The sequence below is a fragment of the Pseudomonas graminis genome (genome assembly GCF_013201545.1).
Taxonomy (GTDB): Bacteria; Pseudomonadota; Gammaproteobacteria; order Pseudomonadales; family Pseudomonadaceae; genus Aquipseudomonas.
Genome location: NZ_CP053746.1, coordinates 1007843 through 1064522, shown reverse-complemented (window position 1 = coordinate 1064522; position 56680 = coordinate 1007843). Strand labels below are relative to the sequence as shown.

The window sequence follows — 56680 nt, the reverse complement described above, 5'->3', positions numbered from 1 at the left end:
AGACATCATTGCCTCGCCTGACGGCTTTGGGTTTGAACCGCCCCGCATCGTTGTCGAAGTTAAGCACCGGAATGCACGGATGGGGAGTAGTGAAATCCGCAGCTTTCTTGGTGGGAGACACAAGGACGATCGAGGACTGTATGTGAGTACCGGCGGATTCACGAAGGACGCGCTTTACGAAGGGGAGCGGGCCAACGTGCATCTGACCATGTGGACGTTAGATGAATTAGCGAAAACGTTAATGGCGCATTACCCGACCACTGACCCTGAGACCAAGCGATTGGTACCGCTGACTTATTTCTACATGCCTGCGTAGGCTTCGTGCATGTGCATGTGCATGCTTTAGTGCTCCTGTGATGCATCAGGTCCGGTTCGGACATGGCCTATCGTCACTCCGTTTCGACAAGCGATGCTTCCGCGTAAACCCAGGTGCCGTTAGTCGCTGTCAAAAAGATCTCAGCTGGCGCACTTATTTGTCCAAGTCTCCGGACACCATCGACTCATTTTGCAGATGCGCCGCTGGGGCCGGGGCGGTTGGCAATGATCACCTAGCGTTTATCAAGCACCTGAGCCACCAACCGAGAAGCGGTGAAGAAAATGTAGATCCCCTATACGCTTTCGCGGCTACTCTACTTCCCGCATGACATCGCTGCGCCATCATGATATTGGTTGGTTTTGGTGTGTATCAACACAAGGAACGTGCTTATGGCTAAGGTCGTAGTGCCACAGAATCTGTCCCTTGTAGAGGCGATAAATTTCTGTAATCGGTTGTGGAGTTTGCCGCAGGACACAATTTACGAGTTCGATTTCTATCGAATGGGAAGGGTTGAGCCTTTCACCATGGCATACGTTGCGAATGAGATGAAGCGCTTCCGTCAGAGCAAACCAGATGTGCGTTTTACTGCGCTCAACTACAAAGAACATACCTACGCGGCCCATATGGGGTTTTTTCACGCCTTCGGTTTGACCCATGGGAATGCGCCTGGGCAGGCTAACGGCAGCAGCACCTACATACCGCTGACCCTCTTAGACGTCGGCGCGATACAGGAGGAGGCAGCCCAGCGTTCTGTCAACCCCGGTGATGTCATTGAGGAGAAAGCCTCTAGGATAGCGCAACTGTTGACCAGGCAGCCTAAGGGTAACCTGGTTGACACTCTGACTTTCTCCATTCGCGAAATCATGCGCAATGTCGTTGAACACTCTGGCTCAGAGTTTATCGAGTACTGCGGCCAGTATTGGCCAAGCCAGGGCATGGTGGAGGTTGCGATTCTTGATGTGGGGCAAGGCGTTCGCTTCGGTTTGCGCAACAATCCCTATTTGAGTATCGCCTGCGATCGTGATGCGCTACATATGGCTCTGCTACCAGGGATTTCGGGCAAGATGTACCGTGGTGTAAAAAAACGGTCTAACGATGCTTGGCAAAACTCCGGTTTTGGTTTGTACATGACTAGCCGTATTTGTCGTGCAGGTGGAAGCTTTTTTATCGCAAGCAATGGGGCGGGAATCCTGCTTGATAGCACGGGCAAGCAGGATCGAGTGACTTCTTACCAAGGAACGGCTCTGCGACTAAGATTTAATACCCAGACGCTGACCCATTACGATGAAATGCTAGCAAGATTTCGTCGAGAAGGGTTCGCCGCAGCTAAGCAGTTTTCCGGTGATCAAGCGGTTGAGCCATCTTTGGCCTCTACCATGTTAGCCCGTGATTTTCAGAATCTTTGAGAGTAAATTCCCCATAGCGTGGTTTGCGCGTACGACTCTGCAAGCACTTAACAAGCTTTTCCACTCGCAGGCAGCCCTAGGGACAACAGTGGTCGTTGGAAAAAATCGGAGCGCTGCCGTCACCACATTAGTTTTAATCTCGTTGTTAAATGCCCTACAAGTCGTATCTATCGCGACCTGCCTCTGACTTCAACATCTTCAGAATCACCAGCGCAAACGCTCGGCTCTTCGTCTCGTTGTCCAACACTTCAAGCGACAGCTTCTCGTGATCGGTCATGGCGTCCAATACCGTATCCAGCACTCGTTTGGGAAACAGGCCGTGCATCACTTGATCCACTGAGTGGTTGTTCACTTGAGCCATTACGTCTTCTTGACGACTGATACGCTGGGCGATGCCGGTCAGGAACTGCAGCTGGTCATCATCGCTAACCTCAGCACCGAAGATGTCGTTCAAAGCGTCGATGATTTCCGACAGCCGCTTCTTCTCTGGGTCATGTGGTTTACCGCTTCCCACGTCACTGCCAGGCTTAATCCCGTATTCACCACGTTCCTCACCCAGGCGCAGCTGGTGTTCGGCACGTTTGCTCAGGCGGTAGTGACTCAATTGCAGCTCGCCCACGTCCACGTCGTCTTGTTGCAGGCGATCCACGCGTAGCAGTGGGTGCAGATGCTTGGCGTAAACGCAGAGCTGCTCGAGTTCGCGATCTTCGTACGGCACGATCTGGGAAAGAAACTCGTACAGTCGGACAAAGCTTTGCAGGTTCTTGCGGAACAGGTCGAGTTGATCGACCTGCTCGCCGGCCTCTTTCAACGCGTGCTCGGCTTTTTTCACGCCATTGCTGTCACCGTTAGCTTCTCCTGTGCGCTTGAAGTCCAGGGCCAGTTGACGTGCTTCCACCGAGAGGGCGTAGCGCTTGGCAAAACGTTCCTTTGCCGGCGCGCAGTAGTAACTGAGCTTGCTTGCGGCCGCCTTCGGATCGAAGAACGCCATGGCGAATGCCTCGACTTCTTGCCAGTGATAGATGCCCTCGGCATCCAACTTCTTCTGCAGGTCATAAATAATCTGCGGATCAGTGACATCGATGAGCTCTGCCTTGGTGTAGTACGGCAGGAAGGCGTCGAGGATGTCCTGAGGCTCGTTGAAGAAATCGAGGATGAAGGTCTGCTTGCTGTCACCGAATGTGCGATTAAGCCGTGACAGTGTCTGCACGCAGTCCACGCCTTGAAGCTTTTTGTCCACGTACATGGCGCAAAGCTTGGGCTGATCGAAGCCGGTCTGGTATTTGTTAGCCGCGATCATGACGTTGAAGTCTTGCGTGTCGAACGCGTCAGCCAAGTCGCGACCATTCAGGCCGGTATTCAGCAGACTGCTGTTCTCCGTCACTTCTTCGGAAATCACCGAATCCGGCGGCACACTGCCAGAGAACGCCACCAGCGGGTGGACGTCGGCGTAGCCCATCTGCTGCACGTAAGCTTTCACTGCCATCTGATAGCGCACTGCTTCCTGTCGGCTGCTGGTGACTACCATCGCCTTGGCCTGCCCATTGAGCAGGCCACGAATGTTTGTGCGGAAATGCTCGACGATCACTTCAACCTTTTGGCTGATGTTGTAGGGGTGCAAACGCACCCAGCGGGCGAGTTTGATACGCGCCTTTTTGCTGTCTACCTCATCATCTTCGCCATCCGGGTGGGCAATCTTCCAGGCGGTGCTGTAAGTGGTGTAGTTACGGAGCACGTCGAGGATGAAACCCTCCTCGATGGCCTGGCGCATGGAGTACAGGTGAAACGGCTCTGGCTTGTTGCTCGAACTGGGCGGCAATGTCGCGTCGGCAGGGCGTCCGAACAACTCAAGTGTTTTAGCCTTCGGCGTGGCGGTGAAGGCGTAGTAACTGATCCGCTCGTTCGGCTGGCGTGCCTGTACAGCGGCGTCCAACAGCTCTTCTGCGCTGACTTCCTCGGCGTCCAGCGCATCGCTGCCGAGAATCTGTTTCAGCTTGCTGGCCGACGAACCGGTTTGCGAAGAATGCGCCTCGTCAGCGATGACTGCATAACGTCCGCTCGCCAGTTTGGGGTACTTGTCCAGTGCATCGAACAATGCTGGAAACGTCTGGATCGTGACGATGATGATACGGGTCTGCTCGGCGAGCGCCTCTGCCAGTTGTTCGGATTTGCTTTGATTTCCGACATCACGACTGATCGGTTTGACCACGCCTTGAGCATGTTCGAACTGGTAAATCGTATTCTGAAGCTGGCTGTCCAGCACTGTGCGGTCGGTGACGACGATCACCGAGTTGAAGAGCCGCTGTCCGTCCGCGCTGTACATCGAAGCGAGTTGGTGTGCAGTCCAGGCAATGGAGTTCGATTTGCCGGAGCCAGCGCTGTGCTGGATGAGGTAGCGCTTGCCCGGCCCTTCGGCATGTGTAGTTTCGATGAGTTTGTTGACCACTTCCCACTGGTGGTAGCGCGGAAAGATCATCGTCTCTTTGGTAACCAGCGTGCCGTCGAAGCCTTCACTGGTTTTTTTGTCCAAGTGCAGAAAACGCCCCAGAACTTTAAGCCAGGCATCGGGCTGCAACAGTCTTTGCCACAAATAGCTCGTCGCGTACTGACTGTCGTCGGCGGGCATTGGGTTGCCAGCACCACCTTCCTCGCTGCCCAGGTTAAAAGGCAGGAAGAAAGTATCTTTACCCGCCAACTTGGTGGTCATCGCCACTTCGTTTTGCCCCACGGCAAAATGCACCAGCGCGCCGCGCTTGAAGGTCAGCAGCGGCTCGGGCTTGCGCGTCAATGGGTCTTTTACCGGGCGGCCGTCACGGTACTGGCGCTTGGCGTTTTCTACCGACTGCTTGAACTCGCTTTTCAGCTCCAGCGTGGCGGTGGGGATACCGTTGACGAACAGCACCAAATCCAGACGTGGGTCGTAGCTGTGCCCACTATTACTAGCATCGCGCGAATGCGGTGAATACGAGACCTCCGGAACCACGCGCAGGCGGTTGCAGTGATAGCGCCTCAGGGTATCCGGATTCATGCTGTGGTCGGGCTGGAAGCTGCACAGCTCGACCTTCACCGCTGGAAGCTTGAAGCCATGGCGCAGCACATCGAGCGTGCCGCTCTGCTCCAGCTCGCGCACCAGTTTTTGCACCAGCACATCATCCGGGTTGTTCGGGTTGGCCTTGGCGAACTTGTCCCAGCGATCCGGCCAGGCGTCCTTGAAGTAACCCAGCACATCTTCGGTATAAAGCGCTGTGCGGCGGTCGTAGCCGCCGGCCGTGCCCACAAGCCAGCCTTGGGCGGCGAGGGCGCCGATAATGTCCTGCTGGAATTGATATTCCTTGCTATCCGCCATTACGCGTTCTACTCCTTGCTTGGCTGCATGCCTGTCGTTTTTTATGGGCTATTTCAGCAGCACAAAGTGTTCAACCAGCCTCACCATCAATTCTTTCTGTTCGGGCAGGCTCTCGGCCACCAGCAATGCCAACGCCACCAAAGTGTTGTCGTTGATCAACTGCTCCACCGGCCGCGCCAGCAAGTGCTGGTTGAGTTGCAAGTACCACAAAAACAAAAATGAACCACTGCGTTTATTGCCATCGGCCAATGGGTGATTTTTGATGACGAAATACAGCAGATGAGCTGCGCGGCTGGCCACGTTGGGGTAAAACCATTCATCACCAAAGCCCTGCTCGATGGTGGCAATGGCCGAGGCCAGTCCTTCACCGCGCAGTTGGCCGAACAGCTCGGTTGCTTCGCCCTTGGCCATTAGCGTGGCCTTCAACTGCGCGATGGCTGCCAGTACATCATCCAGCGCCAGGTCGCGCATATCAGTCTGACGTGCGCTCTGCTCCTGCAGGCTTTGCTCATCGTAACCCTGCAGCAAGCTCCAGCTGCGGGCGTAGTCGCTGATCACTTGCACCACCGCGCGGCCTTGGTCAGTGACTAGTTGTTGGTTCGCCAGCGTGCGCGACAACAGGCTCACCGCCTGCTCGAACTCGATACCGCGCTCTGCCAGACGGCGCTGGTTGAGGGTATAGCCATCAACCAGATGGTCTTTAAGCACTCGCGTGGCCCATTGGCGGAACTGCGTCGCACGCTTGGAGCTCACGCGGTAACCCACCGAAATGATAGCGTCGAGGCTGTAATGCTTGATACGCCGACGCACCTGCCGTGTCCCCTCCTGGCGAACCACTAAGAAATCCTTAGTAGTTGCCTGCTCCGCCAACTCCTCGTCGTTGAAGATGTTTTTCAGGTGCATCAGGATGTTTTCAGGCGTGGTATCGAACAGCTGGCCCATTTGCGCCTGACTCAGCCATACCGTCTCCCGCTCGAGCGCGACCTGCAGCTGGGCCTGGCCATCGGCTGAGGTGAATATCTGGATTTGCTGGCTTGTACCTGGCTGGAGTTGCGCGTCCTTGCGGTTTGTCATTACACGGCCTCTTCTGCTAATTCGCGGGAGAGTTCTCTGAGCGTTGGTTTCCAACCGCGTACGTCGATTTTGCCGGTGACGGCGGCGGAGATTAGGGCGGAGCGCCTTTCTTGGAGAAGTGCTTTCGATTTTTCTGATTCAGCCGAAAGGTCATCAATAATCAATGACTGCTCTGCGACGAATTGAGCAATTGCCGATTGCTCATCCAGCGGTGGCTTATACATCCAAAACTCAACAGCGTCTGCAATATTGAATTGCTTCTGCGCCGCCCCATACTGAACAACCTCAACCTGCTGACGAACCAAGCGACTATTCATTACAGCGCAGAGCCATCTTGAGTCGAAATTTCCGCGCTTTACCAACATAACCGAAGCGCAGTTTCCCCCTTCACAGCTAGGCGGTACTACAGCCGTTAGACCTGGGTAGCCAACTCGCATAGTGACGAGATCATCGGCCTCTAGCATGGTTTTCCGATTTCTCAAGCTGTGTTCTGGTGAGATCTTTCTTGCCTTATCAACCTCGATAACTCCTTCTTTCACCTCACCACCATATATGAACGGAAGACCGTCTTCTGCCACGAATTCACTGGGGTTAACAACGATTCCTACAGCTATAAACGGTGAAATATTTTTAAGACGTTTTCTTTCCCAATGCGCCGGTACCGCACCCAGCCACTCCACGCCGGAGTCTTTCATCGTTACCGTAGGGTCGAGGCCCTTGGTGACGGCGTGGGAGATCACTGCCTGCCGCTTTTCCTTGAGCAGTTCGATCAGACGCTGCTGCTCTTCGATCATCGCATCAATACGGGCGGTTTCGTGGTTGAGAAAGCGTGCAATTCGGGTTTGTTCATGCCACGTAGGAAGAGGTACGCTCAAGCCAATCAAGTCAGATGCGTTGATTGCAGGGTAGCTGACACCAACAGATCGCGCGATTATTTGGGATATCCACCACTCTGCTCTAAGTAAATATCCCAGAAAAGTTCCATCCAAAATGTCTTCGCGTGGCCGCACAACCGCAAATCCCGTTGAAGCAATTAGATTTTCAGGTGGGGAAACAACCGGTGCGATTGCGCGTAGATACGTCCTCACTGTTGAGATGAGAACATCACCATGCCGCAGCATTCTCCTGGCACGTGACGGAGCATCTGAAAATTTATACCGAGTACTTCCGGTAATCCCGGAGATTTCGTTTACATCGGAGATTTCTACATAATCAATTTCGTACTCATCATCTGTCGATTCTGGTAGCACGGTGTCATTGCATGACGCACTGGACTTTAGTGGGGCGATGCTCCAATGCTTGGGCACCTTGCCCAGCCATTCCTCGCCTGAATCCTTATACTCCGAGTACCCTGAAAACGTCATGCCGACAGCCCCTCAATCATCTGCTTGATGCGGTCAGTGCAGGCTTGCAAGTCGCGGTCGATCTCGTTCAACGGGCGTGGCGGCTTGAACACATAGAAGTGACGGTTGAAGGGGATTTCGAAGGCGACAATGCCGACCTCACCGTCCTGAGGGTCGGTTCTGCTTTCGTCGATCCAGGCGTCCGGCACATGGGGGATAACCTCGCGCTTGAAGTAGTCGTACACCGACTCACCCAATGGCACGTTCTCGTTGTCGCGCAGGCCAGCATCTGCTTCAGGCTTGCCCTTGGTCATGCAGATATCCGCCTCGGCGTCTCGCTCGCTCAGGGCATTGAGCAGGGCTTTCAGCTCTGGAGCGCTGAGATTCAATCCGTGCGCGGTCAGGCTTTTTTTCAGGCATTTGCTGAACTGCTCGCGGTTGCGATGCAGTTGGGTGGCGTCCATCGTTTGTAGGGCGGTAATTAGCTGCTTCTGAGTGGCGCTGTCGAGTTTCTCGATGGCTTTTTCTTCCAGCACCTTGGCGATGCGCTCGGCACTGGTTTGGAAGTTCAGGCGCAGCGGGCGTTCGACTGTGATGCGGCGATAGCCGAAGGCATCGATGGGGAAAATCTTGCTCTGCGCGGTTTGCTCGAAACCGCCATACAGGCGCACCAGTTCGTTGATTTGATCGTCAGTGATGTACTGGCGTTTGCTGCCCAGCGACTTGCGCATTTTGGCGGAATGCTGGCTGCCGTCGATCAACTGCACCTTGCCCTGGCGAGCGGCGGCTTTCTTGTTGCTGAGTATCCAAACGTAGGTGGCGATGCCGGTGTTGTAGAACATGTCCGTCGGCAACGCGACGATGGCCTCAACCAGATCATTCTGCAGCAGGTATCGGCGAATCTCCGACTCACCCGAACCCGCGCCGCCGGTGAACAGCGGCGAGCCGTTGAGGATGATGCCGATCCGGGAGCCACCTTCACGCGGGGCACGCATCTTGCTGACCAAGTGCAGGAGGAACAACAGCGAGCCGTCGGATACACGCGGCAGGCCAGGCCCGAAGCGACCATCGAAGCCTTTGTGGCTGTGCTCGTCGGTGATCTGCTTTTGAACCTTCTTCCACTCAACGCCAAATGGTGGGTTGCTGAGCATGAAATCGAAGCGCTTGTCAGCCAGTTGATCATTTGAAAGCGTGTTGCCGAGCTTGATATTGGCCACGTCCTGGCCCTTGATGAGCATGTCCGCTTTGCAAATGGCGTAAGACTCGGGGTTCAGCTCTTGGCCGTGCAGCGACACGCTGACCTTTTCGCTGATGGACTGGATGTACTCGTCGCCTTCAGATAGGAAACCACCAGTACCCGCCGTTGGGTCATAGATGGTGACGATGCTGTTGGGCGCGAGCTTGTGGTCCTGATCCGTAATCACAAGCGAAGTGGTCAGGTGCACGATGTCTCGCGGGGTGAAGTGCTCCCCGGCCGTTTCATTGGAGCTCTCAGCAAACTTGCGGATCAGCTCTTCAAAAATGATACCCATGCCAAAGTTGCTGATTCGCTCAGGGCTCAGATCGGTGGCCGCAAACCGTTGCACGACCTGATAGAGCAGATTGGCGCTGCCCAGTTGCTGAACGAAGTCTTCGAAGTGGAAGTGCTCGAAAATCTCGCGGGCGTCGTTGCTGAAGGACTGCACGTAACTCATCAAGTCCGAAGCGGTCTGCGTATCTGACAAGGTTCCTAGTGTCAGCGGCGAGGCATTAAAAAATTGGTGGCCGGATGAACGCAGCAAAATCATTTCGCGGACGGTATCTGGACGGCCTTCTTGAGCGAAGGTCTGCTTGATCACCTCGTCCTTGGTCGGCGCTAGCACGCACTCCATTCGGCGCAGCAGAGTGAACGGCAGGATGATGCGCCCGTACTGGGACTGCTTGAAGTCACCACGGAGCAGGTCGGCAATAGACCAGAGAAAGGCAGCCGTCTGAGAATGATTTTCCGTATTCACGCAACAGTTCCTTGGGATGGGCAAAAAAATGCGAAGTCTAACCCGGCCAGCTACTTCAATGTCCACAGGCCATCCGAGTCGCGAAGTTTTTCTAGACAATGAGAAGTGCGAAGGTGGCTGTGAGACTGCTTCATGGTTTCCGAATTCTCATTTCCCTAGCATGGAGCCGTTGATGCCCCTGCGCGGGGTTTCTAAGTAAGCCCAAGACAATTGGGCAGCAGGCTGCTGCCCAAACAGGCCAACAGATCCGAACCGGGCCCACGCAACACTGAAAGATCCATAGCCCTTCATTTTCCTTGGTTTGATCCACGACGTGTGGAACGCAAAATCGCTGTTCTGGGGCGTGTTCAAAAGTGCGCGGCAATGAAAGTGGCCAACGCTGCGGCGATGGCCTATCTCGCCTCCAGCAACCGCCGCGCAATTTCAGCCGTCTCCATCACCGATATCTCCTGCACTTCCCCAAACTCCGTCCCCCCGCTCTCCAGCGTCCCCGCCACATGAAAGTGCACATGCCCAATCGCCTGGCCCGCCGGCACGCCGTTGTTCTGCCAGACCGCAATCCCCGTTTTTGCGTACGCCTTTTCAATCAGCCTCGCCGCATTGCGCACTTCAACCGCCACCGCCGCAACCTCCTCGTCGGTCATTTCCAGCAACGAGGGCACGTGGCGCAGCGGCAGCACCAGCAAGTGCGGGTGACCCCGTTGTTCGCGGGTCACGAAGGTCGCGGTTTGCGGGGTGCAGGATAGGATGGTGTAGGGTCTTTCGCCCTTGAGGTATGCGCAGAACGCGCAGTCGGGGTTGTCCGGCAGATCGAGGCTGGTTTCCGGGGTCATGATGACCTCAATGACGAGAGGAACGACTGCAGTTCCAGTCGATCGAGTTTTCGGTAGTCGTCGGGGCGGACGACGATGCGCAGTTCGTCGCAGACCTTCGAGTTGCGGGAGGCGAACATGAACGAGAGCAGCGTGAAGCGGATGGCGTCCTGGGCGGGCAGCACGCTGGACAGTCGCGCCTGCCCGCCGCCGATCACCGGGATCGAGATCGTGCCGCCGTTGCCGCGCCGGGACACTTCGGCCCACAGCGCGAGCAAGCCCTTCCACACTTTGTCCGGCGTGGAGCGCGCGACGTTCTGGGCGTCCATTTCGCAGTAGGCCAGGAAGAAGATCAGCCGGTGCGCGTGCTTGAGCGTGGCGATGGTGCCGACACCGTATTGCACTTGTTTGCCCGGCTTGTTGAGCGTACCGACGGGGGTGTTGACCAGCGCGTCGTCCAGATGACGATCAAATTCTCTCAGGTCGCCGCCGTAAAGGACCTGCAACGCCTGGCCCTGCAGGCTGGAGGTGGCAATGATGTTCGGCGTTTCCGTGTCGAAGGTGTCGTTGGTGCCGATCACCAGATGGCCGTCTTCCTTGAGAAGGTCACCGGGCACGATGGTGATCCGCGTTTTCGGCGCGTTGTATTCCTCGGCAATCGGGCGCGGCCAGGCCTTGAACAGCGCGGCCGAAACTGACAACGCGATGATCGCTATCAGGATGCCGAAACCCTCCATTGCATGGCTGCCGGGGTAAATGACGTTGAAAGTCTGCATGATCGTCGACAGTCCGCCGACGCAGGCGAACAGTGCCACCAGAAAGTGGCGCCAGAAGCGCCATGTCTGCATGTCCTGAAGGATGGTCATCAGATGCCCAGCCCGTCGTAGATTCTGCCGACATATCGATGGGGACCTTGCAGGTCGCTCTTCGCGTAACCCGCAACGTAGTTGTCCAGCGTGTACTGAATGATTTTGGGCTGGAAAGACACCGAAACGTTGAAGTGTTTTTGATCAATGAGCGGCTGGGGAATGTTATCCATGACGATGTTTCTGCTCTGGCAGAGATTCGCGATGACGATGGGAAGATCCAGTTCGAGAATCACCTCGATTTCATAAGCAAGAAACGAATCCCCGTCGCCGCCCTTGCGACGGCCATCTTCGCTGCCCAGAAAGATAACTTGCTTGGTGTTGTTGAGGCGTTCGCGCAGGCGGCGTTTGATAGTCTCGGGCGAACTGCTGTCCCGCGCTTCGAACAAGTCATGGGCATTGAAGAAGTTGAAGTCGATTTTCTCGTTCTGCTTCCAGGCTTTCATCAGCCAATAATGCTTGATGTCTTCACTGGCGAACGCGATGTAGGTTTTGTTGCGATAACTCATGATGAACTTCCTGTAGTGAAAACGAAGAGGGTTGTTTGCTTCATCGGTTAATGCGCTCAGTCCATTGATTGCCGATTGACGCGCGCGGAGGCGCCGCGTGGGTTAGCGGTGGGAGGTATTCATGGGAAGTTAAAAAGCCGGCTTGTGGCCGGCTTCTCGGTGACGGGTTTGATTAGTTTTTGGCTAACCGCACCCGTCCGCAAAAGTGCGCGCTGCGAGGAGGCGCTTGTAAGGTAGACCGGGCAGGTCAGGGAGACGGTGCCAGGTCGATCACCCATCCGCGTGTGGCCGACGGGTGCTGAAACGAAGGCGTGCAGGATACCCATGTTGTTTGCGTCTGCCCAGTTCTGAAACACGCTCATTCCGCGCCTCGCCGTATCGTCGCCGGATGGCGGCGGTTGTTAAGCGTCGACCACCAGAAGATCCACCCCAGAATATGAATGTGCTGGGCCTGCACCTGTTCGGCGCTGAAAATCTCGTCCGGGTACTCGGCGCAATTGTGGCTGCGTAGGCGCAAGCCGCCGCCCGGCAGGCGATACAGGTATTTCACCCGCAGCATGCCGTCGTGTTCGAGGGCGTACATTTCACCATCGATGATCTGCACGCGCCCGCGATCAATGCCGATCAGCGAACCGTCCTGGATTTTGTCCGCCATGCTGTTGCCGACCATTGCCACACAAATGGCGTTGTGCAGCTCCACGTCCATGGTTTCGAGCACGCGCCGGGACAGGCGCACTTTGTGGTTGTGGACTTCGCCCACCGCCGTCCGGCCGGCGCTTTGTGTCTGCAATTCGGTGTAGACCGGCATTTCCAGTTCTTCGCGCACGCTTCGCTCGGCCCGCGGTTGAGCGTCCGGCGGTTGGGCAGTCAAGCGGTCTTGTCCAGGGTGCTTCGGGCCCTCGCCGCTCCGTAGCCAACGCGCGTTGACGCTCAGCAGTTCAGCGACTTCTTCAATACGGGCCATGGGGATGCCGCGCTTGAACCAGTTGTTCACGTGTTGCGGCGTAACTTTTCGGTTGGCGGCAAAGTCCGTTGCCGAGAGATGGCACTCTCGCAGAAGGCCGCGCAGTCGATCACCTGATGTATTCATGGGCCGAAGTTTACGGCGGGTTGAAGCGCGTTTAAATGAACGAAGTGTTCAAATGAGCACGCCGTCATGCTTGAACGTGAATGTAAGGATTACAACCTTCGGCTGTTTTTGTAGGCCGATTCGCTCACTGTTTTCTTATGCATCAACAATGGTTGAAACCGATGTCACTCATGCACGTGAGCAATTAACGGCACGGAGGCCTGACTAAAGGGGGCGCCAGGGAAGTTTGAATCGGGCGGTGTTGTTCAAAGAAGAAAATCATACGACGCGATTAAACACGTTGTGTGTGCAGTGTGAGTTTTAAACATGTGTGTAATGACAGAGGGCGAAAAAAAGGGGGGATGTACGGGGGGAGGGGTATTCAGAAAGCAGAAGGCGGGGCCATGCAGGTAAAACGTGGCCCCGTCGAAGCGGCGAGCGCTTCGGCGGGACACAACGGATCAGCCCTTGTAGGCCGCAACCGATTTGGTGATCGCTTCGCGAGCGGCGTCAGCGCCAGCCCAGCCTTCGATCTTCACCCATTTGCCTTTTTCGAGGTCTTTGTAGTTCGCGAAGAAGTGCTCGATCTGCTGGATCAGCAGCGGTGGCAGATCGGTGTATTCCTTCACGTCCACGTACAGCTGGGACAGCTTGTCGTGGGGGACTGCGATGATTTTGGCATCGCCGCCGCCGTCGTCGGTCATGTTCAGCACGCCGACCGGACGGGCGCGGATCACGGAACCCGGGGTGACCGGATAAGGCGTCACCACCAGCACGTCGAGGGGGTCGCCGTCGTCAGCCAGGGTGTTGGGGATGAAACCGTAGTTGGCCGGGTAGAACATCGGGGTGGCCATGAAACGGTCAACGAAAAGGCAGTCGCTTTCTTTGTCGATTTCGTACTTGATCGGCGCGTGGTTGGCCGGGATCTCGATTGCGACGTAGATGTCATTCGGCAGGTCTTTACCGGCCGGAATCTTGCTGTAGCTCATTGGGCTTTGCCCCCTTGGTTGACCATTCAGAATCTGGCATGCAACGCCAAAAAGTGGCCGGATTATAGGCACATTCCTGAAGCGTTGCCATGCGTGACGGCGGGCTTCAGGCGTCGTGTTGAGCCTGATAGACCGGGTTGTCGCGCTGAAGTGCCGTTAGCCGCGCCAACGGATCCTGCCGATAGAACGCTTTCAGTTGCCCGTAGACGGCGGGATAGGCCTCGGCGAGCAAATCCGGCGCGCTGAAGAAGTATTCGCTGATGACTGCAAAGAACTCGGCCGGGTTTTCCGCCGCGTAGGGATCGATGGCGGTCTCGGCGTCCGGGTTGGCGTCGAGTTGGCGGTTGAGGTCGTCGTAGGCACTCTGCATGGCGCTGGCCCAGTCACTGACGCGCATGTCGGGGTGCAGCGGCGGCAGGCCATTCGCATCACCGTTGAGCATGTCCAGCTTGTGCGCCAGTTCGTGGATCACGAGGTTGTAGGCTTCCCACCCGCCGCTGGTCAGCACGCCGGGCCAGGCCAGGATCACCGGGCCTTGGGACCATGCTTCTCCGCTGTGCTCGCCGTCCCATTCGTGCTCGATGCCGCTGGCGTCGCGGTGGCGTTGGGGGCTGATGAAGTCATCGCCGTAGAGGATGATTTCGTGAAAACCCTGATACCAGTTGAGATCGCCCAGGGCGAGCAACGGCAGTTGGGCCTGAGCGGCAAGAAACAGCCGCGATTCGTCATCCAGTTCGACGCCTTCCAGCGCGGTCAGGTGTTTGGCCTGCAGGAACAGCACGCAGCTGTCGAGCAGGTAACGGTCTTCTTCAGCGCTCAGCCCGTCGAGGATCGGCAGGCGTTGGCGCACGCGCTCCCACATCTGCGGATCGACCGGATGGCGCGCCAGCGTGCGCCGTTTGCGCCATTCCCGGAACGACCACATGGATTCAGCGCGCCTCGGCGGAGCGACCTGTGCGGCTGCGGATCAGGCCGATGATCATCGGCAGCAGCGAGATCAGGATGATCGCCAGCACCAATAGCGTCAGGTTCTTCTTGATGAACGGGATATTGCCGAAGAAGAAGCCCAGCGTGACCAACCCGCCGACCCACAGCACCGAGCCCAACACGCTGAAGCCGAGAAAGCGCAGGTAAGGCATGCGGCCAAGACCGGCCACGAAGGGGGCGAAGGTGCGGATGATTGGCAGGAAGCGTGCGAGGGTGACGGTCTTGCCGCCGTGGCGACCGTAGAATTCCTGGGTTTTGGTCAGGTAATCGCGACGGAAGATTTTCGAGTTCGGGTTGCTGAACAGCTTGTCGCCGGCGGTGCGGCCGATGATGTAGTTGGTGCTGTCGCCGAGTACCGCCGCTGCCATCAACAGGCACGCCAGCAACACCGGATCCATGCCGCCACCGGCCGCCACAGCGCCCGCGATGAACAGCAGCGAATCACCCGGCAGAAAAGGCATGACCACCAGGCCGGTTTCGCAAAAGATCACCAGGAACAGAATCGCGTAAACCCAGGTGCCGTATTGGGTCACAAGCAGGTCGAGGTAAACGTCAAGGTGAAGAATCAGATCAAGCGGATTGAAATCCATGTAGGCACCTGGTTTTGAGACCCGATCCGGGTCGTGCGGGGCGAAGAGGGGAAATGTGCGCGGCATTATAGAGGCAAGCACTGCAATGTGGCGCTCGACATGCCGTCTTCGTGAGCAAGCTCACTCCCACAGGGGTTGCATCTGTTGCTCGCCATTGCGGCGTCCGGACGGCGGCGTGCCCCATTGAACGCCCATCGCTACCAACAAAAACGGCCTCCGAAGAGGCCGTTGCTTCTTGCCCGATTACGCTAAATCAAAAGAAGCCCAGCGGATTGATGTCGTAGCTCACCAGCAGGTTCTTGGTCTGCTGATAGTGCTCCAGCGCGACCTTGTGGGTTTCGCGACCGACGCCGGATTTCTTGTAACCGCCGAACGCCGCATGGGCGGGGTACAGGTGGTAGCAGTTGGTCCACACGCGACCGGCCTTGATCGCCCGGCCCACGCGGTAGGCGCGATTGATGTCGCGGGTCCAGACGCCCGCGCCCAAGCCGAACTCGGTGTCGTTGGCGATCGCCAGGGCCTCCGCTTCGTCCTTGAAGGTGGTCACGCTGACCACCGGGCCGAAGATTTCTTCCTGGAAGACGCGCATCTTGTTGTTGCCTTTCAGCAGCGTCGGCTGGATGTAATAACCGGTCGCCAGCGAGCCTTCGAGCTTCTCGACCTTGCCGCCGGTCAGCAGCTCGGCGCCTTCGCCCTGGGCGATTTCGAGGTACGAAAGAATCTTGTCGAACTGCTGCTGCGACGCCTGCGCACCGACCATGGTGTCGGTGTCCAGCGGATCGCCGCGCTGAATCTTCAGGACCTTCTTCATCACCACTTCCATGAACTGCGGGTAGATCGACTCCTGAACCAGGCAGCGGGACGGGCAGGTGCAGACTTCGCCCTGGTTGAAGAACGCCAGCACCACGCCTTCAGCGGCTTTATCGATGAACTCCGGCTCGGCCTGCATGATGTCTTCGAAAAAGATGTTCGGCGACTTGCCGCCCAGTTCGACGGTGGACGGGATGATGCTGTCGGCCGCCAGTTTCATGATGTGCGAACCCACCGGCGTCGAACCGGTGAAGGCGATCTTGGCAATACGCTTGCTGCTGGCCAGCGCTTCACCGGCTTCGCGGCCATAACCCTGCACCACGTTGAGCACGCCTTTTGGCAGCAGATCGCCGATCAGCTCCATCAGCACGGTGATGCCCAGTGGCGTTTGCTCGGCCGGCTTGAGGACGATGCAGTTACCGGCGGCGAGGGCGGGCGCGAGTTTCCAGGCGGCCATCAACAGAGGGAAGTTCCACGGGATGATTTGCCCGACCACGCCCAGCGGCTCGTGAATGTGATACGCCACGGTGTTGCCGTCGATCTCCGCAGCGGAGCCTTCCTGAGCGCGCAGCACGCCGGCGAAATAACGGAAGTGATCGACTGCCAACGGAATGTCCGCGTTGAGGGTTTCGCGCACGGCTTTGCCGTTGTCCCAGGTCTCGGTGACGGCCAGCAATTCCAGATTCTGTTCGATGCGGTCGGCGATTTTCAGCAGGGTCCGCGAGCGTTCCTGCACCGAGGTTTTGCCCCATGCATCGGCGGCGGCATGGGCGGCATCGAGGGCTTTGTCGATGTCTTCGGCGGTGGAGCGTGGGAATTCTGCGATCAGCTTGCCGGTGATCGGCGAGGTGTTTTCGAAGTACTGGCCTTTGACCGGCGGCACGAATTCGCCACCGATGTAGTTGCCGTACTGGGTCTTGAAGGTAACGATTGAGCCTTCAGTACCGGGGTGGGCATAACGCATGGTGAATATCTCCTGGTCTTGTGATTGTCTGGGGATAACGCGTTGCGGCGCATGACTAGGTCGCATGGCTAGAGCGTAGAGCAAAGCGCGGGCCACTGCCGTCCGGTCCCCGGTTTATCGGGGTTTTGTCGATGAATCCTGTGTTGATGCCCGAGTGGTGTATCAACAGCGGGGCGGCAAAGGTGACACTTTGTACCCTTTGCGTGACAGCTTGGCGGACCCCGCCTTTCGCAGCATTGCAATGAATCCGGGCGAGGAGGATGCTGAGTCGCAAATCCTCCGCAGAGCCCCGGCTCAGGATGAAGAATAAAAATGCACAGCAATCACCTGACGCGCCACGCCGAACAAGTGCTGACCGTTACCCAAGGCAAAACGCCCCATCAATACGGCCCCGGCGCCGATCCTTCCATTGCCCGTTCATGGTTGCGGTGCCTGGAGGATTATCACCTCGACCCCGCGCAAGCCATGGCGCCCACCGTGCTTGAACATGCGCGGGTGCTGGAGAGTCGCGAGCAGTTGCAGCAGGTCCTGACCATCGCCGGCGACGAGATGAACAGCCTGCACCGTCAGCTTGCGGGCGGCAGTGCGGTGCTGCTGACCGATGCCCGCGGAATCATCCTGAACTGCGTGACCGAGCCTGGGGACCGACGGATTTTCGAGCGTGCGGGCCTCTGGCTGGGGGCCGACTGGAGCGAGGCGCGGGAGGGCACCAACGGCATCGGCACCTGCCTGGTCGAGCGTCAGTCGGTGACGATCCATCGCGACGAGCATTTTCGCGGCCGCCACACCGGGCTGACCTGCTCAGCGAGCCCGGTGTTCGATCCCCATGGCGATCTGCTTGCGGTGCTGGACGTTTCTTCGGCCCGTCACGACGTGTCCCGGCAGAGCCAGTTTCACACCATGGCGCTGGTGAATCTGTCGGCAAAAATGATCGAAAGCAGCTATTTCCTGCGCCACTTCGACGATCAGTGGCTGCTGCGATTTCATCTTCAGGCCGGCGCGGTCGGTTTGTTCAGTGAAGGGCTGCTGGCGTTCGACGGCGCGGGCCGCGTCAGTGCGCTGAACCAGAGCGCGCTGAATCTGCTGGGCCTGAGCCGTGGTGATCTGGTGGGGCAGGGCGTGGAATCGTTGTTTGACTGCTCGCTGGATGAACTGCTGAGCCGCGCTTCGCCGGATGCTGCCGCCAGTTGGCCACTGCGTACCCGGGACGGGCGTGGATTCTTCGCCGTGCTGCGTGGGCAATCCCGCGCCGAGCTGAAGGGTCTTGTTACTCCGGTGGTCAGCAAGTTGGCTGTACCGCTCCCTTCGAACGACATCTGCCTGGGCGACGCGTTGCTGCAAACTGATTTCCGTCGCGCGCTGAAGGTATTCGAGCGCGACGTGCCGTTGCTGATCAACGGTGAAACGGGCTCTGGCAAGGAGGCGTTTGCCAAGGCAGTGCATCAGGCGAGTCAGCGCTCCGCCAAGCCGTTCGTGGCGCTGAACTGCGCGGCCATTCCGGAAAGCCTGATCGAGAGCGAGCTGTTCGGCTACCGCGGCGGCAGCTTTACCGGCGCGCGCAAGGAAGGCATGCGCGGCAAGTTGCAACAGGCCGATGGCGGCACGTTGTTTCTGGATGAGATCGGCGACATGCCGGTGGCCCTGCAGACACGGTTACTGCGCGTGCTGGAAGATCGATTGGTAGTGCCGATTGGCGGAGAGCCGCAAGCGGTGGATGTCCGACTGATCAGCGCGACCCACCGGAACCTGCTGGAGCGGGTGGAGGACGGCAGCTTTCGCGAGGATCTGTTTTACCGGCTCAACGGCCTGGAAATCGCCTTGCCGCCGTTGAGAGACCGGAGTGATAAGGCTCAGTTGCTGGCGTTTCTGCTGGAGCAGGAGGCGGATGGGCTTTCGATTGTCATTGAGGCGAAGGCCAGGCAGGCGCTGCTGGACTTTAACTGGCCCGGCAACGTGCGGCAGATGCGCAACGTGCTGCGGACCCTGGCGGCGCTGTGTGATGAGGGGCGGATTGGTTTTGATGATCTGCCGGTGGCGATTCGGCAGGGCAGCGCGCAGATCAAGCCCGATGAGGCCCATTCGCCGTTGGAAGACGCTGAACGTGCAGCGCTCATCGCTACTCTGGAAACCCAACGCTGGCACATGACCCACGCCGCCCGGGAGCTGGGGGTGAGCCGGAATACGCTGTACAGAAAGCTGCGCAAGCATGGGATTAATCGCTGAAATCCTGGGTGGATGAGACCGGTGTGAGTTCTCTCGATACTGCGGCGTGGCACCTGACGCCTTCCCGGCTAAAGCCGGTCCCACTAGGGCGTCGCGTTCAGCCAGTAGGACCGGCTTTAGCCGGGAAGAGGCCTTCATGAACACCATCAATTCTGCAGTGTGCACGCAGTCTTATAGTGGGACCGGCTTCAGCCGGGAAGAGGCCAGTGTGGGCACCATCAATTCTGCAATGTGCACGCGGTCTTTTAGTGGGACCGGCTTCAGCCGGGAAGAGGCCGGTGTGATCGCCATCAGTTCTGCTGCGTAGCGCTCGACGTCTTCCCGGCTAAAGCCGGTTCTACCATGGCGTTCACTCGCTCTCGGTAATTCCCCCGTGCGCATCCACTGCCTTCTACGCTAACCTGCGGCCCATGTTCTAAGAGGTCGGTCATGCACATTCATATTCTGGGTATCTGCGGCACGTTCATGGGGTCGCTGGCGGTGCTCGCCAAGGATCTGGGCCATAAAGTCACGGGCTCCGATGCCAACGTCTACCCGCCGATGAGCACGCAGCTCGAAGCGCAGGGCATTCAGTTGATGCAGGGTTACGACCCTTCGCACCTCGAACCGGCACCGGATCTGGTGGTGGTCGGCAACGCCATGTCACGCGGCAATCCCGCGGTCGAATATGTCCTGAACAAGGGCCTGCCTTATGTTTCCGGGCCGCAGTGGCTGGCCGATCACGTCCTTCGCGGTCGCTGGGTGCTCGCCGTTGCAGGCACCCACGGCAAAACCACCACCAGCAGCATGCTCGCCTGGGTGTTGGAACACGCCGGCATGGCCCCGGGCTTCCTGATCGGCGGCGTGCCGCAGAACTTCGATGTCTCGGCGCGGCTAGGCGATACGCCGTTCTTTGTCGTCGAGGCGGATGAATACGACAGCGCCTTCTTCGACAAGCGCTCCAAGTTCGTCCATTACGGCCCGCGCACCGCCATCCTCAACAACCTGGAATTCGATCACGCCGACATCTTCCCTGATCTCCCGGCCATCGAGCGGCAGTTCCACCACCTCGTGCGCACCATTCCGAGCGAAGGCCTGGTCATTCACCCGACCACCGAGCCCGCACTTGAGCGCGTAATTCAGATGGGCTGCTGGACGCCGGTGCAGACCACGGGCGAGGGCGGTCAATGGCAGGCGAACCTGCTCAGCGAAGACGGCTCGAGGTTCGAAGTGCTGTTTGAAGGTGCGGTCCAAGGCGTCGTTGACTGGGCCATGACCGGCCAGCACAACGTTGCCAATGCCTTGGCGACCCTCGCCGCCGCCCGCCACGTTGGCGTGGTGCCGCAGCAGGGCGTCGACGCGTTGAGTGCGTTCAAGAGCGTGAAGCGGCGCATGGAAAAGGTCGCCGAGGTGCGCGGCATCATCATCTACGACGACTTCGCCCACCACCCGACCGCCATCGCCACCACGCTGGACGGTCTGCGCAAGAAGGTCGGCGATGCGCCGATCATCGCCATCGTCGAGCCGCGTTCCAACTCCATGAAGCTCGGCGCCCACCGCGACGGTCTGCCGGAAAGCGTTGTTCAAGCTGACCAGGTGGTCTGGTATGCGCCGGCCAATCTGGGTTGGGATCTGGCGGGAACAGCGGCCCAGTGCACCATTCCATCGTTGGTCTGCGACAGCCTCGACGGCATCATTGATCTGGTGAAAAACCAGGCTGTGCCCGGCGCCCATGTAGTCATCATGAGCAACGGCGGCTTCGGCGGCCTGCACGGCAAACTTGCGGAGGCCCTGCAATGAGCGGCCCGGAACGCATCACCCTGGCGATGACCGGCGCGTCCGGCGCGCAATACGGCCTGCGCCTGCTGGACTGCCTGGTGCGCGAAGACCGCGAAGTGCATTTCCTCATCTCCAAGGCCGCGCAGCTGGTCATGGCCACGGAAACCGACGTCAACCTGCCGCCAAAGCCGCAGATGATGCAGGCGTTCCTGAACGAATACACCGGCGCGACCGCGGGCCAGATTCGGGTCTACGGCAAGGAAGACTGGATGTCGCCGGTGGCGTCCGGTTCCGGTTCGCCGAGTGCGATGGTCGTGGTGCCGTGTTCGACCGGGACGTTGTCGGCAATCGCCACGGGCGCCTGCAACAACCTGATCGAGCGCGCCGCAGACGTAACGTTGAAGGAGCGTCGGCAGTTGATTCTGGTGCCCCGCGAGGCGCCGTTTTCCAGCATTCATCTGGAGAACATGCTCAAGCTGTCGAACATGGGCGCGGTGATTCTGCCGGCATCGCCCGGTTTCTATCACCAGCCGCAGACGATCGACGATCTGGTGGATTTCGTCGTCGCGCGGATTCTCAATCTGCTTAACATCCCGCAGGACATGCTGCCGCGTTGGGGCGAGCATCACTTTGGCGCTGATGAATAAGCTCGTCGTCATTGCGCTGGGTCTGTTGCTGACCACAGGCTGCTCGACCGTGCGCACCCTCGACGCCAATCAACCCGGCGCGCCGGTGGTTTACGCCGGGACGCGACTGGATCTGTACGCCATCGAAGGCGGCTGCTGCGAGAAGGATCGCTTCGGCACCGAGGCGCCGAAATACCCGATGCTCGACCTGCCCGGCAGCGCGCTGCTCGACACGCTGCTGCTGCCGCTGTCGATCCTGACCGCGCTGGGTGTGGGGTTTCAGGCTACGGGCGGGATGTAATTCCGATCGGCGATCTCTGTAGGAGTGAGCTTGCTCGCGATTGCGGTGTTACCGGCCCTTAAAGGGTGACTGTCAAAACGCGTTCGCGAGCAAGCTCACTTCTACACAGTTTTGCTGTCAGCTTGAGCAGTGCTCAGTCATTTCCCCAACCGCCGCAAATCATCCGATTCCACAACCCGCACGCCGTCCTGTTCTTCCAGCGCCAGACGCCATAGCGCGCGGGCAAGGTTGCAGGCTTCGATACCGCCGTATTTGCCGGGAATCAGCTTGGCAATCGGCGCGGCCAGTTGCTCCACAAACCGTTGATCCTGCCGCTCGCCAATCAACAATGACGGCTGGGCGATGGTCAGTTGCGGCCAGCCCTGAAGCTTCAGCGCTTCTTCCATCTCGCCTTTGACGCGGCTGTAAAAGATGCTCGACTCCGGGTCGGCATTCACGGCGCTGATCACCAGCAGGTGGCGCGCGCCCAACTCGCGGGCACGTTTGCCGAACGCCACGACCATGTCCAGATCGACCGCCCGGAACGCCTCCTGCGAGCCAGCCTGTTTAATGGTGGTGCCCAGGCAGCAGAAGGCGATGTCGATGGGGCCTTCAAGTGCGGGCAGCAAGCTTTGAAGCTCGCCGACAGGGTTTTCCAGGCGTGGATGTTCAGCCAGAGGACGACGGCTGGGGGCGAGAACGCGGGTGACAGTGGGTTCGTTGAGCAGGCGGTCGAGCAAGTGCTCGCCAGTCAATCCGGTAGCTCCGGCAAGCAAAATGTGCTGAGGCGTCAAGTACATGATCTTTCTCCCTTGATACGCCACAAGCATAGGCGCTGTACCGGAACAGACTGCGGGCGGAGCGGGAGGGTTTCACAAAAACACATGAAATGTTCATGCGCCCCCGCGTTTACGCCTGAGCACTCAGCGTCGAACGGTATTCAGCGCGCGCTCCGCCTGACTTTTACGCAACTGCCGCCAATGGGTGACCACGCCTTTCGGCGCCCACATCTGCGGCTCGGAGGCTTCGAAGCTTTCGTCCGTCTCACGCTGGGCGACGATGTCTTTTGCCTCATTGAACGCTTGCACCAGATCGTCGGTTTCCACCAGTGCCTTGCCGAACAGCGCCTCGCCGAAATAAGTGAAATCAGCTTCCTCAGAGCAGCCGAACGACACTCGATCTTCACGTGAGGCGGTTATCACCATGGTCCGCTCGTCCTTGATCGCCGGGATGAAACCGCCCGAATAGCAGGCGGAAATCACCACCACCTTGTCGCGATTCTTCAGCGGAGCCAGCACGCCGGCCATTTCATTGGCGGGCAGGTCGGACAGCTCCAGACGCGGCTGATCCAGCACCAGCTCGTGTTCATGGGTGCCGTGGCTGGTCAGGTAAATAAAGATCAAATCTTCCGGGCCACTGCGCTTGGCCAGCGTTTGCACGGCGCGGCTGATGGTCTCGCGCGTCGCCAGCGGGCGATCACCCATGTGGTCGCGGTGGTTGACCAGCGTGATCTGGCCGAACGCACCGAAGCGCGTCGCGAGCAGCTTGTTAACGTAATCGGCCTCGCGCAGGAAAACGCTCTGTTTGCCATCACCACCAACGACGAGGCTGTAGAGCTCGATGGCCGGCGTGGAGGCGGGCACGGCAGCGAGGGCTTTCTCGACGAGGGTGCCCTGGGCAAGCAAGCCGATTTCCAGCGGATCCGGCAGCAGCTTGCCGGCGGCGTCGCGCACCCGCTGGCCGTTGGACCACGTGCCACTCTGGACTTCGCCGTCCGCGGTGGTCAGCACGCCACTGCCTTGGTAGTTGTCGTTCTCGAACTGCCCGATGTACATGCTGCCGTCCGGCAGCTTAAGGCTGCCTGCGCCCGAGAAGCGCCAGTTTTTGAAATCGCCCTGATAGCGCGTGCCGTCGGTGCCGATCAACTCGCCCTTGCCCGTGAACGCGCCGTCCTTGAACTGCCCTGACCAGACGTCGCCATCGGCGTTTTCGTAGCGACCGCGACCATTGAGCTGGTTGTTATGGAAGCCGCCGACGTACTGATCGCCATCGGCGCTGTTGAAATTGCCCGTGCCTTCAAGCTGGCCGTCGACAAACTTGCCGCTGAACTGGTTGCCCGCCGAATCGTTGCGCTGGCCCTCGCCGTTGGGTTTGCCGTGGGCGAACTGGCCCTGGTACTCGCTGCCGTCGTCCAGTTCCAGATGACCGGCGCCGTCATAGAGGTCGGCCTTGAACTCGCCGCGATAACTCATGCCGTGCTCTTTAAGCGTGCCTTCGCCGTCGCGTCGCCCCAGCTTGTAGCCGCCGACGTAACTGCCAGCGCTGGTCGTCAGCGAGCCCTGGCCGTGGAAAAGTCCGTCCTGAAAACCGCCGCGGTACACGTCACCGTTGCTGGCGTGCCACTCGCCCTGGCCGTTCCACTGCCCGCTCTTGAATTCCCCGGCGTACCAGCTGCCATTGGGGTAATCGATCCGGCCTTTGCCCTGCAACACGCCATTGATCACGTCGCCGCGATAGCGTCCGCCGTCGGGCAGGCGAGCGTCGGGGGGCAACAGCGATTCGCCGTCGCCGCAAGCGGTAAGAAGGAAGGTCAGGGCCAAAGGAGCAAACGCGCGCATGGTAAATCCCGAAAAAAAGATGTTTCGGCGTGATCTGATCGCGTACGTGTATCGAGTCGCTCACACAGCCGCAGCGAGTATGCCGCAGCGAGGAACGCTCATGAAACAGTCTGTTACGACTGTTTCATGTTTCGGGACGGTTTGCGGAAGCTTTATGAAGAGGCGGCGGGGGTTATACGAAGCACAGCGAAAGCGGTTCAGCCACGAACGCGGGCTTGTCCTGGCCTTCGATTTCAAGCGTTGCCGTGGCTTTGAGCAGCCATTGGCCGGGCTTCTTTTCGGTGACCTGCGCCAGCGTGACTTTTAGACGAACGCGCGAATCCACTTTTACCGGCTGAATGAATCGCACGCTGTCCAGGCCATAGTTGATCGCCATCTGCATGCCTTCGGGCACGACCATCAAGGACTCCATCAGTTTGGGGATCAGCGACAGCGACAGAAAGCCATGGGCGATGGTCGATCCGAACGGGGTTTGGGCTGCTTTGACCGGATCGACGTGGATGAATTGAAAGTCGCCGGTCGCTTCAGCAAACAGATTGATGCGCGCCTGATCGATGGTCAGCCAGTCGGAACATCCCAGGTCCTTGCCTTCATAGCTTTTGAGTGCTGCAACGGGTACGTGGGGCATGGCTACTCTCCTTGTGGGTGATTGTTTTTGCGCTGGATCTTTACGGGCAGGCCCCCTGACACAACGCGCTCGCAGGTTTGCTGCCGCTTCGCGTCAGATCGCGAGCAAGCTCACTCCTACAGTTTGAACCGCAGTCGACGAGGTGGCGTCGGCGCTGTTATTGCTTGGCATTGAAGATCAGCACGCCCCACTGCGCGGGTCAACGTGCCCTCAACTGGCGAATACCACCCCATAGGCAGCGCGGGTGGCGTGCCTATAATGTCGCCGCGAATCTGCTGGAGTTTTCTATGTTGCTAAGAGGCCTGACCTGGCTTGTGCTGTTCCAACTGATCGGAACCGCGCTCAACCACCTGTTTCTTTCGATCCTGCCCGGCCCGATCATCGGGCTGGTGCTGCTGATGATTTACCTGATGACCCGGGGCGAAGTCAGCGAACCCATCAGCCTGGCCGCCAGTAGTCTGCTGCGATACCTGCCGCTGCTGCTGGTGCCGCCCGCCGTGGGTGTGATGGTGTACGCCGACCAGATCGCCGAGGACTTCTGGGCGATCGTCGGCTCGCTGGTGATTTCACTGATGGTCTCGCTGACCTTCGCCGGCTGGCTGATGCAGAAACTCATCGACCGTCAGGCCAGTCGCCGGGAGCCATCATGAGTCTGGACTGGCATGGCGCCTGGCTGTCGGTGATTCATCACCCCTTGTTCGGTATCGCCATCACGCTCGGCGCCTATCAACTGGTGCTGGCCGGCTACGAGAAAACCCGCTGGGTGTTTTTGCAACCGGTCCTCATCTCGATGCTGGTGGTCATTGGCGTGCTGGTGGGCTGCGGGCTGTCCTACGTGGAGTACCGCAAAAGCACCGAGATCCTCAGCATTCTGTTGGGCCCGGCGACGGTCGCGCTGGCCGTGCCGCTTTATCTGAATCTGCGGCGTATCCGACAGCTGTTCTGGCCGGTATTGACTACGCTGGTGGTGGGTGGCGTGCTGGCGACCGGGCTGTGCGTCGGGCTGGGTTGGGTGCTCGGCGCCGATCACATGATTCTGATGACCATGGCGCCCAAGTCCGTGACTTCGCCGATCGCCATGCTGGTGGCCGAGCAAATTGGTGGTGTGGCGGCGCTGGCTGCGGTGTTTGTGTTGATAACCGGGGTGATCGGCGGCATATTCGGCCCCGGTCTGCTGACTCTGGCGGGGGTTAATAGCCCGGAAGCCAGGGGCATGGCCCTGGGGTTGACGGCCCACGCGGTGGGTACGTCGGCGGCCCTGCAGGAAAGTGAGGAATGCGGTGCCTTCGCGGCGCTGGCGATGAGTTTGATGGGTGTCGCCACGGCCTTGTTCCTGCCGTTGGCGGTGTCTCTGGTTGCTTGAGGATGGGTTTATGTCGTTGCCGCTGTTTCCACTGAACGCCGTGCTGTTCCCGGGCTGCGTGCTTGATCTGCAGATTTTCGAGGCGCGTTACCTCGACATGATTGGCCGCTGCATGAAGCAGGGCGAAGGTTTTGGCGTGGTCTGCATCACTGAAGGCAGTGAGACGGGCGACGTGCCGGATGGTTTTTCGATGATCGGCTGCGAAGCGCGGGTCACCGATTTCCAGAAGCAGGACAACGGCCTGCTCGGCATTCGCGTGGTGGGTGCCCGACGTTTTCGGGTGAAGGACTTTAGCACCCAGCGCGATAACCTGCTGGTCGGCGATGTCGAGTGGCTCGACGATCCTCAGGAACAGCCGCTGCAGGAGGAGGACGACGACCTGGTCGCGTTACTCGCCGCGTTGGCCGAGCACCCGATGGTGGCCGCGCTGAACATGGGGCTCACCGCCAGCGGTCAGCATTCGCTGGCCAATCAACTCGCCTACCTGTTGCCTTTCACTGAAGAAGACAAGATCGAGTTGCTGGAGATCGAAGACGCTGAACAACGGCTCGACGCGATTCAGGACCTGCTCGACGAGATGCAGGGCGACATGCAGGCCTGATTGCGTTTTTGCTCGCGTTAGCGCGGCCCGGATCGTTAACCCGTCGGGTCGCGCCTAAGCTGTTTCAGTACTGATAGCGGATCAAACCGTGCGGGAACGAGTGCAGCCCGAACCCGCCGAACAGCGCCACCATCGCCGGCAGCACCAGCCACCACACCTTGATCGGCAGGGCCTCCAGCGGCTTTTTGTTCTGCACGAAAGCAAGGCTCGCCGCACAGGTGAAAAACGCCAACAGCATCCCCGCCGTGACATCCGTTGGCCAATGCACGCCCAGATAGACCCGTGACATGGCGATCGCCAGCGCCGGAATTCCGCCCAGCAGCAGCCATGTCAGCCGCAGCCGTACTGGTTGACCCCGACCCGCGAGCACCGCCAGGGCCATGAACAGCGCAAACGAGGCCGATGCGTGTCCGCTCGGCATGCTATAGGTCGCCAGCGGCTCGGCCAGCACCTCAGGCCTTGCGCGGGCGAAGGTGTATTTCATGCTCTGGTTGATCAATGCAGCGCCAAGGGCTGTCCCGACCACGAAGATCGCATGGCGCCATTGCCGCGTGGCCACCAGCAGGATGGTCAGCAGGGCGGCCGCGCAGAACTGAGTCCGGAAATCCCCCAGGCCCGTCACCATGACCACGAAGTTTTCCGCTGGAGCGCTTCGGCTGGCCTGGACCACGGTCATGATGCCCTGATCGAAATCGGCCAGATACGGCCAACCCAGAAACACACTTGCCAGCAGCACGAAGCACGTCAGGGCGATAACTTTGGTCGCGTAGGACTTTTGCCGCAGGCTGCTCTGCACGCTGATGCCCAGTAGGATCGCCAGCCCGCCGCCCACTACGGCAGCCTGGGGCCAGAAGTTTTCCGGCAGCGGCAGACGGATGGCAGCACCGGTCGCCCAACCCGGCAGAATGTAGGCCACGGACCAACCGGCGGCGGCGATCAGGCTGACGCCCGCAAAGCGCACGAACGGCATGTCGCACATCCCGGCCACCATTGGCAGCATCGGGCGCAGCGGTCCGATAAATCGGCCGACCAACAGGCTGGCGATGCCGTAGCGCTGGAAGTAGGTCTCGGCACTGCCGATCCATTCCGGGTGATTGCGCAGCCCGGGCAGTTGACGAATCCTCTGATGAAACCGTCGACCCAGAAAGTACGACACCAGGTCGCCCAGTATCCCGCCGAAGAACCCCAGCAGCAGCGCCTCACTCAGCGGGAGTATGCCGCTGCCGGCCAGGGCAGCGATCGCGAACAGCACAACGGTGCCGGGGACGACGATGCCGGCAATCGCCAGGCACTCGATGAACGCGACGATGAAAATCGCCGCGTCGAGCCAGGAGGGATTGGCGCTTAGCCAGGAGGTGATGCTGTCGAGCCACGCGCCCATGGGTTCAGTTTCCTTGCTCGATGAAAATATAGTCGCGTCCTTCGACTTGCCCGCGTCTGACCGGGTTCCGTGTGCAGAAGCGGGCATAGGCGGCGTCAACGAACCGGTACATCAGGTGCTCGTCGCGTCCGGCGGGAATACCGAGGCGCGTCGTTTGAATAATCCGCGGCGGTCGCTGGCTCACGTCCTCGACAAAAAGCTGTTCTTCATTGAAGCGTTTGGCGTCCCACATCGGCACTTTCAGGCCCAGCGCTTTGCACAGCAACGTCTGCCCGGCACACAGCCGCTCGGGCGTGCGCACGTTGCCGCTGGCGTCTGGATTGTTGAGCAGCATGCGGGCGAGGGCGTTCTCATCGGACACCGCATCGACCCAGGGGTAAGCCGATTTAATCAACACGGCATTGCCCGGGCCCTCCGCACTGAAGTTCAGCGAATCACCGCCGCGGGCGTAATACATATAAATGTGCCCGCCTGCCAGAAACAAAGCCTTACGTTTTTCCGTATAACCGAGGGACGAATGACTGCCCTTTTCAGCCACGTAATACGCCTCCGTCTCAATAATCCGCGCCGACAACCACAAATCGCCGACCTTGTGACGGATCACCTTGCCGAGCAAATCCCGGGCGAGGGTTTGTGCATCGCGATTAAAAAAACTGTCCGGCAGAGCGCGTGGTGATTGGTCAGGCATAAAAAAGGCAGTCAGAGAATGGACCGCGATCATATCAACATCGGCCTTAATTGGAGCTGAATGGCTGAGGGTGGGCGCGAAGCCGGGAAGCTCTTGATCTGCCTAAACGCGCTTTTGATCTTGATCTTCGTACGCAAAATTTCCAGACGCCGCCAATCGCGACTTGGGTGCAGGCTGAACGCAGGTTTCGCGGAGTGGGCCGAGCCGCATGGATGCGGCGAGAGCGCCGTCAGGACATGGATGTCCGTTCGGCGCGGGCCCACGGAGCGAGACCGGAGTGAAGGAACCCTGACGAAGGAAGGGCCAAACCAGGAGCAAAGCGTTTTTGGTTACTTTTGGGGCGCTCTTGCCAAAAGTGACCCGCCGTAAGGGCGGAACCATAATTCGTGCCGCTGGAGATAATGGATATACCCCCCGATTGCAGTACCGCCGCTCCGCCTTGAGAACAACAAAATCCCCTTATTCCGACCATCCGCCCGTCGCCGCTGTCGTTCAGCACGCCCGACAGCTATAATCCGCCGCTTTCCATTTGCCAAGCCATCCGAGACCATGACTGAGTCCGTTCTTGACTACATGACCCGCCTGGGTCGCGCCGCCCGCGAAGCCTCCCGCGTGATCGGCCGTGCCAGCACCGCACAGAAGAACCGCGCCCTTGCAGCCACCGCTGCCGCGCTGGACGCTTCCCGTGCCGAGCTGACCGTCGCCAACGAACAAGACCTCGCCGCCGGCCGCGCCAATGGACTCGAACCCGCTCTGCTCGAACGCCTCTCCCTGACCCCGGCCCGCATCGACAGCATGATCGCCGGCCTGCGACAGGTCGCCAGCCTGCCAGACCCCATCGGCACCCTGCGCGACATGAACTTCCAGCCGTCCGGCATCCAGGTCGGCAAAATGCGCGTGCCCCTCGGCGTCGTCGGCATCATCTACGAATCACGCCCCAACGTGACTATCGACGCCGCCAGCCTCTGCCTCAAATCCGGTAACGCCACCATCCTCCGTGGCGGCTCCGAAGCAATTAATTCCAACCGCGCCATCGCCGCCTGCATCCAGCGCGGCCTCGACGAAGCCGGCTTGCCTGCCGCCGTCGTACAAGTCGTCGAAACCACCGACCGCGCCGCCGTGGGTGCGCTGATCACCATGCCCGAGTACGTGGACGTCATCGTTCCCCGTGGCGGCAAAGGCCTGATCGAACGCGTCAGCCGCGACGCCAAAGTCCCGGTCATCAAACACCTGGATGGCATCTGCCACGTCTACGTCAGCGCCCACGCCGACCTGGCCGCCGCCCAACGCATCAGCTTCAACGCCAAGACCTACCGGTATGGCATCTGCGGCGCGATGGAAACCCTGCTGGTCGATCAAACCATCGCCGCAGATTTCCTGCCGCCCATGGCCGCCCAGTTCCGCGAAAAAGGCGTCGAGCTGCGCGGTTGCGAGCGCACCCGCGACCTGATCGACGTTTTGCCGGCTACTGAAGAAGACTGGCACACCGAGTACCTTGCGCCGATCCTCTCGATCCGCATCGTGACCGGTCTGGATCAGGCCATCGAATACATCAATCACTACGGCTCGCATCACAGCGACGCCATCATCTCCGACTCGCAAGCCCAGACTCGCCGCTTCATGGCTGAAGTCGACTCGAGTTCGGTGATGGTCAACGCGCCCACCAGCTTTGCCGACGGTTTCGAATATGGCCTGGGCGCGGAAATCGGCATTTCCACCGACAAGATTCACGCGCGTGGTCCCGTGGGGCTTGAAGGCCTGACCTGCGAGAAATACATCGTCGTCGGCGATGGCACACAGTTACGCGGGCAGGGGCCGGTCTGACTTGGCCGACATCGGTCAGCCTTCAGGCAGCGGCGCGCAGGCAGTGGCCGATCCAGTCGCAGTTCCGTTGAGCACTGCGCGGGTGGCCAGGCGCATTGGCATACTCGGCGGCACGTTCGACCCGGTGCACATTGGCCATTTGCGTGGCGCACTGGAAGTCGCCGAGCAGCTGAAACTCGATGAGTTGCGTCTGACGCCCAGCGCCCGACCGCCTCATCGCGACACGCCGAGCGTTTCGGCGCAGGACCGTCTGGCGATGGTCCAGTGCGCGGTCGCCGGCGTGCCGCCATTGACGGTGGATGATCGCGAGCTGTTGCGCGACAAGCCGTCGTACACGATCGACACGCTGGAATCGATGCGCGCGGAACTGGCGGCCGATGACCAGCTATTTTTATTGCTGGGTTGGGACGCCTTTTGCGGGCTGCCTTCCTGGCATCGGTGGGAAGAGTTGCTGGAGCACTGCCATATCGTGGTGCTGCAACGCCCGGACGCCGACAGCGAATCCCCGGATGCGATGCGCAATCTGCTCGCGGGACGTGCCGTCAGTGATCCGAAGGCCCTCAAAGGGCCCGGCGGAAAGATTACGTTCGTCTGGCAGACGCCGCTTTCGGTGTCTGCCACCCAGATCCGTCAACTGCTGGCCAGCGGTAAGTCGGTACGTTTTCTGGTGCCAGACGCGGTACTGGCCTATATCGATACGCACGGGCTGTACCGTGCGTCGAACTGAAGGTGTGTTGCTACGCAGCCAAGTGCGCGAAGAGACGCCCAAACATACGAGTTGAAAGAGTTTTTTATGACTGACAAACGCGCTGTAAACCCAATCATCGAAGTCATCAGGGCTGCCCTGGAAGACGTCAAAGCCCAGGATATTCAGGTGCTGGACGTTCGTGACAAGCAAAGCATCACTGACTACATGGTCATCGCGACCGGTACCTCCAACCGCCAGATCAACGCGATGCTCGACAAGGTCCGCGAAGAAGTCAAAAAGCAGGGCCTCAAGCCGCTGGGCGAAGAAGGCAAGGGCGACAGCGACTGGGTGCTGCTGGACCTGGACATCGCCATCGTTCACATGATGACCGCCTCCGCTCGCCAGTTTTACGACCTCGAGCGTCTGTGGGCCGGTGCCGAGCAGAGCCGTTCGGCCAGCGCTGCACACCACAGCCCGGAAAACGCTCACGAGCATTTCGACAAGCTGAACAAAGACCAGGCCTAAGGCTTCGTCGTGCGTTTGCGTCTGATCGCCGTCGGTTCCCGCATGCCCAAGTGGGTGGAAGAGGGTTGGCATGAATATGCCAAGCGTCTGCCATCCGAACTGGCGCTGGACCTGGTGGAAATTCCGCTCAACACCCGTGGCAAGAACGCCGACGTGGCACGCCTCATCCGTCAGGAAGGCGAGGCCATGCTGGCGAAAGTGCAGCCGGGGGAGCGGATCGTCACGCTTGAAGTGCATGGCAAGCCATGGAGCACCGAGCAACTGGCGGGCGAGCTCGATCGCTGGCGTCTGGATTCGCGCACGGTCAACCTGATGGTCGGCGGTCCGGAAGGGCTGGCGCCGGAAGTCTGTGCCCGGGCCGAGCAGCGTTGGTCGTTGTCGCCGCTGACGTTGCCGCACCCGTTGGTGCGCATCCTCATCGGTGAGCAGATTTATCGTGCCTGGACCGTGCTGTCCGGTCACCCTTATCACAAGTAGCGCCGCTGCCTTCACTGTGAACCTGCCCTAAATGTCTCAGCCGATTCGCCTGAAAGACCACGAAAAGGACGCACGCCTGGTGCGCAGCCGAGTCGTGGTCGGTGCAGTCGCGGTGGTCGTGCTGATCTGCGTGCTGATCGCGCGGCTGTATTTCCTGCAGGTCATCCAGTACGAGTACCACTCGACGCTGTCCGAGAACAATCGCGTTCACGTGCAGCCGATCCCGCCGAGTCGCGGATTGATCTACGACCGCAACGGCGTGGTCATCGCTGACAACCGGCCAAGCTTCAGCCTGAGCATGACCCGCGAACGTTCCGGCGAGTGGACGCAAGTGCTGGACACCATCGTCCAGGTACTTGAGTTGACGCCTGACGACCGGATCATCTTTGAAAAGCGCATGAAGCAGGGCCGTCGGCCGTTCGAGCCGGTGCCCATCCTGTTCGAGCTGACCGAAGAGCAAATCGCCCGCATCGCCGTTAACCAGTTCCGCCTGCCGGGTGTTGAAGTGGTGGCGCAGCTGGTTCGCCACTATCCCCAGGGTGAGCACTTCGCGCACTCGGTGGGTTACATGGGCCGGATCAACGAGAAAGAGCTGAAAAGCCTCGATCCGGTGAATTACAGCGGCACCCATCACATGGGCAAAACCGGCATCGAGCGTTTCTACGAGCCCGAGCTGCACGGTCAGGTCGGCTACGAAGAAGTCGAAACCAACGCCCGCGGCCGCGTCTTGCGCGTGCTCAAACGGACCGATCCGGTGCCCGGCAAGGACATCGTCCTGAGCCTCGACATCCAGCTGCAGGAAGCCGCCGAAGCTGCGCTGGCCGGGCGTCGCGGCGCGGTGGTGGCGCTGGACCCAAGCACCGGCGAGGTGCTGGCGATGGTCAGCCAACCGAGCTTCGATCCGAACCTGTTTGTCACCGGCATCAGCTTCAAGGCCTACTCCGAGCTGCGCGATTCGGTGGACCGCCCGCTGTTCAACCGCATCCTGCGGGGCTTGTATCCACCGGGTTCGACCATCAAGCCCGCCGTGGCGATTGCCGGTCTCGACACTGGCGTGATTACGGCGAGTACTCGGGTGTTCGACCCCGGCTATTACATGCTGCCGAACTACGATCACAAGTACCGTAACTGGAACCGCACCGGCGACGGCTGGGTGGATCTGGACACCGCCATCATGCGCTCCAACGACACCTACTTTTACGATCTGGCCCACAAGGTCGGGATCGATCGGCTGTCGGCGTACTTGAACAAGTTCGGCATCGGCCAGAAAGTCTCGCTGGACATGTTCGAAGAATCTCCCGGTCTGATGCCGTCCCGTGACTGGAAGCGCGTCACCCGGCGGCAGGCGTGGTTCCCGGGCGAAACACTGATTCTGGGGATCGGTCAGGGCTACATGCAGGCCACCCCGCTGCAGTTGGCCCAGGCTACGGCGCTGGTGGCGAACAAAGGCAAATGGAACCGTCCGCACCTGGCCAAGACCGTCGAAGGGCAGAAGCCGGTGGACGAAAACCCGATGCCGGACATTGTCCTGCGCGACCCCTCTGACTGGGGCAAGGTCAACCACGGCATGCAGCAAGTCATGCACGGCGCCCGCGGCACCGCGCGCAAGGCCGCGATTGGTGCGCAGTACCGCATCGCCGGCAAGAGCGGTACAGCCCAGGTCGTCGCCATTCGGCAGGGCGAGAAATACGACCGCTCGAAAGTCCAGGAGCGCCACCGCGACCACGCCTTGTTCGTGGGCTTTGCGCCGGCCGACAGCCCGAAGATCGTCGTTGCGGTGATGATTGAAAACGGCGAGTCCGGGTCGGGTGTTGCCGCGCCGGTGGTGCGACAGGTCATGGACGCCTGGCTGCTCGATCCCCAGGGCCATCTGAAACCCGAATACGCCAGCAATGCACAGCCTCCGGAGACCGCGGCCCGTGAAGAGTAATTTCGACCGCATCCTTTCCAGCGAAGATGTGATGCGCCGTCGCGCCACGTTCCTGCAGAAAATCCACGTCGACGGCCCACTGCTGATCCTGCTGCTGACACTGGCGGCGGGCAGCCTGTTCGTGTTGTATTCGGCCAGCGGCAAGAGCTGGGACCTGCTGATCAAGCAAGCGACCTCCTTCGGCATCGGCCTGGTGTCAATGTTCGTCATCGCGCAGCTTGAACCCCGATTCATGGCCCGCTGGGTGCCCGCCGCCTACGTGATCGGTGTTTTGCTGCTGGTGGCGGTGGACGTCATGGGCCACAACGCCATGGGCGCCACGCGCTGGATCAACATTCCCGGGGTCATCCGCTTTCAGCCCTCGGAATTCATGAAGATCATCATGCCGGCGACCATCGCCTGGTACCTGTCCAAGCGCACGCTGCCGCCGCACCTCAAGCATGTGGCGGTGAGCCTCGGGCTGATTGGTCTGCCGTTCATTCTGATCGTGCGTCAGCCGGACCTCGGCACCTCGCTGCTGATTCTGGCGTCCGGCACCTTCGTACTGTTCATGGCCGGCCTGCGCTGGCGCTGGATCATCAGCGTGGTGGCGGCAGCGGTCCCGGTGGCCGTCGGCATGTGGTTCTTCTTCATGCACGACTACCAGAAGCAGCGAATCCTGACCTTCCTCGACCCGGAGAGCGATCCGCTTGGCACCGGCTGGAACATCATTCAGTCCAAGGCGGCGATCGGTTCGGGCGGCGTGTTCGGCAAAGGCTGGCTGATGGGCACGCAGTCGCACCTGGACTTCCTCCCGGAAAGCCACACCGACTTCATCATTGCGGTGCTCGGCGAAGAATTCGGGCTCGTGGGAATCTGCGCGCTGCTGCTGATCTACCTGTTACTGATTGGCCGCGGGCTGGTGATCACCGCTCAGGCGCAGACGCTCTACGGCAAGCTGCTCGCGGGCAGCCTGACCATGACCTTTTTTGTTTACGTTTTCGTCAATATCGGTATGGTCAGCGGTCTGCTGCCGGTCGTAGGCGTGCCGTTGCCCTTCATTAGCTACGGCGGAACTTCGCTGGTGACGCTGCTGTCAGCGTTTGGTGTTTTGATGTCGATCCACACGCATCGCAAATGGATCGCTCAGGTTTGATTAAGGTGAAGAACTCAATGCAAGTAGTGCGTGGCTGGGCTGCTCGATATGCGCCGCTGGTCGGTCTGATGGGCATCTTCGGCTCAGTGCAGGAATCACTTGCCGGTGACTATGACGGCTCTCCTCAAGTCGCCCAGTTCGTCAGCGAAATGACCCGCGATTATGGTTTCGCGGGCGAGCAACTGATTGATGTGTTCCGCGATGTGCAGCGTAAGCAGGCGATTCTCGATGCCATTTCGAGGCCCGCCGAGCGCGTCAAACCGTGGAAGGATTATCGACCGATGTTCCTCACCGACGCGCGCGTTGCCCGGGGCGTCGACTTCTGGCGTCAGCACGAGGCCGCCCTGGCGCGCGCCGAGCAAGAGTACGGTGTGCCGGCCCAGGTGATCGTTTCGATTATCGGGGTAGAGACGTTTTTCGGCCGCAATACCGGTAATTATCGGGTGATGGACGCGTTGTCGACGCTGGCGTTCGACTATCCTCCGCGGGCTGATTTCTTCCGCAAGGAGCTGCGTGAGTTCTTGCTGCTGTCCCGCGATCAGCAGGTCGACCCACTGACGCTCAAAGGCTCATACGCCGGGGCCATGGGGCTGCCCCAGTTCATGCCGAGCAGCTTTCGCGCCTACGCCGTGGATTTCGACGGCGACGGCCACATCAACATCTGGAATGACCCGGATGATGCGATCGGCAGCGTGGCCAGCTATTTCCAGCGTCACGGCTGGGTGGCCGGCCAGCCGGTTGTGAGCCGCGCGGACGTGCGTGGTGACCGTGTTGACGAGGGCTTGAGCCCTGGCATTGATCCGGTGAAAAACGTTGGGGAGTTGCGAGCGTTGGGCTGGGCGAGTCATGATGCGCTGCGCGACGACATGCCGGTCACGGCGTTTCGCCTCGATGGGGACAAAGGCCCTGAATACTGGATGGGTTTGAAGAATTTTTACGCAATCACGCGATACAACCGCAGCGTGATGTACGCCATGGCCGTGCATCAGCTGTCTGAAATGCTTGTTCAAGCCCGGGACGTCAAGTAATGCGGTCACTGCCGATGCAACAACCATTGAAACTGATGGCCTTCACGGCGCTGACTTTGCTGATCGTCAGTTGCTCCACCAGCCGCCCGACGACCTCGACGCAGCGGCAGCAGGGCAACGTGATCCGCGCGCAGCCGGGGTTGGACATCAATAGGGCGCACAAAGACGGCGCGCCCTGGTGGGACGTTGACGTTTCGCGCATCCCCGACGCCATTCCGACCTTGCACACCGGCCCCTACAAAGCCAACCCGTACACCGTGCTGGGCAAGACCTATTTCCCGCTCAGCGATTCCAAGACCTATTCCCAGACGGGAACGGCGTCCTGGTATGGCACCAAATTCCACGGCCAGAACACCGCCAACGGCGAGGTCTATGACCTGTACGGCATGAGCGCGGCGCACAAGACGCTGCCGCTGCCCAGCTACGTTCGCGTCACCAATCTGGACAACAACCGCACGGTGATCCTGCGGGTCAACGATCGCGGCCCGTTCTATTCCGACCGCATCATCGACTTGTCCTACGCGGCGGCGAAGAAACTCGGTTATGCCGAAACCGGCACGGCGCGTGTAAAAGTCGAAGGTATCGATCCTTCTCAGTACTGGGCTCAGCGCGGCAAACCGGCGCCGCTGATGCTGGATCAGCCGCAAGTGGCGAGCAGCAATCCACCGCCTCGGCAGCCAGCGGCGCCGGTGATTACCGCATCGGCGGGTACGATCGAGCAATGGACACCGCCCCCGCAGCAGCACGCCGCTCCGGTCACGCCCGTACCGATCGACGCAAAAAAAAACGCTTCAGGACAAGCATCTGGGCTGTTTCTCCAAGTGGGAGCCTTCGCCAACCCGGACGCTGCGGAACTCCTGAGATCGAAATTGAGCGGGATGGTCCGAGCGCCGGTGTTCGTGAGTTCGATCGCACGCAATCAACAGACGCTTTATCGCGTGCGGATGGGACCGGTCGACACGCCGGGTGAAGCCCAGCAACTGCAAAACAGCGTAAGGTCGGCCAATCTCGGCTCGCCAAGCGTCGTTACGTCGGACCAGTAGTGCCTTTATCAGCGATGCCCGCCCCGGCAACGGAGGCGAGTTTCGCCGCCTGACCGACGACGTGCCGACCGGGTTTGTCGTTGTCAGCAGCTTTTCACGGCATGTTCTGTAGAATGTGAGCCCGTTTGCCGGGGTAGCCCGGCACCCGCTTTGCCCGCAAGGGCATGTTTGCCCATTAGCATTTTCGAGAGACGGATGAACATCACCAGCTTTGCAAAACGCCTTTGCCTGCTTATCCCGCTATTCACCGCGCCTGCCGTGTTTGCGGCAGAACAGATGACGCCATCGCCACCGCAACTGGCTGCCAAGGCTTATGTGCTGATGGACGCCAACAGCGGCAACGTTCTGGTCGAAAACAATGGCGACCAGCGCCTGCCACCGGCCAGTCTGACCAAGCTGATGACCGCCTACATCGCCACGCTGGAAATCCGTCGCGGCCAGATCGGCGAAAACGACCCTGTGACCGTCAGCGAAAACGCCTGGCGCACCGGCGGCTCGCGGATGTTCATCAAGGTGGGCAGCCAGGTCACCGTCAGCGACCTGCTGCACGGCATCATCATTCAGTCGGGTAACGACGCCAGCGTTGCGCTTTCCGAGCACATCGCCGGCAGCGAAGATGCCTTCGCCGACCTGATGAACAAGACCGCTGCCGACCTGGGCATGGTCAACAGCCACTTCATGAACCCGACCGGCCTGCCGAATCCTGATCACTACGCCACCGCCCATGACATGGCCCTGCTGGCACGCGCGATCATTCACGAAGACCCGGCTCACTACGCGATCTACTCGCAGAAAGAGTTCTTCTGGAACGGCATCAAGCAGCCAAACCGCAACCTGCTGCTGTGGCGTGACAAGACCGTCGACGGTCTGAAAACCGGTCACACCGAAGAAGCCGGCTACTGCATGGTGTCCTCGGCCGTTCGTGATGGCATGCGTCTGATTGCTGTGGTGTTCGGCACCAACAGCGAGCAGGCACGTGCTGCGGAGACCCAGAAGCTGCTGACCTACGGTTTCCGCTTCTTCGAAACCCAGACCTTCTATCAGAAAGGCACCGAGCTGGCTCAAGCGCCGGTCTGGAAAGGCACCGAGCGTCAAGTCAAAGCCGGTCTGGCAGAAGACCTGACCATGACCATGCCAAAAGGCGAGCTGAAGAAGCTGGCCGCCAGCATGACCATGAATCCACAGCTGGTTGCTCCGATCGCCAAAGGCGACGTTATCGGCAAGGTTGAGGTCAAGCTGGACGACAAGGTCGTGCACAGCGCCAACCTGATCGCCCTCGACGCCGTCGAGGAGGGTGGCATCTTCCGCCGCCTGTGGGATAGCATCCGCTTGTTCTTCTACGGTCTGTTCAACTGATCAACGATTGATCAAAAGCTGACCGTTGCTCCGTACGCCCCCGTCGCTGACCGCGCCGGGGGCCTGTCCGTTTTCCGGCTTACGAGGCCGTTACTGCCATGACAGATTCCGAAGTAAAAGCGCCAAAAATCGAATTTCCCTGCGCCGACTATCCGATCAAGATCATCGGCGACACGGGCGTGGGCTTCAAAGACAGAGTCATTGAGATTCTTGAGAAACACGCGACCGTTGACATGAAAACCCTGGCCGAGCGCCAGAGCAGCAACGGCAAGTACACCACCGTTCAGCTGCATATCATTGCCACCGGGCAAGACCAGCTTTACGACATCAACAGCGAATTGCGGGCCACCGGCTTCGTGCACATGGTGCTGTGATGGGCGCGGTTCTGGGCTTTCGTGAACTCGGGCTGACCGACTACGAGCCCACCTGGCAGGCCATGAAACGCTTTACCGATGGTCGCGACCGCGAAACCGCCGATGAGGTCTGGCTTGTGCAGCATCCGCCGGTGTTCACCCAGGGCCAGTCCGGCAAGCCCGAGCATTTGTTGCTGCCGGGGGATATCCCGGTGGTGCAGGTCGATCGCGGCGGCCAAGTGACTTATCATGGCCCCGGCCAACTGGTTGCTTACTTGCTGCTGGACGTGCGACGTCTGGGCTTTGGCGTTCGCGAGCTGGTCACGCGGATTGAGCGTAGCTTGATCGACCTGCTGGCCAGTTACGGCGTAGACGCAGCTGCCAAGGCTGACGCGCCGGGTGTGTACGTCGATGGCGCCAAGATCGCCTCACTGGGGCTGCGCATCCGCAATGGCTGTTCGTTTCACGGCCTTGCGTTGAACGTCGATATGGATCTGAACCCTTTTAAACGGATTAATCCCTGCGGGTATGCGGGGCTGGCGATGACCCAGCTGCGCGAACAGGCAGGTCCGATTGAATTTGCCGAGGTTAGTGCCCGGCTGCGTGCGCAGCTCGTCAACCACCTCGACTACGCTGAGCAGACGACCCTAACGGGCGGAATGGATTGATATGACTACCGCGTATGAGGCAGCTGACACTGTCGTGAATACAGAGAATGCCGTACAGACCCTGATCCCGACAGTGAGCGTGGCCACGCCTGAGCGTGTGGCCCGTCCGAAAGTGGAGGCGGGCGTGAAGCTGCGCGGCGCGGAAAAAGTCGCGCGCATCCCGGTGAAGATCATCCCGACGGTCGATCTGCCGAAGAAGCCTGACTGGATTCGCGTGCGCATCCCGGTCTCGCCTGAAGTCGACCGTATCAAAGCGCTGCTGCGCAAGCACAAGCTGCACAGCGTGTGCGAAGAGGCATCTTGCCCGAACCTGGGCGAGTGCTTCTCTGGCGGCACCGCGACCTTCATGATCATGGGTGACATCTGCACCCGTCGCTGCCCATTCTGCGACGTCGGCCATGGACGTCCGAAAGCGCTGGACACCGATGAGCCGAAGAACCTGGCCGTCGCCATCGCTGACCTGAAACTCAAATACGTCGTGATCACCTCCGTTGACCGTGACGACCTGCGCGACGGCGGTGCTCAGCACTTCGCCGACTGCATCCGTGAGATCCGCCTGCTGTCGCCGAACGTGCAGCTGGAGACCCTGGTCCCGGATTACCGTGGCCGCATGGACATCGCGCTGGAAATCACCGCCGCGACGCCGCCAGACGTCTTCAACCACAACCTGGAAACCGTGCCGCGCCTGTACAAGGCTGCGCGCCCGGGTTCGGATTACCAGTGGTCGCTGACCTTGCTCAAGCGCTTCAAGGAAATGGTCCCCCACGTGCCGACCAAATCCGGGCTGATGCTGGGACTGGGCGAGACTGACGAAGAAGTCATCGAGGTCATGCAGCGCATGCGCGAGCACAACATCGACATGCTGACCCTGGGCCAATACCTGCAACCGTCGCGCAACCATTTGCCGGTGCAGCGCTTCGTGCACCCGGACGTCTTCGACTGGTTCGCCGAAGAAGGCTACAAAATGGGCTTCAAGAACGTCGCTTCCGGCCCGCTGGTCCGCTCCTCGTACCACGCGGACGAACAAGCCAAGCTGGTCAAGTCGCTGCTCACAGCAGGCTGATCACAGCGTCGTAAATGCAAAAAAACGGGCCGGATAGAAATATCCGGCCCGTTTTTTTGTGTTGCGTTTGATTCTGCGCAGTTACGGCTGGCGCAACTGCTGCAGCAATTCCTGGGTCGGATACCCGTCTGCAGGCCAGCCAAAGGATTGTTGTGCACTGCGAATCGCTTTACGTGTGTTGGCGCCGATGATCCCGTCCGGGGCGCCCGCGTCGTACTGGCGGGCAGAGAGCAGCGTCTGCAGTTCAATGCGCTCGGAGCGGCTCAACGGACGATCGCCGCGCGGCCAGCTGCCCTGCACATAACCGCCACCATTGAAGCGCTCGGACAGCAAACCGATCGCCAGCGCATAGGACGACGAGTTGTTGTACTTGAGGATGGCGCGGAAGTTATCCATCACCAGAAAGGCCGGACCTTTGTAGCCTGCGGGCAGCAGCAAGGCGGCTTGCTGTTGCAGCACGTTGGCCGGCAGCGCAGAACCGTTCGGCAGCTTCAGCCCCAGCTGTTGCCATTCACTGATGGATTTACGGGTTGAAGCGTCGGCCAGTGCGTAATCGAAACCTTGAGCCAATTGCACTTCGAAGCCCCACGGCTGGCCTTTCTGCCAGCCGGAGCTTTGCAGGTAATGGGCAGTGGAAGCGAGCGCATCGCTGGGGGAGTTCCAGATATCACGGCGACCGTCGCCGTCGAAGTCCACCGCGTGGGTGTTGTAGGTCGTCGGAATGAACTGCGTCTGGCCCATGGCGCCTGCCCACGAGCCGAGCATGCTCGGCGCATCGATGTCGCCGTGCTGAATGATCTGCAGGGCGGCAATCAACTGGTCCTGGGCGAACTGTGGTCGGCGTCCCTCGTAGGCCAGCGTGGCCAGCGAGCGAATCACCGACTGAGTGCCCTGGAACTGGCCGAAGCTGCTCTCCATGCCCCACACGGCGACCAGTGCCTGCCGATCAACGCCATAACGCTGCTCGATGGCGCTCAGCGCGTCGGCGTATTGATTGAGCAAGGCCTGACCCTTGCGCACGCGCACGGCGGACATGGCGCCGTCGAGGTATTCCCACACCGGGCGACTGAATTCCGGCTGGCTGCGATCGGCCTTGACCACGCTCATGTCGGGCGTGATGCCAGCAAAGGCGTTATCGAACACCTCGGGGCGCACACCGGCGTTCAGCGCCAGAGCACGGAACTGGCTCTGCCACTCACTGAAAGTCATTGCGGGCTGTATTTCAAAGTTGCCGTTGTCAGGCTGCGCAACAGCGCCGGAGGGCGCGGGCAGACTTTTGACAACTTGCGCCGCGGGTGCGGCCTGGAGCGGGGTGGCAACGGCAGCGGTAGGCTGCTCGGCACAGGCAACCAGCGCAAAGAGGCTGGAGGCGGCGATCAACTGGCGAAGGTGCCAGCGACGGGGAAAGCTTGGGGGCATTCTGGGGTCCACAGGGCTAAACCGGAAGGTACAGACCTTAACATGCCGGCCCTGTTGGTGGGGCGTCAGTCAGTAACCTGAAGTTTTCAAGCCGCCATAACGGAAGAAGCCTCCCAGCCTTTAGACTGGAAGGCTTCGCGGCGGTAGCTGCCTTTGCCTTTGCCGGGTTGTTCCTGACGGCTGCGGAACAGTGGCTGGGCGATGATGGATTTGGCCTTGTTCGGCCGCTTTTTGGCTTTGCTCATGGCGTTCTCGCTCAAGTGGTGGGATGGAGCAGCGGGGATATTCTGCCAGTTTGGCGCCGCTGTCCAATTAACCTGAGCTATCGAACCGTTACCGATTATTCCGCCGGCAATGCCAGTCGTTGCCCTGCCATCAGCAGCGTCAGTCGACTCAGGCTGCTCCAGACCGAGCCTTGCGCCTGGCCTTTGATTTGCGCGTCGATATGTTGGGCGTCCATCAACAGCTGACCCCAGCGTCGCGCGGAGTGGCGTTGCAGGGCCTTGCTCATCAACGGTTTGCGCTTGTCCCAGATGGGCGGCCGTGCCTGGCTGAAGGCTTTGTCCAGCGGGATGCCCTGACTGAACTGCAACGCCAGATTGGCCAGCACACGAAGCTCACGGGAAAGCGCCCAGAGAATCACAGGAGGCTCAACGCCTTCGCCGCGCAGCCCTTCGAGCATTCGCAGCGCATGCGCCGCTTCGCCATTGAGGATCGCGTCGGTCAGCCCGAAGACATCGAAGCGCGCGCTATCGGCCACCGCAGCCTGCACGGTCTCAACCGTAATCTGGCCTTCGTCGGCCATGAGCTTGAGCTTTTCAATCTCCTGCGCAGCCGCCAGCAGATTGCCTTCCACCCGCGCGGCGATCAGTTCGATGGCGTCCGGCGTTGCTGCGAGGCCGGCCTGTGACAGGCGCTGACGAATCCATTGCGGCAACTGGCTGGCGTCCACCGGCCAGATCTGCACGAACTGGGTTTGTGGCCCTTCGACCAGCGCCTTGCCCCATTTGGTTTTCTGCGCCGAGCCGTCGAGCTTGGGCAGGCTGATCAGCAGCAGCGTGTCCTCGGCAGGACGGCCGCAGTACTCCAGCAATGCGGCAGCACCTTTGTCGCCGGGTTTGCCGGACGGCAGGCGCAACTCCAGCAGCCTGCGCTCGGCGAACAGCGACATGCTTGCGCCCGCCTGGAGCAGGGTGCCCCAGTCGAAGCTCGAATCGGCGCTGAATACCTGACGCTCGTCATAGCCTTGCTGACGCGCAGCCGCACGGATGGCGTCGCACGCCTCCTGACATTGCAGCGGGTCATCGCCGCTGACGATGTAGACGGGCGCAAGAGTGCCTTGCAAGTGTTTGGAAAGCTGGGCGGGGGCGAGTTTCATGGGTCAGAAAAGATCGGGGCCGGCGAACCGGCCCCGATGCCGTCACTTGGACGGGATTTCGATAGGCGACTGTTGTGGCGTCTCGTCGCGAATGCGCTGAGCAGCGGCCTCGGCATCAGCCTGGGCGCGGGCAGCGGCGTCAGCTTTGGCTTGCAGCTCGTCGAGACGTTGAGGCGACAGCTGTTGCAGACGGGCCAATACCTTCTGCACGAGGTCAGTGCGCATTTCCTTACGGATCTGATCGGCTTCCTGGTCAGAGCCGATCAGGTTGTTGCCGTCATGCACGAAAACCTTCTGCGACTGCACTGAGTCATCGATCAGCAGGACGTCCTTGCTACCGTGGATCTCATACTTCAGCACGGTGGTCAGTTCGTATTCGGCGGAACGACCCGAGCCGGCGTAGCTCGCGGTGCGCTGGGCTTCGTCTTCACGGGCGATGAACAATTTGTACTGGGCGCCGGTGTAGACGTGTACGCCGCTGTTGGTCAGGGTCTGACGCAGTTGAGTGACGACGTCGCCATAGGCGTCTCGGGCGCTCACGTCCAGTTCCTTGAGCGACAGGGCATTGGTGCCAGTGCCGCGCAGCTGGAAACCGCAGGCGCTCAGCAGAACCGCGAGTCCCATTACCAGCAGATTGCGTTTGATCATCTTGTTGCTCCCTTGAATCCGTTAGAGCCCGGCACCCCGGGTTCTTGAAATTGATGCGGCGCCTGCAGGCAGGCGCCCGATTGCGTCAGCTGGCGACGATGTTAACCAGTTTGCCCGGCACCACGATCACTTTGCGGATCGTCAGGCCGTCGATGAAGCGCAGGACGTTTTCGTTGATCCGTGCGGCAGCCTCGACTTCTTCGCGGGTGGCGCTGGCCGGCATCTCGATGTGGCCACGCAGCTTGCCATTGACCTGAATCACCAATTGCAACGTGTCCTGCACCAGTGCCGAGTCATCGACCACAGGCCAGCCGGCGTCGATGATCGGGTCGGAGTGGCCCAGCGCAGCCCACAGCTCGTGGCTGATGTGCGGGGTGATTGGCGCCAGCAACAGCGCGACGGTCTCCAGACCTTCCTGCAACAGCGCGCGGTCCTGAGTCGAAACCTGCGGCGCCTTTTCCAGGACGTTCATCAGCGTCATCACCTGAGCGATGGCGGTGTTGAATTTGTGATGCTGCCCAACGTCCTGACCAGCTTGCTTGATGGCCAGGTGAATCGAGCGGCGGATGGCCTTCTGGTCGTCGTTCAGAGCGGTTTTGTCGAGTGCGCCTGCAGCGCCCGCCGTCACGTGGGCCTGAGCCAGACGCCAGACGCGCTTGAGGAAGCGGTGCGAGCCTTCCACGCCAGAGTCAGACCATTCCAGGCTCATGTCAGGCGGCGAGGCGAACATCATGAACAGCCGGCAGGTGTCGGCGCCGTACTGGTCGATCATCGACTGAGGGTCGACGCCGTTGTTCTTCGATTTGGCCATCTTTTCGATGCCGCCGATTTCAACCGGGTGGCCGTCGGCAATCAGTTTGGCACCGATGATTTTGGCTTTGCTGTCGCGTTCGAACTCAACGTCTGCCGGGTTGAACCAGGTTTTGCTGCCGTTGGCTTCCAGACGGTAGAACGTCTCGGCCACGACCATGCCTTGGGTCAACAGGTTCTTGAACGGCTCGTTGGAGCTAACCAGGCCTTCGTCGCGCATCAGCTTGTGGAAGAAGCGCGCGTACAACAAGTGCAGGATCGCGTGTTCGATACCGCCGATATACTGATCAACCGGCAGCCAGTGATTCGCGGCCTTCGGGTCGACCATACCGCCTTCGTAATGAGGCGAGGCGTAGCGGGCGAAATACCACGAGGACTCGACGAAGGTGTCCATGGTGTCGGTTTCGCGCTTGGCCGGTGCGCCGCAGGTCGGGCAACTGCACTCGTAAAACTCGGGCATGCGCGCCAGCGGTGAGCCCGCGCCGTCCGGTACCACGTCTTCAGGCAGCTTGACCGGCAGTTGATCTTCCGGGACAGGCACGTCGCCGCACGTGTCGCAGTGAATGATCGGAATCGGGCAGCCCCAGTAGCGCTGACGGCTGATGCCCCAGTCGCGCAGGCGGAACTGGGTGCGTGAGTTGCCCAGTTCTTTCTTGAGCAGCGCGGCTTCCATGGCGTCGAATGCGCCGGCGAAATCCAGGCCGTCGAACTCACCGGAGTTGATCAACTGACCGTGCTCGCCGTATGCGTCCTGCCACGGTGCAGGGGTTTCATCGCCCGCACTGGTGCGCACAACGGCTTTGATGGGCAGGCTGTACTTGGTCGCGAATTCAAAATCACGTTCGTCATGGGCAGGAACAGCCATGACCGCGCCGTCGCCGTAATGCATCAGCACGTAGTTGGCGACCCACACCGGCAGTTTCTCGCCGGTCAGCGGGTGTTCGACGAACAGCGAGGTCGGCAGGCCTTTCTTTTCTTGGGTGGCGACGTCGGCTTCGGCGACGCTGCCGCTTTTGCATTCGTTGATGAACGCTTGCAGCTCGGGATTGTTCTGCGCAGCCAGGGTCGCCAGCGGGTGCTCGGCGGCAACGGCCACGTACGTCGCGCCCATCAGGGTGTCGGGACGGGTGGTGAAGACTTTCAGGGTGCCGGCTTCGCCGATGGACGCCTGGTCGTACGGAAACTGCACTTCCATGCCGCGGGATTTGCCGATCCAGTTGCGCTGCATGGTCTTGACCTGTTCAGGCCAGCCCGGCAACTCGTCGAGGCTCTCCAGCAGCTTATCCGCGTAGGCGGTGATCTTGAAGTAGTACATCGGGATTTCGCGTTTTTCGATCACCGCGCCCGAACGCCAGCCGCGCCCGTCGATGACTTGCTCGTTGGCCAGGACGGTCTGGTCGACCGGGTCCCAGTTCACGGTACCGTTCTTGCGGTAGATCACGCCTTTTTCGAACAGGCGAGTGAACAGCCATTGTTCCCAGCGGTAGTAATCGGGTTTGCAGGTAGTGATCTCGCGGGACCAGTCGATCGCCAGACCCAGGCTCTTGAGCTGGTTCTTCATGTAGGCGATGTTTTCGTAGGTCCACTTGGCAGGGGCGACGTTGTTCTTCATCGCGGCGTTTTCCGCCGGCATGCCGAATGCGTCCCAGCCCATCGGCTGCAGCACGTTTTTGCCCTGCATGCGCTGATAGCGGGCGATCACGTCGCCGATGGTGTAGTTGCGCACGTGACCCATGTGTAGCTTGCCGCTGGGGTAAGGGAACATCGACAGGCAGTAAAAGGTGTCCTTGCCTGGCTGTTCACTGACTTCAAAAGACTTTTGCTCGTCCCAGAAGGTCTGGGCGGCGGCTTCGATTTCGCGGGGCTGGTAGAGTTCGTGCATGGCTACTTTTGGCTGAAATGAGTGACCCTTGACCGCTTCTCGGCGTGGCCGGATCAGGAAGCCTTCGCATGCCAGACGAGGCCGTCCGCATTGCGATGCATCCCTGCCCGGTTGGGCGGAAGTGGATTTACAGGAAGCGCCGTAGCATACATGAGGCTACCAAGCCGAGGGAAACCCTGATTGCGTGCTCAAGACTCGGCATCTGCGGCATCCGCCGTTGGTCGCGGCATCGCGCCGGTTTTTGCAGTGGCGCTAAGCTCACTGACGGGGGTAAATGTTTATCTTCAGTGAGGTGAACGGATGGCAGAGCTGCAGCATGAAGTAGAGCAACCTGATGTGTATGACCGTTTGATCGATCGTCTGGGCCTGGCTCTGGACACGGCAAAAACAGCGGTGCGGCTTCGGAACGAATCCCCCGCCGAGCTTGAGTTGCGTGGCTTGAGTCACGCCGAGTTTCAGTTGATCGAGGCTTATCTGGGCAGAACCGAAGTCGCTCTCAAAGAAGATTTTCCGATCGTCACGAGGGCACGTTCCAGCACCTCACGGGAGCCTTCCGAGCCGATGCGAGCGCCCCATCCTCACGCCAATGTCATCTGGCTCAAGGATCAGCGCCGAGCCAAAGTGTCGGCAAAGTTGAGTCGCTACAGTTCCACCAAACATTTCAAGCGTTAACTTCTGCGGGGGCTGACCCCGGCCAATCGAGCATTGCTGCTTAGCGTCATTGCTTCTAGGCTTCGGGCATCTTTGGAGATGCCCGATGCCCTTTCGTTATTTCATCAAAAACCTGCTACTGCCTCCGGGCCTTTTCCTGCTGTTGTTGGTGCTTGCCTGGTGGTTGAGAAATCGCCGGCCAGTGTTGGCGCGGGTGCTGTTCGTCATCGGCGTTGGCGGCATGACCGCAATGAGTCTGCCCATTGTGGTGGAGTGGTCGGCGAAGGGTATCGAGCGCATTCCGCCGCTGCCGCAGAGCGAGTGGGCAACGCTGGCGCAGCGTGCGGACGCGATCGTGATTCTAGGGTCAGGCCGTGAGCGCAACGACCCGAGCTGGGGCACTGACATCCCGACGGGCGTTGCGCTGGAGCGCATGCGATACGCCGCGCGTCTGTCGAAGGCGTCCGGTTTGCCGATCCTCACCACCGGCGGGCTGCATTACGGTCAGCCGCCGAGCGAAGCGGCGATCATGGCCGATTCCCTGCGCGACGACTTTGGGGTGAATGTCCGTTGGCAGGAAGGGGAAAGCCGCACAACATGGGAAAACGCCAACATGACCGCCGCGATCTTGTTGCCCCAGGGCATCAAGCGCGTGGTCGTGGTCACCCAGGCGTGGCACATGCCGCGTTCGGTCTGGAGTTTCGAGAAGGCCGGATTCACCGTGGTCCCGGCGCCTGTGGGATTCCTCAGCGTGGACAATGCCCGCCCGTTCGGAGGCTGGACCCCGGAGGCGAGGGCAGTGTGGCAGAACGGGCAATTGCTCAACGAAGCGGCGGGGTTGGTGGGGTATCGGTTGTTTTACCGGTGACAGAATTGCCTTGGCGTCGTGGAGGAACCACGGTGGTGCGGTAGGCACTGTCCATGTGGGAGCGAGCTTGCTCGCGAAGAGGCCGGGGCAGCCGCTAGATCTTCGGCGGCTGATGTGCCGTCTTCGTGAGCAAGCTCACTCCCACAGGGTTGCGTTCGCTGCACGACGGCGCTGTGTCAGGACGCCGTGACCTCTATTGCAGAGAGCCAGCAACTGGCTCAGACCGCCTTCGCCATCCTGCCGGCAAAGAATGCCCAGCCGATCAGCAGCAGCGACAACACGATCAGCGGCCATGAGCGCCAGTGCAGGTACGGCGTGAGGTTTTGCATCGGGGTGACTTCGCCGTACATCACGGCGCGCTCGAACTGCGGCACGGTGGTGGTGATTTTGCCAAACGGGTCGATCAGCGCGCTGACGCCGTTGTTGGTGGCGCGGATCATCCAGCGGCCGGCTTCCAGTGCGCGCATCTGCGCCATCTGCAAATGCTGCAGCGGGCCGATGGAGGTGCCGAACCAGGTATCGTTACTGACCGTCAGCAGCAGATCGCTTTGCGCCGCCAGTCCTGCGGCGAACTCTGGATACACCACCTCATAACAAATGAACGGCGCGATTTCATAACCCTTCGCCTGTAACAGCGCTTGCCCGGACGGCCCGCGGGCAAAGTCGGACATCGGCAGGTTGAAAAACCCGATCAGCCCGCGCAACAGGTCCTGCAGCGGCACGTACTCACCAAACGGCACCAGCTTCTGTTTCAGGTAAGTGCCATCGCCTTCGCCGGTGACGGTAATGGCGTTGTAGTAACGGTATTCCCCATGGGTGCCTTTCTCACGCAGCGGCACGCCGGTGATCAGCGCCGAATCCCGGTCGGCCGCAAACTTGCCCATCACCGACAGGTAACCTTCGACCGATTCCTTGAGAACAGGCACCGCTGTTTCCGGCCAGATGATCAGGTCGGCTTTTTTCGAGGTGAACGTCATGTCGCGGTACAGGGCGAGTTGCGCGTTCAGTGCCGCCGGGTCCCACTTCATGCTCTGCTCGACGTTGCCCTGCATGGCCGCGACGGTCAGTGGCTGACCGGAAGGCTCGGTCCAGGCGTGATTTTTCAGCGCCAGCCCGGCAACCCACGGCGCCAGCAGCAACACGATGCCAGCCGCCAGCTTCGGCGCGCGTGTCCGCAAGCGGGGCAAGTTGCACAGCAAAGCGGCGCTCAGCGCGAGCACGAAGGAGATCAGCCACATGCCGCCCACTGGCGCGAGGCCTTTGAGGGGGCCGTCCAATTGGCTGTAGCCGGAATAGAGCCAGGGGAAACCGGTGAGGAACCAGCCGCGAAACATTTCCTGGCCGAACCACAGCGCCGCGAAGGCCAGTGAATCGGCCAGCGGGGCTTCGTTGCGGCGGATCCAGCGAGCCCAGATCCAGGCTGGCAGGGCGAAGAAGAATGCCACCGAGGCGCAGAACAGCACCATCAGGAACACGGCAAGCCAGACCGGCGCCTCTCCGTAGGTGTGGATGCTGACGTAAATCCAGCTGGTGCCGCCGCCGAACAGGCCAAACCCGTAGGACCAGCCGCGCCAGAGGGCCTGACGCGGTGTGAGGTCTCGCAGGCCGAGATAGAAAACCAGCAGCGCGACAATCGCCAGCGGCCAGATATCGAACGGTGCCAGGGCCAGGGTAATCAACGCGCCGGCCACCATGGCCAGCAGGTTACCGGGCCAGCCGGGGCGGGTGATCCAGCGCATTTACATTCCTTAAAGCGGGTAGGGCGTTACGTGCGGTTGATCGGGCTCAGGCGCAGCAAGTGAATACGACGGCTGTCGGCATTCAGAATGCGGAAACGGTACGCGCCGATTTCGGTGATTTCATTACGCTTGGGCAGGTGCCCGAACGCGTTCATCACCAGACCGCCCACGGTGTCGAATTCGTCATCGGAGAACCCGCTGTCGAAGAACTCGTTGAAGCTCTCGATCGGGGTCAGCGCCTTGACCAGGAAGTCGCCACTGGGCAGCGGCTTGATGTAGCTGTCTTCCTCGACATCGTGCTCGTCTTCGATGTCGCCGACGATTTGCTCAAGCACGTCTTCGATGGTCACCAGACCCGCCACGCCGCCGTATTCGTCGATGACGATGGCCATGTGATTGTGGTTGGCGCGGAATTCCCGCAACAGCACGTTCAGGCGCTTGGATTCAGGGACGAATGTCGCCGGGCGCAGCAGGCTTTTCACGTCGCCGCTGCCACCGTCTTCCTTGAGAATCAGCGGCAGCAGGTCCTTGGCGAGCAATACGCCCAGCACGTCATCGTGGCTTTCGCCGATGACCGGGTAACGCGAGTGCGCCGAGTCGATCACGGCTGGCAGAAACTCGCGTGGGGTCTGGCTGGCTTTGATGCTGATCATCTGCGAACGCGGCACCATGATGTCGCGGACCTGCAGGTCGGCGACTTGGATGGCACCTTCGACGATGGCCAGCGCTTCACTGTCCAGCAGCTTGTTCTGATGGGCTTCGCGCAGCAGCTCCAGCAGCTCCTGGCGGTTTTTCGGCTCATGGGCAAATGCCTGGGTCAGTTTGCCCAACCATGACTTTTGCCCGTTGCTCGATCGGTCTTCGCTCATAGCCCTTACTCGTGGTCCTTGGCTGATGTTTCTAAATGGGGTGTGTCGGAATGCGGGGTGTTGACGGTTTCGTCGTCGGCGTAAGGATCCGGATAGCCAAGCTTTGCAAGCAACTCCCGTTCCAGCGCTTCCATCTCTTCGGCTTCGTCATCATCGATGTGATCGTAGCCCAACAGATGCAGACAGCCATGAATCACCAGATGCGCCCAATGGGCGTCCGGTGACTTGCCTTGTTCAGCGGCTTCACGGGTGACGACAGGCACGCAAATGACCAGATCGCCCAACAGCGGGATGTCCAGCATCTCGTCGGGGACGTCGGCAGGAAACGACAGCACGTTGGTGGCGTAATCCTTGTGCCGCCACGTGTTGTTCAGCTCCCGGCCTTCGGTTTCGTCGACAAGGCGAATGGTCAGTTCCGAATCAGCCGAACGCTGGCGCAGGCCCATTTCACACCAGAGGCGGAACTGGGCTTCGCTTGGGGCGCTGGCCGCGCTCGCAAGTTGCAGATCCAGCTCAAGCATCGCGGCGAGTGTCCCGTGAACCCTGGGGAACGGCCGGGTTGTCGTTGCGTTCTTCGTAGCGCTCGTACGCTTCGACGATGCGCTGCACCAGCGGATGGCGCACGACGTCCTTGGGCTTGAAGTGGGTGAAGCTGATGCCCGGCACGTCCTTGAGCACGTCGATGACGTGGTTCAGCCCAGATTTCGTGCCCTTGGGCAAGTCGATCTGGGTGACGTCACCGGTGATCACGGCCGTGGAACCGAAGCCGATACGGGTCAGGAACATTTTCATCTGCTCGACGGTGGTGTTCTGACTCTCGTCGAGAATGATGAAGCTGTTATTAAGAGTGCGACCTCGCATGTAAGCCAGCGGCGCGACTTCGATCACCTGCTTCTCGATCAGCTTGGCGACGTATTCGAAGCCGAGCATTTCGTACAGCGCGTCATACAGCGGGCGCAGGTACGGGTCGATTTTCTGGGACAGGTCGCCGGGCAGGAAGCCGAGCTTTTCGCCCGCTTCTACGGCAGGACGCACCAGCAGGATGCGGCGGATGGTCTCGCGCTCAAGCGCATCCACCGCAGCGGCCACCGCCAGATAGGTTTTGCCGGTACCGGCCGGGCCGATGCCAAAGTTGATGTCGTTGGCGAGGATTTCCTTCACGTACCGCTGCTGATTCAAGCCACGCGGGCGAATCATGCCTTTCTTGGTACGCAGAGCGACGCCGACTTCGGCAGCAGGGTGGTTGTCCAGCTCTTCGACGCCGGACTCCTGCAGGAACAGATGAACCATGTCCGGGGACAGTTCGGTCGCTTTCGTTTCCCGATACAGCCGGCGCAGCAGGTTTTCTGCCGAGGTGGTTTGTTTGCGCTCGCCGATCATCTCGAACTGGGCTCCGCGATTGCGGATCTCGATGTTCAGGCGCTGTTCGATCAAGCGCAGGTGCTCGTCGAATTGCCCGCACAGATTGGCGAAGCGGTGAGCCTCGATAGGTTCGAGGCTGAAGCGATGTGGTTCGATAGGTGCGTTCAAAGTGGTTTTGGGCCGCCCGACGGCAATGTGAAGTGACGTGAAGGATAACCCCTGCAGGCAGTGTCCGGAAGGGTTCACTCACTAATGGATAAATGAGGTGCGCAGACGCCCGGCAGGGTGCCCTCTAACAGACAGCCTGCCGGCCTTGCGAACTGAATCGCGCGCCGGTGCAGCCGACGTATGGCTGCTGTCCGGCACCTGATTCTGTGCCCGTGCCTGCGCACAAACAATCATGCGTGGCGATTACATTGGGGCGCTTTGGCTTATTGCAACAACGACCCGCGCAGTGAGTGAGGTTGGGCGCTGTCGATGTAAACGTCGGTGAACTGGCCGATCAGCCGGGGGTTGTCGCAGCGGAAATTCACGATCCGGTTGTTCTCGGTACGGCCCTGCAGTTCGCCGGGGTCCTTCTTCGAGTAATCGGTGACCAGAATGCGCTGCACAGTGCCGGCCATCTTGCGGCTGATGTCCAGGCCCTGACGGTTGATCAGGTCCTGCAGCTGCTTGAGGCGTTCTTTCTTCACCTCTTCGGAAGTGTCGTCGGCCAGATCGGCCGCGGGTGTGCCGGGGCGCGCGCTGTAAACGAAGGAGTAGGAGAAATCCATGCCGACGTCTTCCACCAGCTTCATAGTTTGCAGGTGATCCTTCTCGGTTTCGCCCGGGAAGCCGACGATGAAGTCGGAGCTGATGCAGATGTCCGGCACCGCTGCGCGCAACTTGCGCAGGCGTGACTTGTACTCGAGTACGGTGTGATTGCGTTTCATGGCCGCGAGAATCCGGTCGGAACCTGATTGCACGGGCAAGTGCAGATGCTTCACCAGTTCCGGTACTTCCGCGTGGGCCTGAATCAGGCTGTCGGAGAATTCCAGCGGGTGCGAGGTGGTGTAGCGAATGCGGTCGATGCCGTCGATGGCGGCAACCACCCGAATCAGTTCGGCCAGATCAGCAAGGCGCCCGTCGTGGGTCGTGCCACGGTAGCCGTTGACGTTCTGGCCCAGCAGGGTCACTTCACGCACGCCGTTCTCGGCCAGGTGAAGCACCTCGTTGATGACGTCGTCGAACGGCCGGCTGACTTCTTCGCCACGGGTGTAAGGCACCACGCAGAACGTGCAGTACTTGCTGCAGCCTTCCATCACCGACACATAAGCGCTCGGGCCATCGACACGGGGCTCGGGCAAGTGGTCGAATTTTTCGATTTCCGGGAACGAGACGTCGACCTGAGGCAGGCGCGTGATGCGCGCGGCGTCGATCATTTCCGGCAGACGGTGCAGGGTCTGCGGGCCGAACACCACGTCGACGTACGGCGCGCGATCGCGGATGGCCGCGCCTTCCTGACTCGCCACGCAGCCACCGACGGCGATGACCATTTCCGGATTTGCCAGCTTCAATTCGCGCCAGCGGCCAAGCTGGGAGTACACCCGGTCCTGCGCCCGCTCGCGAATCGAGCAGGTGTTGAGCAGGATGACGTCAGCGTCTTCCGCCCGTGCGGTGACTTCCAGTGCTTGATGTTCGCCCAGCAGATCGACCATGCGCGAGCTGTCGTACTCGTTCATCTGGCAACCGTGGGTTTCGATGTAAAGCTTCTTGGCCATGCGGGGGTTCATCAGGTGATTCAAAGAACCGCGCATTATAGGGATGCGGGCCCCGGCTTCCTAGCGTCGTCTAACCAGCGGCATGCTATAGTTCGCGCCCTTTTCAAAACGCTGATCACTGCCTGCCTGTTATGACCAAACGCGAAGCTCCAATCTACAAGGTGATTTTTCTCAACCAGGGACAGGTGTTCGAGATGTACGCCAAACAGATCTATCAGAGCGATCTGTGGGGTTTTCTGGAAGTGGAAGAATTCGTCTTCGGCGAGCGCACCACCGTTGTGGTCGACCCTAGCGAAGAGAAACTCAAAGCGCAGTTCGATGGCGTTGTGCGCAGCTTTGTGCCGATGCACTCGATCGTGAGGATCGATGAAGTGGAGCGGATGGGCACCGCGAAGATTTCCGAAGCGCGTCACACCGGCAACGTCATGCCGTTTCCGATGCCGATGCCGGACAAGTAATCCCGGTTAAGGCTTGGCGCTGTCGTCAGGGAAGGGCGCAAACGGTGTGCGTCCTTCAGCGGTCTGCAGCTCCAGCAGGTATTTGCGGAAGATCTGCCCGAGCACTTGGGTGGCCACTTCCAGATCTTCGCGCTTCATCTGCGCGGACACTTCATCCGCCTGATCCAGCGCATCTTCCGAACCGTTCACCGCCGCCATCTTCAGCACGATGTACGCCTGAATGTTATTGGCCTGCACCCCTTCGCCACGAAAGAACATCAAACCCAGCTGGTACTGCGCCTGAGCATGTCCTTGCAACGAAGCTTTTTCGAAATAGTTGAGCGCCTGGGGCAGATCGCGCGGCGCACCTTTGCCCTCGTAGTAGAACTCCCCTAACTCGTATTGCGCCTGCGCATCCCCATCCTGAGCCGCCTGCTGACAAGCGGACAACGCTGCTGGCAGGTTGTCTGGCTGGGTATTGAGGGTGCAACGACCCACCGCCGGGATCAACAACGAGTTGCCACCTGCATTTGCCAGCAGGGGATGAAGAAGCAACAGGCAGCCCAATGCAAGGGTGCGGCCGGTGCGATTCATGGAAGTCGACTTACCTCTGAAAAAGGTGCGGGCATGCCCGTCCAGCGAAACGTGCTGGCTGCGCATTATGAAATAAGCGAGGGCAACCTTACAAAGTCTTTACTGATTTTCTGCTGCGCGGGCTTGATTACCCTGAATTCAGGGAGGTTGAGCAGGCTGCAGGTAGGCGGGCGGACTCCGTTCCGCCCGCTAAGCCCGTCATTTCAGTTGAGCGAAGGCCTTTTCGGCCGCATCCAGCGTCTGCTGCAACTCCGCGTCGCCGTGGGCGATTGAGGTGAAGCCCGCTTCGAACGCGCTCGGCGCCAGGTACACGCCGCCTTCCAGCATCAGGTGGAAGAACTGCTTGAAGCGATTGGCGTCGCTGGTCATTACGTCCTGGAAGGTGACGATTTCTTTGGCGTCGCTGAAGTACAGGCCGAACATGCCGCCCGCCTGTGTGGTCACGAACGGGATGCCGGCGGCATCAGCGCGCTGTTGCAGGCCTTCCAGCAGGCGCGTGGTGAAGGCGCTCAGTTCGTCGTGGAAACCCGGACGGCTGATCAGGCGCAGCGTTGTCAGGCCCGCCGCCATCGCCAGCGGATTACCCGACAGCGTGCCAGCCTGATACACCGGGCCCAGGGGCGCGATGTGCGACATGATTTCGCGCTTGCCGCCGAAACAGCCGACCGGCATGCCGCCACCGATGATCTTGCCGAAAGTGCTCAGGTCCGGCGTCACGCCGTAATAGGCCTGCGCTCCGCCGAGGGCGACCCGGAAACCGGTCATCACTTCATCAAAAATCAGCACCACACCGTGCTCGTCGCAGGCCTCGCGCAGACCTTGCAGGAAACCCGGCGCAGGCGGCACGCAGTTCATGTTGCCGGCAACCGGCTCGACGATGATGCACGCCACTTCCTGGCCGACGTCAGCCAGCATCGTCTTGACCGCTTCGA

Annotated in this window: 53 protein-coding genes (2 of these 53 cut by a window edge); 24 read left to right on the top strand and 29 right to left on the bottom strand. The window is 60.1% G+C overall.

Annotated elements, in window-relative coordinates:
- Together FX982_RS04815 and FX982_RS04810 are read left to right on the top strand one after the other, a co-directional pair.
- Window positions 1–316: the 3' end of a restriction endonuclease gene (locus FX982_RS04815; RefSeq protein ID WP_172609839.1), read on the top strand. 686 nt of this gene lie to the left of the window's left edge; 316 of the gene's 1002 nt are visible here — the last part of the coding sequence; its start codon lies off the left edge, out of view; the stop codon is at window positions 314–316.
- A gap of 389 nt (window positions 317–705) precedes the next feature.
- On the top strand, window positions 706–1722 hold the full coding sequence (locus tag FX982_RS04810) for a hypothetical protein (protein WP_172609838.1): 1017 nt from the start codon (window positions 706–708) through the stop codon (window positions 1720–1722).
- Window positions 1723–1876: 154 nt separating this feature from the next.
- On the opposite strand, the gene FX982_RS04805 is transcribed toward FX982_RS04810, so the two are convergent.
- The 12 genes from FX982_RS04805 to exaC all read right to left on the bottom strand — a co-directional run bounded on the left by FX982_RS04805 (window position 1877) and on the right by exaC (window position 17075).
- Complete coding sequence (locus FX982_RS04805) at window positions 1877–5068, bottom strand: type I restriction endonuclease subunit R (protein WP_172609837.1); 3192 nt, start codon at window positions 5066–5068, stop codon at window positions 1877–1879.
- A gap of 48 nt (window positions 5069–5116) precedes the next feature.
- A complete protein-coding gene (gene rhuM / locus FX982_RS04800; RefSeq protein WP_172609836.1) occupies window positions 5117–6142 on the bottom strand; it encodes a virulence protein RhuM/Fic/DOC family protein in 1026 nt (341 codons plus the stop codon).
- Window positions 6142–7506, bottom strand: coding sequence for a restriction endonuclease subunit S (locus tag FX982_RS04795; RefSeq protein ID WP_172609835.1), 1365 nt, complete (start codon window positions 7504–7506; stop codon window positions 6142–6144). The genes rhuM and FX982_RS04795 overlap by 1 nt, the downstream gene beginning before the upstream one ends.
- Window positions 7503–9479, bottom strand: coding sequence for a type I restriction-modification system subunit M (locus FX982_RS04790; protein ID WP_172609834.1), 1977 nt, complete (start codon window positions 9477–9479; stop codon window positions 7503–7505). Before FX982_RS04790 ends, FX982_RS04795 begins: the two co-directional genes overlap by 4 nt.
- 392 nt (window positions 9480–9871) lie before the next feature.
- Window positions 9872–10312, bottom strand: coding sequence for an HIT family protein (locus FX982_RS04785; protein ID WP_172609833.1), 441 nt, complete (start codon window positions 10310–10312; stop codon window positions 9872–9874).
- Window positions 10309–11157 carry a macro domain-containing protein gene (locus FX982_RS04780; protein ID WP_172609832.1) on the bottom strand — a complete coding sequence of 283 codons (849 nt, stop codon included), beginning with the start codon at window positions 11155–11157 and terminating at the stop codon, window positions 10309–10311. Before FX982_RS04780 ends, FX982_RS04785 begins: the two co-directional genes overlap by 4 nt.
- Window positions 11157–11666 (bottom strand): TIR domain-containing protein, encoded by a 510-nt coding sequence (locus FX982_RS04775; protein WP_172609831.1) that lies wholly within the window; start codon window positions 11664–11666, stop codon window positions 11157–11159. The genes FX982_RS04780 and FX982_RS04775 overlap by 1 nt, the downstream gene beginning before the upstream one ends.
- Window positions 11667–12024: 358 nt before the next feature.
- On the bottom strand, window positions 12025–12756 hold the full coding sequence (locus tag FX982_RS04770; protein WP_172609830.1) for a S24 family peptidase: 732 nt from the start codon (window positions 12754–12756) through the stop codon (window positions 12025–12027).
- A gap of 440 nt (window positions 12757–13196) precedes the next feature.
- Window positions 13197–13724 carry an inorganic diphosphatase gene (ppa, locus tag FX982_RS04765; RefSeq protein WP_037017915.1) on the bottom strand — a complete coding sequence of 176 codons (528 nt, stop codon included), beginning with the start codon at window positions 13722–13724 and terminating at the stop codon, window positions 13197–13199.
- A 106-nt stretch (window positions 13725–13830) separates the two neighbouring features.
- A complete protein-coding gene (locus FX982_RS04760; RefSeq protein ID WP_172609829.1) occupies window positions 13831–14649 on the bottom strand; it encodes a zinc-dependent peptidase in 819 nt (272 codons plus the stop codon).
- 4 nt (window positions 14650–14653) lie between these two features.
- Window positions 14654–15301 (bottom strand): DedA family protein, encoded by a 648-nt coding sequence (locus tag FX982_RS04755; RefSeq protein ID WP_122536874.1) that lies wholly within the window; start codon window positions 15299–15301, stop codon window positions 14654–14656.
- 253 nt (window positions 15302–15554) lie between these two features.
- Complete coding sequence (exaC, locus tag FX982_RS04750) at window positions 15555–17075, bottom strand: acetaldehyde dehydrogenase ExaC (protein WP_172609828.1); 1521 nt, start codon at window positions 17073–17075, stop codon at window positions 15555–15557.
- Between the two features lie 312 nt (window positions 17076–17387).
- On the opposite strand from exaC, the gene FX982_RS04745 reads away from it, so the two are divergent.
- From FX982_RS04745 to FX982_RS04730, 4 genes are all read left to right on the top strand, one after another.
- Window positions 17388–19298, top strand: a complete 1911-nt coding sequence (locus tag FX982_RS04745) for a sigma-54-dependent Fis family transcriptional regulator (protein ID WP_172609827.1) — start codon at window positions 17388–17390, stop codon at window positions 19296–19298.
- Window positions 19299–19727: 429 nt separating this feature from the next.
- A complete protein-coding gene (gene mpl / locus FX982_RS04740; RefSeq protein ID WP_172609826.1) occupies window positions 19728–21077 on the top strand; it encodes a UDP-N-acetylmuramate:L-alanyl-gamma-D-glutamyl-meso-diaminopimelate ligase in 1350 nt (449 codons plus the stop codon).
- Window positions 21074–21703 carry a flavin prenyltransferase UbiX gene (gene ubiX / locus FX982_RS04735; RefSeq protein WP_065988388.1) on the top strand — a complete coding sequence of 210 codons (630 nt, stop codon included), beginning with the start codon at window positions 21074–21076 and terminating at the stop codon, window positions 21701–21703. Before mpl ends, ubiX begins: the two co-directional genes overlap by 4 nt.
- Window positions 21696–21983 (top strand): YceK/YidQ family lipoprotein, encoded by a 288-nt coding sequence (locus tag FX982_RS04730; RefSeq protein ID WP_122536988.1) that lies wholly within the window; start codon window positions 21696–21698, stop codon window positions 21981–21983. Before ubiX ends, FX982_RS04730 begins: the two co-directional genes overlap by 8 nt.
- Window positions 21984–22120: 137 nt before the next feature.
- Here FX982_RS04730 and FX982_RS04725 read toward each other — a convergent pair whose 3' ends face one another.
- From FX982_RS04725 to FX982_RS04715, 3 genes are all read right to left on the bottom strand, one after another.
- Window positions 22121–22762 carry an oxidoreductase gene (locus FX982_RS04725; protein WP_172609825.1) on the bottom strand — a complete coding sequence of 214 codons (642 nt, stop codon included), beginning with the start codon at window positions 22760–22762 and terminating at the stop codon, window positions 22121–22123.
- Between the two features lie 123 nt (window positions 22763–22885).
- A complete protein-coding gene (locus tag FX982_RS04720; protein WP_172609824.1) occupies window positions 22886–24580 on the bottom strand; it encodes a C13 family peptidase in 1695 nt (564 codons plus the stop codon).
- 172 nt (window positions 24581–24752) lie between these two features.
- Window positions 24753–25208 carry a MaoC family dehydratase gene (locus tag FX982_RS04715; protein ID WP_122536879.1) on the bottom strand — a complete coding sequence of 152 codons (456 nt, stop codon included), beginning with the start codon at window positions 25206–25208 and terminating at the stop codon, window positions 24753–24755.
- 287 nt (window positions 25209–25495) lie between these two features.
- Here FX982_RS04715 and FX982_RS04710 point away from each other — a divergent pair, with 287 nt between their 5' ends.
- The 3 genes from FX982_RS04710 to FX982_RS04700 are packed head-to-tail and all read left to right on the top strand — an operon-like array spanning window position 25496 to window position 27172.
- The gene (locus FX982_RS04710; RefSeq protein WP_108121576.1) at window positions 25496–25858 is read left to right on the top strand and encodes a CidA/LrgA family protein; all 363 of its coding nucleotides are present in this window, start codon (window positions 25496–25498) and stop codon (window positions 25856–25858) included.
- A 2-nt stretch (window positions 25859–25860) separates the two neighbouring features.
- Entirely contained in the window at window positions 25861–26571 is a 711-nt protein-coding gene (locus FX982_RS04705; RefSeq protein WP_172612984.1) for an LrgB family protein, read from the top strand.
- A gap of 10 nt (window positions 26572–26581) precedes the next feature.
- Entirely contained in the window at window positions 26582–27172 is a 591-nt protein-coding gene (locus tag FX982_RS04700) for an LON peptidase substrate-binding domain-containing protein (RefSeq protein WP_122536881.1), read from the top strand.
- 64 nt (window positions 27173–27236) lie between these two features.
- On the opposite strand, the gene FX982_RS04695 is transcribed toward FX982_RS04700, so the two are convergent.
- Both FX982_RS04695 and FX982_RS04690 read right to left on the bottom strand, forming a co-directional pair.
- A complete protein-coding gene (locus tag FX982_RS04695; protein WP_172609823.1) occupies window positions 27237–28553 on the bottom strand; it encodes a bifunctional DedA family/phosphatase PAP2 family protein in 1317 nt (438 codons plus the stop codon).
- Between the two features lie 4 nt (window positions 28554–28557).
- Window positions 28558–29241 carry a DNA-3-methyladenine glycosylase gene (locus FX982_RS04690; protein ID WP_172612983.1) on the bottom strand — a complete coding sequence of 228 codons (684 nt, stop codon included), beginning with the start codon at window positions 29239–29241 and terminating at the stop codon, window positions 28558–28560.
- A gap of 549 nt (window positions 29242–29790) precedes the next feature.
- Here FX982_RS04690 and FX982_RS04685 point away from each other — a divergent pair.
- The 12 genes from FX982_RS04685 (at window position 29791) to lipA (ending at window position 41331) form a co-directional block, all read left to right on the top strand.
- The gene (locus FX982_RS04685) at window positions 29791–31065 is read left to right on the top strand and encodes a glutamate-5-semialdehyde dehydrogenase (protein ID WP_172609822.1); all 1275 of its coding nucleotides are present in this window, start codon (window positions 29791–29793) and stop codon (window positions 31063–31065) included.
- An 82-nt stretch (window positions 31066–31147) separates the two neighbouring features.
- Window positions 31148–31792 carry a nicotinate-nucleotide adenylyltransferase gene (gene nadD / locus FX982_RS04680; protein WP_172612982.1) on the top strand — a complete coding sequence of 215 codons (645 nt, stop codon included), beginning with the start codon at window positions 31148–31150 and terminating at the stop codon, window positions 31790–31792.
- Between the two features lie 66 nt (window positions 31793–31858).
- The gene (gene rsfS / locus FX982_RS04675; RefSeq protein WP_065988378.1) at window positions 31859–32278 is read left to right on the top strand and encodes a ribosome silencing factor; all 420 of its coding nucleotides are present in this window, start codon (window positions 31859–31861) and stop codon (window positions 32276–32278) included.
- Between the two features lie 9 nt (window positions 32279–32287).
- Window positions 32288–32755 carry a 23S rRNA (pseudouridine(1915)-N(3))-methyltransferase RlmH gene (rlmH, locus tag FX982_RS04670; protein WP_065988377.1) on the top strand — a complete coding sequence of 156 codons (468 nt, stop codon included), beginning with the start codon at window positions 32288–32290 and terminating at the stop codon, window positions 32753–32755.
- Window positions 32756–32786: 31 nt separating this feature from the next.
- On the top strand, window positions 32787–34685 hold the full coding sequence (gene mrdA / locus FX982_RS04665; protein ID WP_122536885.1) for a penicillin-binding protein 2: 1899 nt from the start codon (window positions 32787–32789) through the stop codon (window positions 34683–34685).
- Between the two features lie 31 nt (window positions 34686–34716).
- Window positions 34717–35820, top strand: a complete 1104-nt coding sequence (rodA, locus tag FX982_RS04660) for a rod shape-determining protein RodA (protein WP_163022102.1) — start codon at window positions 34717–34719, stop codon at window positions 35818–35820.
- A gap of 17 nt (window positions 35821–35837) precedes the next feature.
- A complete protein-coding gene (gene mltB / locus FX982_RS04655; RefSeq protein WP_122536887.1) occupies window positions 35838–36848 on the top strand; it encodes a lytic murein transglycosylase B in 1011 nt (336 codons plus the stop codon).
- The gene (locus FX982_RS04650) at window positions 36848–37891 is read left to right on the top strand and encodes a septal ring lytic transglycosylase RlpA family protein (protein WP_172609821.1); all 1044 of its coding nucleotides are present in this window, start codon (window positions 36848–36850) and stop codon (window positions 37889–37891) included. Before mltB ends, FX982_RS04650 begins: the two co-directional genes overlap by 1 nt.
- Before the next feature lie 195 nt (window positions 37892–38086).
- Window positions 38087–39247, top strand: coding sequence for a D-alanyl-D-alanine carboxypeptidase family protein (locus tag FX982_RS04645; RefSeq protein WP_122536889.1), 1161 nt, complete (start codon window positions 38087–38089; stop codon window positions 39245–39247).
- Between the two features lie 98 nt (window positions 39248–39345).
- Window positions 39346–39621, top strand: a complete 276-nt coding sequence (locus FX982_RS04640; protein WP_122536890.1) for a DUF493 domain-containing protein — start codon at window positions 39346–39348, stop codon at window positions 39619–39621.
- The gene (gene lipB, locus FX982_RS04635) at window positions 39621–40268 is read left to right on the top strand and encodes a lipoyl(octanoyl) transferase LipB (protein ID WP_172609820.1); all 648 of its coding nucleotides are present in this window, start codon (window positions 39621–39623) and stop codon (window positions 40266–40268) included. The genes FX982_RS04640 and lipB overlap by 1 nt, the downstream gene beginning before the upstream one ends.
- A gap of 1 nt (window position 40269) precedes the next feature.
- Window positions 40270–41331, top strand: coding sequence for a lipoyl synthase (gene lipA, locus FX982_RS04630; protein ID WP_122536892.1), 1062 nt, complete (start codon window positions 40270–40272; stop codon window positions 41329–41331).
- An 81-nt stretch (window positions 41332–41412) separates the two neighbouring features.
- Here lipA and FX982_RS04625 read toward each other — a convergent pair whose 3' ends face one another.
- From FX982_RS04625 to leuS, 5 genes are all read right to left on the bottom strand, one after another.
- Window positions 41413–42750 (bottom strand): lytic murein transglycosylase, encoded by a 1338-nt coding sequence (locus tag FX982_RS04625; RefSeq protein WP_172609819.1) that lies wholly within the window; start codon window positions 42748–42750, stop codon window positions 41413–41415.
- An 86-nt stretch (window positions 42751–42836) separates the two neighbouring features.
- A complete protein-coding gene (arfA, locus tag FX982_RS04620) occupies window positions 42837–42995 on the bottom strand; it encodes an alternative ribosome rescue factor ArfA (RefSeq protein ID WP_172609818.1) in 159 nt (52 codons plus the stop codon).
- 95 nt (window positions 42996–43090) lie between these two features.
- Window positions 43091–44128, bottom strand: coding sequence for a DNA polymerase III subunit delta (gene holA / locus FX982_RS04615; protein ID WP_172609817.1), 1038 nt, complete (start codon window positions 44126–44128; stop codon window positions 43091–43093).
- 42 nt (window positions 44129–44170) lie between these two features.
- The gene (locus tag FX982_RS04610; RefSeq protein ID WP_122536896.1) at window positions 44171–44776 is read right to left on the bottom strand and encodes an LPS-assembly lipoprotein LptE; all 606 of its coding nucleotides are present in this window, start codon (window positions 44774–44776) and stop codon (window positions 44171–44173) included.
- Window positions 44777–44861: 85 nt separating this feature from the next.
- Entirely contained in the window at window positions 44862–47468 is a 2607-nt protein-coding gene (leuS, locus tag FX982_RS04605) for a leucine--tRNA ligase (RefSeq protein WP_172609816.1), read from the bottom strand.
- A gap of 300 nt (window positions 47469–47768) precedes the next feature.
- On the opposite strand from leuS, the gene FX982_RS04600 reads away from it, so the two are divergent.
- On the top strand, window positions 47769–48140 hold the full coding sequence (locus FX982_RS04600) for a hypothetical protein (protein WP_122536898.1): 372 nt from the start codon (window positions 47769–47771) through the stop codon (window positions 48138–48140).
- Between the two features lie 85 nt (window positions 48141–48225).
- Window positions 48226–48987, top strand: a complete 762-nt coding sequence (locus FX982_RS04595; RefSeq protein WP_172609815.1) for a YdcF family protein — start codon at window positions 48226–48228, stop codon at window positions 48985–48987.
- Window positions 48988–49205: 218 nt separating this feature from the next.
- On the opposite strand, the gene lnt is transcribed toward FX982_RS04595, so the two are convergent.
- From lnt to miaB, 5 genes are all read right to left on the bottom strand, one after another.
- Complete coding sequence (gene lnt, locus FX982_RS04590; RefSeq protein WP_172609814.1) at window positions 49206–50726, bottom strand: apolipoprotein N-acyltransferase; 1521 nt, start codon at window positions 50724–50726, stop codon at window positions 49206–49208.
- A gap of 26 nt (window positions 50727–50752) precedes the next feature.
- On the bottom strand, window positions 50753–51595 hold the full coding sequence (locus tag FX982_RS04585) for an HlyC/CorC family transporter (protein ID WP_065988361.1): 843 nt from the start codon (window positions 51593–51595) through the stop codon (window positions 50753–50755).
- Window positions 51596–51600: 5 nt separating this feature from the next.
- Window positions 51601–52116 carry an rRNA maturation RNase YbeY gene (gene ybeY / locus FX982_RS04580; RefSeq protein WP_172609813.1) on the bottom strand — a complete coding sequence of 172 codons (516 nt, stop codon included), beginning with the start codon at window positions 52114–52116 and terminating at the stop codon, window positions 51601–51603.
- Window positions 52109–53125, bottom strand: a complete 1017-nt coding sequence (locus FX982_RS04575; protein ID WP_122536903.1) for a PhoH family protein — start codon at window positions 53123–53125, stop codon at window positions 52109–52111. The genes ybeY and FX982_RS04575 overlap by 8 nt, the downstream gene beginning before the upstream one ends.
- 263 nt (window positions 53126–53388) lie before the next feature.
- Window positions 53389–54717 (bottom strand): tRNA (N6-isopentenyl adenosine(37)-C2)-methylthiotransferase MiaB, encoded by a 1329-nt coding sequence (gene miaB, locus FX982_RS04570; protein ID WP_172609812.1) that lies wholly within the window; start codon window positions 54715–54717, stop codon window positions 53389–53391.
- 131 nt (window positions 54718–54848) lie between these two features.
- On the opposite strand from miaB, the gene FX982_RS04565 reads away from it, so the two are divergent.
- A complete protein-coding gene (locus FX982_RS04565; protein WP_037018011.1) occupies window positions 54849–55175 on the top strand; it encodes a DUF1820 family protein in 327 nt (108 codons plus the stop codon).
- A 6-nt stretch (window positions 55176–55181) separates the two neighbouring features.
- On the opposite strand, the gene FX982_RS04560 is transcribed toward FX982_RS04565, so the two are convergent.
- Both FX982_RS04560 and hemL read right to left on the bottom strand, forming a co-directional pair.
- Entirely contained in the window at window positions 55182–55748 is a 567-nt protein-coding gene (locus tag FX982_RS04560; RefSeq protein ID WP_172609811.1) for a tetratricopeptide repeat protein, read from the bottom strand.
- A gap of 198 nt (window positions 55749–55946) precedes the next feature.
- On the bottom strand, window positions 55947–56680 hold the 3' portion of the coding sequence (gene hemL / locus FX982_RS04555) for a glutamate-1-semialdehyde 2,1-aminomutase (RefSeq protein ID WP_172609810.1). 550 nt of this gene lie beyond the right edge of the window; the window shows 734 of its 1284 coding nt (coding positions 551–1284); the start codon falls outside the window, past its right edge — the gene reads right to left on this strand; its stop codon occupies window positions 55947–55949.

Excerpts from the sequence above, each read along its gene's own strand:
- FX982_RS04810 (WP_172609838.1), top strand. The coding sequence starts at position 706 with ATGGCTAAGGTCGTAGTGCCACAGAATCTGTCCCTTGTAGAGGCGATA.
- FX982_RS04805 (WP_172609837.1), bottom strand. The coding sequence starts at position 5,068 with ATGGCGGATAGCAAGGAATATCAATTCCAGCAGGACATTATCGGCGCC.
- rhuM (WP_172609836.1), bottom strand. The coding sequence starts at position 6,142 with ATGACAAACCGCAAGGACGCGCAACTCCAGCCAGGTACAAGCCAGCAA.
- FX982_RS04795 (WP_172609835.1), bottom strand. The coding sequence starts at position 7,506 with ATGACGTTTTCAGGGTACTCGGAGTATAAGGATTCAGGCGAGGAATGG.
- FX982_RS04785 (WP_172609833.1), bottom strand. The coding sequence starts at position 10,312 with ATGACCCCGGAAACCAGCCTCGATCTGCCGGACAACCCCGACTGCGCG.
- FX982_RS04780 (WP_172609832.1), bottom strand. The coding sequence starts at position 11,157 with ATGACCATCCTTCAGGACATGCAGACATGGCGCTTCTGGCGCCACTTT.
- FX982_RS04775 (WP_172609831.1), bottom strand. The coding sequence starts at position 11,666 with ATGAGTTATCGCAACAAAACCTACATCGCGTTCGCCAGTGAAGACATC.
- FX982_RS04770 (WP_172609830.1), bottom strand. The coding sequence starts at position 12,756 with ATGAATACATCAGGTGATCGACTGCGCGGCCTTCTGCGAGAGTGCCAT.
- ppa (WP_037017915.1), bottom strand. The coding sequence starts at position 13,724 with ATGAGCTACAGCAAGATTCCGGCCGGTAAAGACCTGCCGAATGACATC.
- FX982_RS04760 (WP_172609829.1), bottom strand. The coding sequence starts at position 14,649 with ATGTGGTCGTTCCGGGAATGGCGCAAACGGCGCACGCTGGCGCGCCAT.
- FX982_RS04755 (WP_122536874.1), bottom strand. The coding sequence starts at position 15,301 with ATGGATTTCAATCCGCTTGATCTGATTCTTCACCTTGACGTTTACCTC.
- exaC (WP_172609828.1), bottom strand. The coding sequence starts at position 17,075 with ATGCGTTATGCCCACCCCGGTACTGAAGGCTCAATCGTTACCTTCAAG.
- FX982_RS04745 (WP_172609827.1), top strand. The coding sequence starts at position 17,388 with ATGCACAGCAATCACCTGACGCGCCACGCCGAACAAGTGCTGACCGTT.
- mpl (WP_172609826.1), top strand. The coding sequence starts at position 19,728 with ATGCACATTCATATTCTGGGTATCTGCGGCACGTTCATGGGGTCGCTG.
- ubiX (WP_065988388.1), top strand. The coding sequence starts at position 21,074 with ATGAGCGGCCCGGAACGCATCACCCTGGCGATGACCGGCGCGTCCGGC.
- FX982_RS04730 (WP_122536988.1), top strand. The coding sequence starts at position 21,696 with ATGAATAAGCTCGTCGTCATTGCGCTGGGTCTGTTGCTGACCACAGGC.
- FX982_RS04725 (WP_172609825.1), bottom strand. The coding sequence starts at position 22,762 with ATGTACTTGACGCCTCAGCACATTTTGCTTGCCGGAGCTACCGGATTG.
- FX982_RS04720 (WP_172609824.1), bottom strand. The coding sequence starts at position 24,580 with ATGCGCGCGTTTGCTCCTTTGGCCCTGACCTTCCTTCTTACCGCTTGC.
- FX982_RS04715 (WP_122536879.1), bottom strand. The coding sequence starts at position 25,208 with ATGCCCCACGTACCCGTTGCAGCACTCAAAAGCTATGAAGGCAAGGAC.
- FX982_RS04710 (WP_108121576.1), top strand. The coding sequence starts at position 25,496 with ATGTTGCTAAGAGGCCTGACCTGGCTTGTGCTGTTCCAACTGATCGGA.
- FX982_RS04700 (WP_122536881.1), top strand. The coding sequence starts at position 26,582 with ATGTCGTTGCCGCTGTTTCCACTGAACGCCGTGCTGTTCCCGGGCTGC.
- FX982_RS04695 (WP_172609823.1), bottom strand. The coding sequence starts at position 28,553 with ATGGGCGCGTGGCTCGACAGCATCACCTCCTGGCTAAGCGCCAATCCC.
- FX982_RS04690 (WP_172612983.1), bottom strand. The coding sequence starts at position 29,241 with ATGCCTGACCAATCACCACGCGCTCTGCCGGACAGTTTTTTTAATCGC.
- FX982_RS04685 (WP_172609822.1), top strand. The coding sequence starts at position 29,791 with ATGACTGAGTCCGTTCTTGACTACATGACCCGCCTGGGTCGCGCCGCC.
- rsfS (WP_065988378.1), top strand. The coding sequence starts at position 31,859 with ATGACTGACAAACGCGCTGTAAACCCAATCATCGAAGTCATCAGGGCT.
- mrdA (WP_122536885.1), top strand. The coding sequence starts at position 32,787 with ATGTCTCAGCCGATTCGCCTGAAAGACCACGAAAAGGACGCACGCCTG.
- rodA (WP_163022102.1), top strand. The coding sequence starts at position 34,717 with ATGCGCCGTCGCGCCACGTTCCTGCAGAAAATCCACGTCGACGGCCCA.
- mltB (WP_122536887.1), top strand. The coding sequence starts at position 35,838 with ATGCAAGTAGTGCGTGGCTGGGCTGCTCGATATGCGCCGCTGGTCGGT.
- FX982_RS04650 (WP_172609821.1), top strand. The coding sequence starts at position 36,848 with ATGCGGTCACTGCCGATGCAACAACCATTGAAACTGATGGCCTTCACG.
- FX982_RS04645 (WP_122536889.1), top strand. The coding sequence starts at position 38,087 with ATGAACATCACCAGCTTTGCAAAACGCCTTTGCCTGCTTATCCCGCTA.
- FX982_RS04640 (WP_122536890.1), top strand. The coding sequence starts at position 39,346 with ATGACAGATTCCGAAGTAAAAGCGCCAAAAATCGAATTTCCCTGCGCC.
- lipB (WP_172609820.1), top strand. The coding sequence starts at position 39,621 with ATGGGCGCGGTTCTGGGCTTTCGTGAACTCGGGCTGACCGACTACGAG.
- lipA (WP_122536892.1), top strand. The coding sequence starts at position 40,270 with ATGACTACCGCGTATGAGGCAGCTGACACTGTCGTGAATACAGAGAAT.
- FX982_RS04625 (WP_172609819.1), bottom strand. The coding sequence starts at position 42,750 with ATGCCCCCAAGCTTTCCCCGTCGCTGGCACCTTCGCCAGTTGATCGCC.
- arfA (WP_172609818.1), bottom strand. The coding sequence starts at position 42,995 with ATGAGCAAAGCCAAAAAGCGGCCGAACAAGGCCAAATCCATCATCGCC.
- holA (WP_172609817.1), bottom strand. The coding sequence starts at position 44,128 with ATGAAACTCGCCCCCGCCCAGCTTTCCAAACACTTGCAAGGCACTCTT.
- FX982_RS04610 (WP_122536896.1), bottom strand. The coding sequence starts at position 44,776 with ATGATCAAACGCAATCTGCTGGTAATGGGACTCGCGGTTCTGCTGAGC.
- leuS (WP_172609816.1), bottom strand. The coding sequence starts at position 47,468 with ATGCACGAACTCTACCAGCCCCGCGAAATCGAAGCCGCCGCCCAGACC.
- FX982_RS04600 (WP_122536898.1), top strand. The coding sequence starts at position 47,769 with ATGGCAGAGCTGCAGCATGAAGTAGAGCAACCTGATGTGTATGACCGT.
- FX982_RS04595 (WP_172609815.1), top strand. The coding sequence starts at position 48,226 with ATGCCCTTTCGTTATTTCATCAAAAACCTGCTACTGCCTCCGGGCCTT.
- lnt (WP_172609814.1), bottom strand. The coding sequence starts at position 50,726 with ATGCGCTGGATCACCCGCCCCGGCTGGCCCGGTAACCTGCTGGCCATG.
- FX982_RS04585 (WP_065988361.1), bottom strand. The coding sequence starts at position 51,595 with ATGAGCGAAGACCGATCGAGCAACGGGCAAAAGTCATGGTTGGGCAAA.
- ybeY (WP_172609813.1), bottom strand. The coding sequence starts at position 52,116 with ATGCTTGAGCTGGATCTGCAACTTGCGAGCGCGGCCAGCGCCCCAAGC.
- miaB (WP_172609812.1), bottom strand. The coding sequence starts at position 54,717 with ATGGCCAAGAAGCTTTACATCGAAACCCACGGTTGCCAGATGAACGAG.
- FX982_RS04565 (WP_037018011.1), top strand. The coding sequence starts at position 54,849 with ATGACCAAACGCGAAGCTCCAATCTACAAGGTGATTTTTCTCAACCAG.
- FX982_RS04560 (WP_172609811.1), bottom strand. The coding sequence starts at position 55,748 with ATGAATCGCACCGGCCGCACCCTTGCATTGGGCTGCCTGTTGCTTCTT.